The organism is Pseudomonas sp. NFPP12, from assembly GCF_900103205.1.
In the GTDB taxonomy this organism is placed as follows: Bacteria; Pseudomonadota; Gammaproteobacteria; order Pseudomonadales; family Pseudomonadaceae; genus Aquipseudomonas; species Aquipseudomonas protegens.
The window spans coordinates 1-56519 of the sequence record NZ_FMWW01000003.1 but is presented as its reverse complement, the minus strand read 5'-3'; the positions used below and the strand labels follow the sequence as shown (position 1 = coordinate 56519).

The window sequence follows — 56519 nt, the reverse complement described above, 5'->3', positions numbered from 1 at the left end:
TGCAGCCCAAGCTGTCCGCGGACAAGTACCGCTGGGTGCTGGAAGACGGTGCCGAGCTGGTGGCCAACCTGCGCCGCGAAGTGGACCCCAACGAGGTCTATCGTGATGCCAAGCTGGCCTGGAAACTCTCCCGTGCGCAGCTGGCCGTGCTGCGTGAGCTCTGTGCCTGGCGCGAGCGTGAAGCCCGTGCCCGGGACTTGCCGCGCAACCGCATCGTGCGTGAACACGCCCTCTGGCCCCTGGCCAAGACTCAGCCCGATACGCTGGCGGCGCTGGCCAAGATCGAAGACATGCACCCGCGCACTGTGCGTCAGGACGGCGAGTTTCTCCTCGATCTGATCAAGCGCACCGCAGCCCTTGGCCCGGACCAATGGCCACCGGCCGTACCCGAGCCGTTGCCGATCGAAGCCGCAGCCCTGCTCAAGCGCCTCAAGGCAGTGGGGCAGGCCGAGGCCGAGCGTCTGGGCATCGCGCCGGAAGTCATGCTGCGCAAGAAAACCCTGGAGAGCCTGCTCAAGAGCGGCTACCCCAACGGGCCTTACCAATTGCCTGATTCGCTGCGTGGCTGGCGCCGCGAATTGATGGGCCAGGCGCTGCTGGACAGCCTGGCTACCGCCGGAGAACAGCCTTGAAACGTATCTGCTCCATCTATAAAAGCCCGCGCAAGAACGAGATGTACCTCTACGTACTGAAAAGCGAGGCCCTGGAACGCGTGCCGGAAAACCTGCTGCTGGCTTTCGGCAAGCCGCAACATGCCTTCGATCTGGTGCTGAGCCCGGAGCGCAAGCTGTCCCGGGAGGACATCCACCAGGTGCTGGAAAACCTCGAGAAGCAGGGCTATCACTTGCAGATGCCGCCGGCGGAAGACGAGTACATCGAGCACCTGCCCGAAGAGTTGCTGCGCCGCAATGATCCGGTCTGACCTGTAGAGGCTCGGTCCCGAGCCTCTGTTCAATGCAACTGACTGACCTGGCCACCGCCTTGATCGATGGAGCAATACTCCGTCGGCGGCGGCCTGTACCGTTTTTTAAGGTTTGAACCATGCGCGTTCTGATTGCCGAACACGATCACGCTGTTTATGCCCGCCTGTTGCGTCAGGCGGCACCGGAGCTGGACGTACTGACCAGTGGCGACTCCGCCGAGCTGTCGCGCCTGGCGGCGGATTGCCCGGTATGGCTGGGCCAGCCAGACCTGCTGGCGACCCTGCTGCGTCAGGGTCATCAGCCCCAGTGGCTGCAATCCACCTGGGCCGGCATCACCCCGTTGCTGGCCGACGGCCTGCCCCGGCATTACCGCCTGACCCGGGCGGTAGGCATCTTTGGCCAGGTGATGGCCGAGTACGTGCTCACCTACATCCTTGGCCATGAGCGCGAAGTGCTGGCGCGGCTGGTCAGCCAAGTGGAGCGCAAGTGGGACAACCGCCTGGGCCAGAGCCTGGTGGGGCGCAAGGTGCTGATCGTCGGCACCGGCGACATCGGTCAGAGCGTGGCGCAATTTCTGTTGCCCTTTGGTGTGAAGCTGTACGGCATCGCCAGCCAGGCGCGGGAGCAGGCACCCTTTATCGAAGTGGCGGGCCTGGAAGACCTGGGCCGCTTGGTGGGGGAGGTGGATTATGTGGTCAATCTGCTGCCCAATACCCCGAGCACCCACGACCTGTATGACGCGGCGCTGTTCAAGCAATTCAAGTCCACGGGGCTGTTCATCAACGTGGGCCGGGGTGTTTCCGTGGTCGATGGGGATTTGGTGCAGGCCCTCAAGGATGGGCATCTGGCGGGGGCGGTGATCGATGTCTGTCGCCAGGAACCCTTGCCGCAACGGCACCCGTTCTGGACGGCCTGGGGCTTGCTGCTGACGGGGCACAGCTCGGCGCCGACCTCGCCGGAACTGATGGTGCAGTTGTTCGTCGACAACCTGCGGGCCTACGAGGCCAAGCAGGCCTTGCGCGGCGAAGTGGATTTCGCTCGCGGCTATTGAAACGGACCTGATCGTAGGAGCGAGCTTGCTCGCGAAAGCCGCGCTTGCCAGGCAAGCGCGGCGCCCTTCAGGGCTTCGCGAGCAAGCTCGCTCCTACAGAGGCGATCGCTGCTTTAGAGGCTGAAATCGCCTTCGGCCACGGTCTCGCTCAGTGGACGACGCGGGCTCGGCTCTTCCCGGGCCTGCAGGTAGTCGGCCAGGGTCGACTTGTCTCCCAGCTTGCCCACCGCTATCGCTGCGTGCAGTGCATAGCCTTCGGGAATTTTCAGCTCCTTGCGGGTCAGCTCCTGGTCGAAGCCGGCCATGCCGTGGGTGTGCCAGCCGCTGAGGCTGGCCTGCAGCGCCAGGTGGCCCCAGGCCGAGCCGGTGTCGAAGGTGTGCCACAGGGCCGGGGTCTCTTCCGTGGCGCCGGGGGCGGTGAAGGTGGTCTTGGAGATCACGATCACCAGGGCCGAGGCATGTTGCGCCCAGCCACGGTTGAACTCGTTGAGCAGGCCGAGGAAGCGCTCCCAGTTCGGCGTATCGCGCCGGGCATAGAGAAAGCGCCAGGGTTGCGAGTTGTAGGCCGAAGGGGCCCAGCGCGCGGCTTCGAAGAAGCTCAGCAGGGTTTCTTCAGGGATGTTTTCGCCGGTGAAGGCCCGTGGCGACCAGCGCTGGGTGAACTGCGGGTGGATGGCGTAATCGGCAACGCGAGTGTTGGCGCTCATGGAAAAACTCCTGGCAGCATGTGAGATGAGTGGAATAAACCGGCAAGCGCAGATGAGCTGAGCGAAGGGGTATTCCTGACCCCGTGCGGTTTGCCGGGTGCAACGCGGTCAAGCGTTAATGGCACACGGACGCGGGTCGGTCCGAGGGGCAAAGCTACTGTGCCCATGGCCCGCTGACAAGTCCTGGCCTACCGACAGTCGCCAGCGCTTGGCCCGCCGGTTCTTCGGCACTAGACTGGCGGCCTTTTCACCCTCGGATACTGATGCTTGAGCCATGGCCGCCAAAGTCGAACCTTTCTGGATACGCAAAACCCTCGAACAACTCGACCAGGACGAATGGGAGTCGTTGTGCGATGGCTGCGGTCTGTGCTGCCTGCAAAAGCTTGAAGACGAGGACGACAACAGCGTCTATTACACACGCATCGCCTGCAAGCTGTTGGACCTCAAGACCTGCCAGTGCAGCGATTACCCCAACCGCCGCGACTCGGTGCCCGACTGCATCCAGCTGACCCCGGGCAAGGCCGACGAATTCAAGTGGCTGCCCCCCACCTGCGGCTACCGCCTGGTGAGCGAGGGCAAGGACCTGCCCCTGTGGCACCACCTGGTGTGCGGCGACCGCGATGCGGTGCACCACGAACGTATTTCCCAGTCCGGCCGCATGCTCGCCGAAGGCAGCGTGGCGGAAGAGGATTGGGAGGATCATCTGATTTTCCGCGCAGGCTGAGGGTTCGCCGCGCCGGCTTCAAGGTTTCAACAGCAAGGAGAGGGTATGAGGGTGGGGGCGAAGCTGGCGCTGGCCGCTGCGATGCTGGCATTGAGCGCATCGGCGTTTGCGGCGAAGAAGGTCGATCTGGATTATCACGTGCGCTTCCTGCCCCAGAGCGATCAGGCCGAAGTGCGCCTGACCCTGGCCGACGGCGCGGCGCTGCGCAGCCTGGATTTCGATCTGGGCTCGACCGGCGACTACAGCGACTTCAAGGCCGACGGCCAATGGCAGGCCGCCCCCGCCGATGCTGGCGGTCAGCGTGGGGTCTGGCGCCCGGCCAGCGGCAAGGCCAGCCTGAGCTACCGGGTACGCCTGAACCACAGCATCAAGAAGGGCATCTATGACAGCCGCAGTACTGCCAACTGGGCCCTGCTGCGCGGCGAAACCCTGGTGCCGCCGGCGCACCTGGACCAGCAGGACGGCATCGAGCTGGTGGCGCGCCTGGATTTCGAACTGCCCGCCGGCTGGAAGAGCATCGAGACCGCCTGGCCGCGGATCGGCAAGCACCGTTTTCGCATCGACAACCCCTCGCGGCTGTTCGACCGTCCCGCCGGCTGGATGCTCGCCGGCACCCTGGGCAGCCGCCGCACGCGCCTGGGGGAAACCGACGTCAGCGTGGTCTCGCCACTGGGCCAGGGCATGCGGCGCATGGATGTGCTGACCCTGCTGACCTTTGTCTGGCCGCAGGTGCAGGCGGTGTTTCCCCGCCAGCCGAGCAAGCTGTTGATCGTCGGCGCGGCCGATCCGATGTGGCGCGGCAGCCTGGCCGGGCGCGATTCACTGTTCCTGCACAGCCGCCTGCCGCTGGTCAGCGAGAGCGGCGCCAGCCCCTTGCTGCGGGAGCTGGTGCAATCTCTGGCACGGATCAACGACAGCCAGCGCAGCGACTGGATCAGTGAAGGGCTGGCGCAGTACTACGCCATCGAGCTGCTGCGCCGTGCCGGTGGCATCAGCGATGAACGTTACCAGGTGCTGGAGAAGCGCCTGGCCCGGGACGGCCACAAGGTCACCAGCCTGCGCGGCGAACAGGTGGACAGCGCCACAGTGGCCAAGGCGGTGTTGCTATTGCAGGAGCTGGATCGAGAGATTCGCCTCAAGACCCGCAACAAGCGCTCCCTGGACGATGTCCTGCAAGCGGCGATGCGCCTGGAAAGCGTCAGCACCGCCGAATTCATCCAGCTCAGTGAAAGCGTGCTGGGCGAGTCCTCCAGGGTCCTCGACACCAGCCTGCTGCGCTGACCCGGCGCGGTTGGCCCCAGGCGTCCATGAGGACGCCCCGGCTTCAGGCCTTGGGCACCTTCACTTCATCATTGCTGGCGGCCTTGGCGTTGCGGCCGGCGGCTTCGGCATCGGCTTTCAGGTTGCGCAGCTCTTCTGCAGCGCGTTCGATCTTGTTGCGCACGTTGTTCATGTCCTGGCGGCTTTTCTCCAGCAGGCTTTTCGCCGAGCTGTGCCCGGTGATGCCCCGGGCCAGGGCCACGCCGCCGATGGCTACCTGGATCAGGCCGAATACGCCGCCACGGCGCAGGCCCTTGCCCATCATCACCACGCCGCCGGCCAGCGAGCCGATGCGCTCCCAGCCCTGGACATTCTGGGTGGGCTGGCTCTGGAACGGGGTCGATTCGATGGTTTGCAGCTGTTTGCGCTCGCTCATGATCTGTCTCCAAGGGCGGTAAGGGATACAAGGCTGACTGCACGAAGGCGTCACAGGTTCCCGGGCGATGACCGGCGTGTGCTCAGAACTTGGGACCGGAGCGGGTGTTGTTGCCCTTGGCCAGGCGATCGTAGAGCACCACGTTGACTGTCGCTGCCAGGTTCATGCAACCGGTGGTGGGGATGTAGACCACGTCCTCGCACCAGTCGCGGATCTCCTTGTCGAGGGAGCCGTCTTCCGGGCCGAAGATGTACAGGGCGCGATCCGGGTGGGTGTATTCGGGCAGTGGGCGGGCACCCTCGACCAGTTCCACGGCCACCGGTATGCAGCCCAGGGGGAGGATTTTCTTCAGGTCGTCGATGCCGATCAGCGGAATGTCCTGGTGGACCTTCTTGGTGTCGGTGACGAAGTCGCGGGCCCGCTCATAGCGCTTGCCGGTGTAGAACACCGAGGCGACGCCATAGCAGCCGGCGGCGCGCATCACCGAACCGACGTTCTCCGGTGACTTGGGGTTATACAAACCGATGCAGCTGTACCTTTTGTTTGCCACGAACAAAGCGCCTTGGGGGAAAAGAGCGCGATTATACGAGGATTGCCCACGGCTCGGTGGCTTGTTGTGGCGAGGGAGCTTGCTCCCGACGCCGGCCAATGCGGTGTAGCAGGCCGGCCGGGGGCACAGGGTTTACCGCTGCCTTGCCGCCGAACGGGAGCACGCTCGCTGGCCACAATATGCCCGGCGGCTGGTGCTTACTCCGGGTCTTTCTTCATCAACCCGGCCAGGGCGGCGAACGGGTTGTGGGTCGCCTTGGCGACTTTCGGGGTGCTCAGGGAGCCTTCGCCGAAGTACTGCTGGTCGGTGTAGCGCGAGTGCTCGTTGTCGTGGCAGTACAGGCACAAGAGTTCCCAGTTGGAACCGTCCTGGGGGTTGTTGTCGTGGTTGTGATCGCGGTGGTGCACAGTCAACTCGCTCAGGCGCTTGCCGGAGAACTCCCGGGCGCAGCGGCCGCAGACATGGGGGTACATTTTCAGTGCCTTGTCGCGGTAGCCCATTTCCCGGTCGCGCTGGGCGTCGGCAAGGATACGGTCCAGCTTGGCGGTGTTGGACGGGGGAGTGGACGAACTCATGGGTTCACCTTTGTAGAAGGACTAATGACGGTAATGGACAAAGTTTAGCTCAGGCCTTGAGCTTCTCGGCAATCCAGATGGTGTGCCGGGTGCCGCGATTGCCATGGGCGAAGACCTGTACTTCCTCGGCCTTGAAGCCGGCCTTGCGCAGGCGCTCGGAGAACTGCCGGTCGGCGCTGGCCGACCACACCGCAAGAATGCCCTTGGGCCGCAGGGCCCGGGCGCAGGCGGCCAGGCCGGCGCTGGAGTAGAGCCAGCTGTTGGCTTTCTGGGTCAGGCCTTCGGGGCCGTTGTCGACGTCGAGCATGATCGCGTCGAAGCCCTGGGGCTCGGCCTGCAGGACCTTGGCCACGTCTTCCAGGCGGATCACCGTGCGCGGGTCCAGCAGCGGCCGGCCGGACTTTTCGCCGAGCGGGCCACGGTTCCATTCCACCACCCCGGGCACCAGCTCGGCGACCACCACCTCGGCGCTCTTGCCCAGGTGCTTGAGAGCCGCGGCCAGGGTGAAGCCCATGCCCAGGCCGCCGATCAGCACCCGTGAGTTCGGGCGCCCGGCGACCTTGCTGCAAGGGATCTGCGCCAGGGCGTCCTCGGAACCGTGCATGCGTGTGTTCATCAACTGGCCGCCGTCGCCGCCCTGGATCTTGATGACGAAATCCTCACCGTATTCGAACAGGCACAAGGCACCGCCGTTTTCAGGAATCGCAGTAGTGTCCAGCAGTACGAAACGTTTCATGGAGATCTCATTGAGGAAGGCAAAACGCCCCGGTTGGGAGTAGCCTGACGCCAGACAATAGCAATGGAGCCATTGATGAAGCGCACTATTCTAACGGTGATTGCCCAAGCGGCGCTCGCCCTCACCGCTGCCCTGGCGCTTGGTGCCGGCCCGGCTTTGGCTGACGAGCCGCAAAGTACCCCGGTGGTGACCCCGGCGCCGACCCTCGGCACCCCGGGCACCGCGACCCCTACGCCTTATCCGCAAGTCACCCCGCCCAGCACGCCGAAAGCCGGCAGCAGTGGCAGCGCGCCTCTGCTGCCGCCGATCGACATGCCCAAGCCGCCCAAGGACCAGACCCTGCCAGGGCTGGAGCAGAACGACAGCAAACCCAAGGTTCAGGGTTGATGGATGTAGTGGGCGAGGGTACCCCGGGGCTCAGATCTGCTGCGCGAGCAACTGGCCGTCGGCCATGCGCAGCCGCTTGGACAGCGACACGGCCAGGGCGCGGATGATCTTGGCGGCGATCTTTGGCGCATCGTTGAGCATCTTCTCCAGGGAGTCCTTGCCCAGGTTGAGCAACTGGCAATGGCTGGCGGCCACGCAGGTAGCCGAACGTCGCTCGCCATCGAGCACCGCCATTTCGCCAAAGGCCCGGCCGCTGCGCAGGGTCGCGATGGTCAGGGGCTGGCCGTCGTGGTTGCGCTTTTGCACAGCTACCTGGCCGCTGTGGATGATGCACATGAAGCTGCCGGCATCGCCCTCATGAAAGATCGCTTCGCCCTCGGCGATGCTGCTGATGCTGAAGTAGCCGGCCGCAGCGTTGAAGTCGGCGGGCAACAACTGGTCGAACAGGCCGCAGTCCATCAGCCAGTCGCGGATCTCGTTGTTCAGTAAGGTGGGTTCGGACATGGGATCACGGTCTTTTTCTTGTGTCTGTTGCACGGGCGCGGGCCCGGTCCGGCGGTTGCCGGTGGCGTTCTGGGTTAAGACAGGAACGCCGCCGGGAGTTCCTCAGGCCAGGCCCAGAATGTTCAGGATAAAGGCGTATTCGAGGGCTACGTCACGTAATCCCTGGTAACGCCCGCTCATGCCGCCATGGCCGGCCCCCAGCTCGGTCTTGAGCAGCAGCGGGTTGTCGTCGGTCCTGGTGGCCCGCAACCTGGCCACCCATTTGGCCGCCTCCCAGTACTGCACGCGGCTGTCGTTGTAGCCGGCGATCACCAGGGTTGCCGGGTAGGCCTGGGCGCGCACGTTCTCGTAGGGCGCGTAGGCCTTGATCCGTGCGTAGACCTCGGGCTCCTCGGGGTTGCCCCATTCGTCGTATTCGGTGACGGTCAGTGGCAGCTCCGGGTCGAGCATGGTGTTGAGCACATCGACGAAGGGCACTTCGGCGATGGCGACCTTGAACAGCTCGGGGCGCTGGTTGAGTACCGCGCCGATCAGCAGGCCGCCGGCGCTGCCGCCACTGATGGCTAACTGCTGGGCGCTGGTCAGGCCCTGGGCGATCAAGTGTTCGGCGCAGGCGATGAAGTCGCTGAAGGTGTTCTGCTTGTGTTCCTGCTTGCCGGCGCGGTACCAGGCCTCACCCAACTCGCCGCCGCCGCGCACGTGGGCGATGGCAAAGGCCACGCCGCGATCGAGCAGGCTCAGGCGGGCGTGGGAGAACCAGGGATCCAGGCTTTCGCCGTAGGCACCGTAGCCGTAGAGGTACAGCGGCGTCGGCTGGCCCAGGCAGTCGCGCTTGACCACCAGGCTGATGGGCACTTGGGTGCCGTCGGCGGCGGTGGCCCAGAGGCGCTGGCTGACGTAGGCCTCGGGGTCGAACGGGCCCAGTACCGGGGTTTCCTTCAGCACCTGCTGCTGGCCGTCGGCCAGTTGCAGCTGGCGCACCTGGGCCGGGCGGTTCAGGGCCTCGTAGCGCAGGCGGATGCGCTCGCTGGAAAACTCCAGGCTGTTCTGCACGTGCAGGCTGTAGGCCGCATCCGGCAGTTGCACGCGGTACACCGGCAGGTCCCGGGGGTGCACTTCGATAATCGGCAGACCGCCTTCGCGCAGGCTCAGGGTCATGGCTGTGGCGTTGAGGGTCACGCCGTCGAGCATCACTTCGGGGTTGTGCGGCACCAGCAGTTGCCAGTCGTCCTGCTCGGGGATCGCGCCGTTGTCTTCTGCCTGGTAAAGGGCGAAGTTGATGCCGTCGCGGTTGCTGCGGATGAACCAGGTCCATTGGCCGTCCAGCAGGCCGTGGTCGACATCGTATTCATGGCCTTCGACCCGCGGCGCCAGGCAAGTGAACGGCAGCTGTGGCTGCGTGGCGTCCAGGGCCCAGGTCTCGCCGGTGGTCTTGCTGCCCAGGGACAGCAGCAGTTGGCGTTCGGAGCTGGAACGGTAGCAATGCAGGAAGAAGCGTCCGTCCGGCTCGTGGAACACTTCCTCGGCGGCGGTGCCATCCAGCCGGTAGCGCAACAGCTTGTGCGGGCGGTGGGTATCGTCCAGCTCGCCGAAGAACAGGGTCAGGCTGTCGTTGGCCCAGGTCATGCTGCCGTCGCAGTTGTCGAAGGACAGCTCGCTGACTTTGTCGCTGGCCAGTTCCTTGACGAACAGGGTGTAGATTTCCTCCCCAGTGGTATCGAGGCTGTAGGCCAGGCGCTGGTGGTCGGGGCTGATGCTGAAGGCCCCGAGGGAGAAGAAGCCGCCATTGGCCAGGGCGTTGGGGTCCAGCAGCAGTTGCTCGCGGCTTTCGTCCACCGTCAGGCTGTCGTCCGCCGGGCGCGGGCAGCGGTAGTGGCGGGCGTATTCGTCGCCGGCGGTGGTGCGGGTGTAGTACAGGTACGGGCCCCAGGGCGAGGGCAGGGACAGGTCGGTTTCGAGGATCCGCCCCTTGATCTCCTGGAACAGCGTTTCACGCAGGGGCCCCTGATGCGCCAACTGGGCGTCCAGGTAGCTGTTTTCAGCCTTCAGGTAATCGAGCACCGCGTCGGTGTCGCGTTCCTGCAGCCAGGCATACGGGTCAGCGCCTTCGGCCTTGTGGGCAATCGGGGCGCTGCTGTCGTTGGCGGTTAAGGGCATGGGTGGCTCTCGGGCGATGACAAATGAGGGCTGGGCAGACGGCGGTGCAGCCTGACACGGCAAAAGTCGTTATCATAAGCGCCTCTTTGCCTGCCTTGCCATGGACACCATGACCGAGAACGACTATCTGATCGCCTGGGGGCTCTATGCCTTCGCCGCCTTGGGCTGCCTGCTGGTGTGGATGCGCCTGACCCGCTGGATGTGGCGCTGGCTGCGCGAGCCGCTGCGAGTGCTGGTGGCGGTGCTGCTGTTCAGCCCGACCATCATCGACCCGGTCAAGGAAAAATTTGCCCCGGCCGTGGCCATCACCGCCCTGGATATAGCCTTCAAGGTCGGCAACAACGCCTGGCGTGCGGTATCCGACCTGTTCATGTACGGCATGATCGCCTTTGGCGTCTACCTGCTGTTCGTGCTGATCCGCTGGCCCATCGAGCGCGCGGCCAGGGAGCGCCGGGAACGCAACGAAGCGGCGAAAGCTGCCGCCAAGGCTGCCGAAGTGGAGGATGACCAGCCCTTCGGTGGCGCCGGCAATGACCGTTACGGCCGCCAGCCTGCAGCCGGCACCCCCCTGAATACGCGGGTCGAACCGCGTTTGTAACGCTGCCCCCGGCATTGAAGCGAGAGTCCGAGCATGTGTGAGTTGTTGGGCATGAGCGCCAATGTACCGACCGATATCGTCTTCAGCTTTACCGGGCTGATGCAGCGCGGCGGCCGCACCGGCCCCCATCGCGACGGCTGGGGCATCGCTTTCTATGAAGGCCGCGGCCTGCGCCTGTTCCAGGACCCGGCGGCCAGCAGCGAGTCGGAAGTGGCCAACCTGGTTCAGCGTTACCCGATCAAGAGCGAAGTGGTGATCGGCCATATCCGCCAGGCCAACGTCGGCAAGGTCTGCCTGGCCAATACTCATCCTTTTGTCCGCGAGCTGTGGGGCCGCAACTGGTGCTTTGCGCACAATGGCCAGTTGGCGGATTTCCAGCCCCAGGCCAGCTTCTACCGCCCGGTAGGCGATACCGACAGCGAAGCGGCTTTCTGTGACCTGCTGAACCGGGTGCGGGCCGCCTTTCCCGAGCCGGTGGAAATCGAGGAGCTGCTGCCGACCCTGATCCAGGCCTGCAGCGAATACCGCAGCAAGGGCGTGTTCAACGGCCTGCTCAGCGACGGTGACTGGCTGTTCTGCTATTGCTCGACCAAACTGGCGCAGATCACCCGGCGCGCCCCATTCGGCCCGGCGCGGCTGAAGGATGTGGATGTGATCGTCGACTTCCAGGCCGAAACCACGCCCAACGACGTGGTCACGGTGATCGCCACTGAACCCTTGACCGAAAACGAAACCTGGACCCGCTACCAGCCGGGCCAGTGGAGCCTGTGGCGGCGCGGTGAATGCGTCAGCCATGGCCAGACCGAATAAGGACATCCCTATGTTGCTCAGTTATCTGCGGCTGGTGCTGTTCGCCGCCGGCCTGTTGATCGGTGTGCAAGTGCCGGGTTTCATCAGTGATTACGCCAAGCGCGTCGAGGCGCATCTGATCGAGTCGCAGCACAGCCTGCAGGGCTTCCAGGGCACCGCGCAGCAATTCTTCAAGGGCGACATGAACGCCCTGGTGGCCCATTACCGGGCCAGCGACGATCCGGTGTTTCGCAGCGATGCCGAGAGCCTGAGCGGCTTGCTCAGCCGCCAGCTGGCCCTGGACAAGCAATACCAGGCGATGCAGGGGCCCTGGTACATCCGCCTGCTGCAAGTGGCCCTGGCCCCCGACCCGGAAATCCGCAAGGAAACCTGGGACGGCTACAGCTACCAGATCCTGCTGACCCCGGAAGCCATGATCTGGGGTATCAGTGGCGCCTTGCTGCTGTCCTTCGGCCTGGAATGCCTGTACCGGCTGATCGACTGGGTAGTGCTGGGCGGCAAGCGCCTGCGCCAGAGCCGCCCGATTGAAGAGCGCGACCTCAAAGGCCTCTGACCCCCTGTAGGAGCCGGCTTGCCGGCGCAGGGGGCCGCGTGGCTTGTGCCTGACTGAAGATCGCCTTCGCTGGCAAGCCAGCTCCTACGGGAGCCGTATCGATTTTGTTTTCTGTGTAGGAGCCGGCTTGCCGGCGAAAGCGGCGCGCCTGACACACCGCTGCGCGCGGTTCGCTGGCAAGCCAGCTCCTACGAGGGGGGCGATGGCGATGTTCACTGGGGTTCGCTGAGCACCAGGTAATCCGCGCCGACCTTCTGCCCATAGCGCTGCACCACGCGCTGGCACAGCTCGACTATGTCCTCCACCAATTCCACTCCCACCCGCCACGACACCACCACTTGCAGGTTCGGCGGGCGCTGTTCGATGGCCAGCAGGGTCAGTTCGCCCCGGGCCAGTTCCTCGCGCACCAGCACCGGCGGCAGGGCGCCGATGCCGAAGCCGTCCCGCAGCAGGCGGGTGATGGCCGACACCGAGTTGACGCAGTTGAGCCGCGGCGCCAGCACGCCGTTGGCCTGCATCAGGCTCAGCACCTGCTGGTGGGGCAGGGAGTTCTTCGAGTAGGTGACGATCCGTTCCCGGGCCAGCTCGGCGACGTTGGCGTAGTCGCGGTTGTAGATCGAGTTGCTGGCGGCGATCCAGCCCATGGGATAGCTGGCCAGTTCCAGGCTGCGGATGCTTTCCTGGCGCAGCAGGTCGGTTTGCAGCACCAGGTCCAGAAAGCCCTTTTGCAACTGTTCGCACAGGTTCAGCGACGTGTCGGCCACCAGCTCGATTTCCACCTGCGGGTAGTGGTCCATCATCTCTGCCACCAGGGGGCTGAGCCAGGTGTGGATCACCGTATCCATGACCCCGATGCGAACCCGCCCGACCTTGCTCGACGGCGCTTGGATGGACTGTTTCAGCACCTGCAGGGTGTCGAGCATCTGCTCGGCGTGCTCCAGCACCTTGACGCCTTCCGGGGTCAGGCTGACGCCCCGGGAGTCGCGCAGGAACAGCTTCACGCCCAGCTCGCCCTCCAGCACCGCGATGCGGCTGGAGATCGCCGCCTGGGTGGTAAAGAGTTTTTCCGCGGTGTGGCTGAAGCTCTTCAGCCGCGCGACCCAGACGAAGGTTTCGAGGAACTTGAGGTTCATGGGATCAACTTTTCTTATGCATAAGGGCAGTTTTTATTAGTTGGACGCAGTTGGCGCTCGAGCCGAAGAATGCGCCAACCCACGATATGCGTCGTCGGGGCCCAGAACAACACCAATAAATTACCCTGGAGATCGCCATGAGTGCGCCCGAAACACTGGCCGCCAAGGCCCCGCGCCGCGCCGGCCCGTTTGACTGGTACCGGGACATCAACCAGCAGGAGCGCCGGACATTCTGGAGCTGCAAGCTCGGTTATGGCCTGGATGGCATGGACACGCAGATGCTCAGTTTCGTGATCCCGACCCTGATCGCACTGTGGGGCATCACCTCCGCCGAAGCCGGGCTGATCCATACCAGTACCTTGCTGGCCTCCGCCCTGGGGGGCTGGATCGCCGGGATCCTCTCCGACCGCATTGGCCGGGTACGCACGTTGCAACTCACGGTCCTGTGGTTCGCATTCTTTACCTTTTTGTGTGGCCTGGCGCAGAACTACGAGCAGTTGCTGATCGCCCGGACCCTGATGGGCTTCGGCTTCGGTGGCGAGTGGACCGCCGGGGCGGTACTGATCGGCGAGGTGATCCGTGCCAAGAACCGTGGCAAGGCGGTGGGCATGGTGCAGTCCGGCTGGGCCCTGGGCTGGGGCATAACGGCGTTGCTATATGCGCTGCTGTTTTCCCTGCTGCCGCCGGAAGACGCCTGGCGCGGGCTGTTCCTGCTGGGCATCCTGCCGGCGATCTTCGTGATTTTCGTCCGCCGCCTGGTCAAGGATCCTGAGGTCTATCGCCAAACCCGGGCCCGGGAAGAGCCCAGCAACCCGGCCCGGTTCTACGAGATCTTCGCCCCGGGGATCCTCAGCACCACCCTGCGCGCATCGCTGTTGGCGGCGGGGGCCCAGGGCGGCTACTACGCCATCACTTTCTGGCTGCCGACCTTCCTCAAGACCGAGCGCGGCCTGAGCGTGCTGAGCACCGGCGGCTACCTGGCCATGGTGATCTTCGGCTCCTACATGGGCTATGTGATCAGCGCCTACCTGACCGATATTCTCGGGCGCAAGAAGAACTTCGTACTGTTCGCCGCCGGCTCTTTCACCATCGTCCTGCTCTATACGCAAATGCCGGTGAGCAACGCGGTGATGCTCTGGCTGGGCTTTCCCCTGGGCTTTTTCGCCTCGGGCATCTTCAGCGGCATGGGAGCGTTCCTCACCGAACTGTTCCCCACCCGCATCCGCGGTTCCGGCCAGGGTTTCTGCTACAACAGCGGCCGGGCGCTGGCGGCGCTGTTCCCCCTGCTGATCGGCCTGCTCAGCCAGCATGTGCCGCTGGGCGCGGCCATCGGCACCTTTGCCGCGGTGTCCTACGGCGTGGTGGTGCTGGCAGCCTTGAGCCTGCCGGAAACCCGCGGCAAGGAACTTGAGGCACGCTAACTGATAATCTGCGGGGCATTGCCAGCGCTGCCCCGCAGCGGACCCCTTATAAAAAACACAGGAACACTGACCATGAGCCGCCTGTTATTGAATTGCGACATCGGCGAAAGCTTTGGCAACTGGACCCTGGGCCTGGATGCCGAAGTCATGCCCTTTATCGACTGCGCCAACATCGCCTGCGGTTTCCACGCCGGCGACCCGGGCATCATGCGCAAGACCGTGGCCCTGGCCCTGGCCAATGGCGTGCGCATCGGTGCGCACCCGGCCTACCAGGACCTGGCCGGCTTCGGCCGCCGCTCCATGAGCTACTCGCCCGAGGAGATCCAGGACCTGCTGCACTACCAGGTCGGAGCACTGGACGGCATCTGCCGGGCCCAGGGTGGCCGGGTCGAGTACGTCAAACCCCATGGCGCGATGTACAACGACATGATGGCCAAGCCTGCGCAACTGCGGGCGGTGATCCAGGCCGTGGCAGCCTACGACCCGCAACTGCCGCTGATGCTCATGGCCACCCGCGACAACAGCGCGGCCCAGGCCCTGGGCGATGAGTACGGCGTGACCCTGTGGTTCGAAGCCTTTGCCGACCGCGCCTACGACAACGCCGGGCATCTGGTGTCGCGGCAGTTGCCGGGGGCGGTGCACCATGACGCGCAAACCATCCTCCAGCAGGCCCTGACCATCGCCCGCGGCGAGCCCCTGGCCGCCAGCGACGGCAGCGCCTTGCTGCTGCACGCCAACACACTGTGCGTGCATGGCGACAACGCCAGTTCGGTGGCGGCGGTGCAGCGCATTCGCGAGGCCCTGAACCAGCAGTCCGGCCTATGAAGCCACAGGTTGAAGTAGTCGCCATCGACTGCCTGATGGTGCGGCTGTTCGAGGTGATCGCCGAGGACAACATGCCCTGGATGCTGGCCGCCGCCGAAGGGCTGCGGCGGGCCTTCGGCGAGTCTCTGGTCGACCTGGTGCCGTCCTATACCACGCTGATGGTGCATTACGATTTGCTGGCCCTGAGCCCGTCCGAGGCCCGGCAGCGGATCGAGATCGCCTTGGCCGACCTGGCGCCCGGCACCACCCAGGCCGGGCGCGAGCACGTGCTGCCGGTGTGGTACGACCTCAGTGTCGGGCCGGAACTGGTGCTGTTGTCCCGGCGCAGCGGGCTGCCGGTGGCCGAGGTGATCGAGCGTCACAGCCAGCGTGAATATCAAGTGTTTGCCCTGGGCTTCGCTCCCGGGTTTGCCTTCATGGGGCTGGTGGAGGAGGCGCTCGCGGCGCCGCGGCTGAACACCCCGCGCAAGCGGGTGGCGGCGGGCAGTGTGGGGATCGCCGAACGGCAGACCGCGGCTTACCCGGTGGTATCGCCGGGGGGCTGGAACCTGATCGGCCGCACCCCGAGCCGGTTGTTCGACCGCGAGCGCGACGGCTACAGCCTGATGCAACCGGGGGATCGGGTGCGCTTTGCCCCAGTGGAGCGGGCCGAGTTCCTGCGCCTGGGGGGCGATGACACGCCACTGGAGGTGCCGGCATGAGCCGACTGACGATCGAGGCCAGCACCCCGCTGTGCCTGCTGCAGGATGCCGGGCGCTTTGGCGTGCGCCACCTGGGCGTGACCCAGGGCGGGGCGCTGGACTGGGTGTCGATGTCCTGGGCCAACTGGCTGCTGGGCAATGCCCTGGATGCGCCGGTGGTGGAAATCACCCTGGGCGGTTTCACCCTGCAGGCCGAGGACTATTGCCTGCTGGCTTTGGCCGGGGCTGATCTTGGGGCCTATGTGGATGAGCGGCCTTTGACCCCGGGGCGCAGTTTCATCCTGCAAAAGGGCCAGCGGCTGCGATTCACCCAGCCATTTTCTGGGGCCCGGGCCTATCTGGCCGCCCCTGGCGGTTTCGACGCGCCCAAGGTGTTGGGCAGTTGCGCCAGTGTGTTGCGTGAAGCCCTGGGTGGCCCCGATGGTTATGGCCGCGCCCTGAGCGAGGGTGGGGTGTTGAGTTATTCGGGAGCTGGCGGTGCGCTCAAGAGCCTGTCGGCGGAACAACTGCCGGATTGGCAATCCGCTGCACCGCTGGAGGTGATCCTGGGGGCGCAGATCGGCCAGTTCAGCGGTCTGAGCCTGTTCGATGCCTTCAATAGCAGTTGGAGCCTGGACAGCCGGGCCGACCGCATGGGCGCGCGCTTGCTCGGGCCGGTCTTGCAGTATCAGGGCCGGCCGATGATTTCCGAGGGCATTCCCCTGGGGGCGATTCAGGTGCCGCCGGACGGCCAGCCGATCGTCCTGCTCAATGACCGCCAGACCATTGGCGGCTATCCGCGATTGGGAGCGTTGACGCCGCTATCACTGGCGCGGTTGGCGCAGTGCCTGCCGGGCAGCGAGGTGCGCCTGGCGCCGGTGGTGCAGGAAACGGCGCATCGGCAGCAGGTGGCGTTCCTGCGCCGGTTCGGGTGAGGGGCTGAAAGCTTCGCCGGCAAGCCGGCTCCTACATCACCCTGTAGGAGCCGGCTTGCTGGCGAACGGGTTTATTTGGACAGGAAGCGCATGCCTTCTTCCAGGCCACGCAGGGTTAGCGGGTACATCTGGTCTTCGATCAACTCGCGAACGATATTGGTTGAAGCGGTGTAGCCCCAGGTGTCCTTGGGATAGGGGTTGATCCAGATGAGCTTCTTGTACTTCTCCATGAAGCGCTGCATCCACACGTAGCCGGCTTCTTCGTTCCAGTGCTCCACGCTGCCGCCGGCCTGGGTGATTTCATAGGGCGCCATGGCGGCATCCCCGACGAAGATCACTTTGTAGTCGGCGCCGTACTTGTGCAGCAGGTCCCGGGTCGAGGTGCGCTCGGAGCCGCGGCGCATGTTGTTCTTCCACACCGATTCATAGATGAAGTTGTGGAAGTAGTAGTACTCCAGGTGCTTGAACTCGGTCTTGCAGGCCGAGAACAGTTCCTCGCAGATCTTCACGTGGGCATCCATGGAACCGCCGATGTCGAACAGCAACAGCAACTTGATGCTGTTGCGCCGTTCCGGGCGCATCTGGATGTTCAGCAGCCCGGCATCCCGGGCGGTGTGGTCGATGGTGCCGTCGATGTCCAGCTCCTCCGCCGCACCCTGGCGCGCGAACTTGCGCAGCCGGCGCAGGGCCACCTTGATGTTGCGGGTGCCCAGTTCCACCGAGTCGTCGAGGTTCTTGTACTCGCGCTGGTCCCAGACTTTCACCGCCTTGCCCTGGCGCTTGCCGGCATCGCCGACGCGGATGCCTTCCGGGTTGAAGCCACCGGAGCCGAACGGGCTGGTGCCGCCGGTGCCGATCCACTTGTTGCCGCCGGCATGGCGTTCCTTCTGTTCTTCCAGGCGTTTCTTGAACTCTTCGATGAGTTTGTCCAGGCCGCCCAGGGACTGGATCTGCGCCCGCTCTTCATCCGTCAGCGAGCGCTCGAACTCCTTGCGCAGCCAATCCTCGGGGATCAGCGCCTGCAGGTGGTCGTCGAGTTTTTCCAGGCCGTTGAAGTAGGCGCCGAAGGCCCGGTCGAACTTGTCGAAATGCCGTTCGTCCTTCACCAGGATCGCCCGGGCGAGGTAGTAGAACTCGTCCATGTCGGCGAAGGTCACGCGCTGCTTGAGCGCGTTGATCAGGTCCAGCAGCTCGCGCACCGACACCGGCACCTTGGCCGCGCGCATTTCATTGAACAGGTTGAGCAGCATGGCATCAGCCTCTTAACGACTACCGCGACGGCTCATGAACGCCAGGCGTTCGAGCAATTGCACATCCTGCTCGTTCTTCACCAGGGCGCCGGCCAGGGGCGGGATGGCCTTGGTCGGATCGCGCTCGCGCAGCACCGCTTCGCCGATGTTGTCGGCCATCAGCAGCTTGAGCCAGTCCACCAGTTCCGAGGTCGAGGGCTTCTTCTTCAGGCCCGGCACTTTGCGCACATCGAAGAACACGTCCAGGGCTTCGCTGACCAGGTCCTTCTTGATGTCCGGGTAGTGCACATCGACGATCTTCTGCAGGGTGGTGCGGTCGGGGAAGGCGATGTAGTGGAAGAAGCAGCGACGCAGGAAGGCGTCCGGCAGCTCTTTCTCGTTGTTGGAGGTAATGATGATGATCGGCCGCTGCTTGGCCTTGATGGTCTCGTCGATCTCGTAGACGTAGAACTCCATCTTGTCCAGTTCCTGCAGCAGGTCGTTGGGGAACTCGATGTCGGCCTTGTCGATCTCGTCGATCAGCAGGATCACCCGCTCCTCGGATTCGAAGGCCTCCCACAGCTTGCCCTTCTTCAGGTAGTTGCGAATGTCGTGCACCTTGTCCACGCCCAGTTGCGAATCGCGCAGGCGGCTGACCGCGTCGTACTCGTACAGGCCCTGGTGGGCCTTGGTGGTGGACTTGATGTGCCAGGTGATCAGCTTGGCGCCGAAGGATTCGGCCAGTTGCTCGGCAAGCATGGTCTTGCCGGTGCCGGGTTCGCCCTTGACCAGCAGCGGACGCTCCAGGGTGATGGCGGCATTGACTGCCAGCTTCAGGTCATCGGTGGCGACATATGCGCTGGTGCCTTCGAACTTCATCTGCAATTCCTCGAACGGTGACGGCGAGCTGCCCGGGGCAGGTCGATTGAATGGGGAGTGATGGCGCGACTATAACGCGCTGCCCGGTCGACTGTGAACGTGGACGCCCCATTCAGTCTCTGAATGGAGCGTCACGGGGTGACTCAGTCAGGCGACGGCTTGGGCTGCTCGTAGCGGGCATTGAAGGCCTGGATGAAACCGTTGCGCAATATCTGCAAAAACGCCTGGAACGCGCTGATATCTTGCTGGTGCACGCTGCCACTGAGCTCGACCCGGGTGGCGAACTGGTTCTTGCGCTGGTTCTTCAGGAGGTTTTCCCCGGCGCCCACCAGGGCCTCCCACACCGAGCGGAAAATGCTCTTGTTGCGGTTCTCCACGTCCTGCTGCCAGTTGAAGACTTCCACGTCCCGCAACAGCGGCTTGATATAGCCGTGCAACTGGCCCTTCTCGGCCTGGGCTTCGATCACCACGTCACCGTGCCCGGCATTGAAGTCGAACTTGCCGTAGGCCGAGGCGAAGTCGTTGAAGCGCTTGAGCTCGATATCCCGGGCCCGCAGGCGGAACTCGAAGTTCTCGAAGTTGCTCAAGGGGTCGAAGGTGGCGGTGCTTTCCATGGGCGCCTGGCCCTGGAGCAGGGCCTTGCCGTCGAAGCGCGCATCGCGCTTGCCCTGGGTGTCCACCACGTTGGTCAGGTTGTAGAAGCTGGCGTTGACCTGGGTCGCGCCGATGTTCACCGGCGGCTTGGAGCTGAAGTTGCGGAAGTGGATCTTGCCGTCATCGATCCGCACTTCGTCGAGGGTGATGGGCAGCAGCTTGCCCAGTTGGGCTCGCCAGTCGGTGCCCTCACCGGTCTGCGATGCCTGCTTGTCGGCCCCGCCGTCGACGAAGTTCAGCTCCGGCTGGATGAACTGCACCTTGGCCACTACCGCGTGGTCGTACCACAGCGAATGCCAGCTCACCGAGAGGTCGATCAGCGGCGCCTTGACGAAGGGCACCGGCACCTTGCCGCTGACCTTGACGATCTCCAGCCCGTTGATGCGGTAGGCGCCGCGCCACAGGGCCAGGTCGATGTCGCTGATGCATCCGCGGTAGTCGCCCATGTCCGCCAGCTTGTCGTTCAAGTAGTCGCGCACCAGGTAGGGCAGGGCGATGTGCAGGGCCACCAGCAGCAGCACCAGGCTTGCCAGGACCCACAGGGGCCAACGGTAACGAGCTTTCATGATCAGCAGCCTCCAGCCGTATACAGGCATTGACTGCGTCCGTTGGCAGACGTTCGAGTCAATATTCCCGGGGTGGCCCGGGGCGCAGGTTCGGGGAACGCAGGAGCCGGGCCATGAACTCGGCGTCGCTGATGTGTCTCTTGCATAGGCACGACCGGCCCGGCTGGCCCGGGTGTTGCGCGACTGGACGCTCAAGGGCGCCAGGCATACCCTTGGGGACTTCTTCACTGCTGCATAAGGACCCAGCCATGAGCCGAATTTTTGCTGATAACGCCCATTCCATCGGCAATACGCCCTTGGTGCAGATCAACCGCATCGCCCCGCGCGGGGTGACCATCCTGGCCAAGATCGAAGGGCGCAACCCGGGCTATTCGGTGAAGTGCCGGATCGGCGCGAACATGATCTGGGACGCCGAAAGCAGCGGCAAGCTCAAGCCGGGCATGACCATCGTCGAGCCCACGTCGGGCAACACCGGGATCGGCCTGGCCTTCGTCGCCGCCGCCCGTGGCTACAAGCTGATGCTGACCATGCCGGCGTCCATGAGCATCGAGCGGCGCAAGGTGCTCAAGGCCCTGGGCGCCGAGCTGGTGCTCACCGAGCCGGCCAAGGGCATGAAGGGGGCGATCGAAAAGGCGGCGGAAATCGTTGCCAGCGACCCGGCCAGGTACTTCATGCCGCAGCAGTTCGATAACCCGGCCAACCCGGCGATCCACGAAAAGACCACCGGTCCGGAAATCTGGAACGATACCGACGGCGCGGTGGACGTGCTGGTGGCCGGGGTTGGCACAGGGGGCACCATCAGCGGTGTGTCGCGCTACATCAAGAAGACCCAGGGCAAGCCGATTCTCTCGGTGGCGGTGGAGCCGGCGACTTCTCCGGTGATCACCCAGAAACTCGCCGGTGAAGAGATCAAGCCCAGCCCCCACAAGATCCAGGGCATCGGCGCCGGTTTCGTGCCCAGGAACCTGGACCTGGCAATGGTCGACCGGGTGGAACTGGTGACCGATGAAGAGTCCAAGGCCATGGCCCTGCGGCTGATGCAGGAAGAGGGCATCCTCTGCGGCATCTCCTGCGGCGCGGCGATGGCGGTGGCGGTACGCCTGGCGGAAACCCCGGAAATGCAGGGCAAGACCATCGTGGTGATCCTGCCGGACTCCGGTGAGCGCTACCTGTCGAGCATGCTTTTCAGCGACCTGTTCACCGAGCAGGAAAACCAGCAGTAAGCACGGATCAGGCATTCGCCCGCAGGAGCCGGCTTGCCGGCGAATGCTGACCCATATCAGGCCAGGGCCTGGCTGCTTATGCTACTTAACGCCTTTGTTGCATAACCGTTAACGCTGAATGTTGGGTTGTGCGGGTTTTTCCAGGGCCCAGGAGTGTTTATCATTGCCGGCTGCCAGGTCGGGTGAACGCTCCCCCTACAGGTGCCTATTTCCAAGGAGTCGTTGCATGAGCTTTTCCTTTACCGCCAAGGTCGCGGTGTTGTCGCTGTTCGTCGGCAGCATTCTCTACGTGCACCTGCGCGGCAAGGCGCGTCTGCCGGTACTGCGCCAGTTCGTCAACCATTCGGCGCTGTTCGCCCCCTATAACGCCCTGATGTACCTGTTCTCCGGGGTGCCTTCCAAGCCGTACCTGGACCGCAGCAAGTTTCCCGAGCTGGACATCCTGCGGGACAACTGGGAAGTGATCCGCGAAGAGGCCATGCACCTGTTCGACGAGGGTTACATCCGCGCCGCCGAGAAGAACAACGATGCCGGTTTCGGTTCCTTCTTCAAGAAGGGTTGGAAGCGCTTCTACCTCAAGTGGTACGACAAGCCGCTGCCCTCGGCCGAGGCCCTGTGCCCGAAGACCGTCGAGCTGGTGAGCGCGATTCCCAACGTCAAGGGCGCGATGTTCGCGCTGTTGCCCGGCGGCAGCCACCTCAACCCGCACCGCGATCCCTTCGCCGGTTCCCTGCGTTATCACCTGGGCCTGTCGACCCCCAACTCCGACGCCTGCCGGATCTTCGTCGATGGCCAGGAGTACGCCTGGCGCGACGGTGAAGACGTGATGTTCGACGAGACCTACGTGCATTGGGTGAAGAATGAAACCGAGATCACCCGGGTGATCCTGTTCTGTGACATCGAGCGTCCGCTGAGCAGCCGCCTGATGACCCGCATCAACCGTTGGGTCAGCGCCCAATTGGGCCGCGCCACCGCGCCGCAGAACCTGGATGACGAGCGTGTCGGCGGGATCAACCAGGCCTACGCCTGGAGCAAGCGCTTCAGCGACAGCTTCAGTGGCGTGGTCAAGCAGTGGAAGCGCCGCCATCCCAAGCTGTACCGCATCCTGCGCCCGGTGCTGGCAGTGGTGGTGCTGGTAGTCCTGTGGAAGTGGCTGTTCGGATAAATCTTGCAATGAATATCGGGCGCTGGTTATATTCGGCGTCCGATGAGTCCAGCGACTCAGGTTTTTCCTCTCTCGAGAACCATCAGTACATGGCTTTTTCCCTTCTCAACGCGGTAGTGGTTTCAGCGGTCAACGCTGGCGTCGTGCCGTGCGGGAATCAGCAGCCTGTGCAGATCGGTCATTACCCCCCACCTGTCAGTAGCACGCCGGTGTACGCAGTCGTATCACCGCCGGGCGTTGGCTTCTCGGGCTGATCAGCAACCGCTGCTGTTCCCTGCGCCCGCCTGAAAAAACACTACTGAACTTCAGCCTCGGCTGAATTGGCTTCTTGCCTGATTACAGGTGGTTTTCATGTTGCTCATTTCAAAAAAGTCCGCGCTCGCGGCCGCTTCCACGAGCCTGTTCGTCCTGCTCTGGAGCAGTGGCGCCATCTTCTCCAAATGGGGCCTGGCCCACGCTTCACCCTTTGCCTTCCTGCTGCTGCGCTTCGTCATTGCGCTGATCGGCCTGATGCTGCTGGCGCCCCTGCTCAAGCTCAGGTTGCCCCGTGGGCGCCGGGCCATGGGCTTTGCCGTGGCCACCGGCCTGGTGCTGCTGGGGGCCTACCAGATCTTCTACATCCTGGCCCTGGACCTGAAGGTGACCCCCGGGGTCATGGCCACCATCATGGGGGTGCAGCCGATCCTCACGGTGGTGCTGGTGGAGCGCCAGCGCTCCTGGAGCCGGCTGTTTGGCCTGAGCCTGGGGCTTGCCGGGCTGGTGATGGTGGTCTACCAGAGCATCGGCCTGGCGGGGATGTCCATCACCGGCATGTTGTGCGGGCTGCTGGCCCTGGTCAGCATGACCGCCGGTTCGATCATGCAGAAACGCATCACCGACAATCCCCTGGGCACGCTGCCGGTGCAGTACTTGGCAGGGCTGCTGCTGTGCGCGCTGTTCGTGCCGTTCCAGCCGTTTCACTTCGAGCACAGTGCAGGTTTCGTGATTCCACTGCTGTGGATGGGGCTGGTGGTGTCGGTGCTGGCCACGCTGTTGCTGTATCGGCTGATTGCCCAGGGCAACCTGGTGAATGTCACCAGCCTGTTCTACCTGGTGCCCGCGGTGACCGCGCTGATGGACTACCTGTTCTTCGGCAACCGCCTGGGGCTGCTGAGCCTGGTGGGCATGGGCCTGATCATCGTCGGGCTGGTGTTCGTGTTCCGCAAGCAGCCTTGACCGCCCTGGGCGGCGTGAGCTCTGCGCGCCGTCGCTGACGACACCGGCCGGGCGCAATGCCCGGTCGGTTGTTTTCCCTATTTATGGAATGAAGGGTCGACTTTTATGTCGAATGGTGGCCATATGGCATCATTGTCGAAAAGGTACTCGCCAACTGCATTGGGACAGGGCTTCAGCGCCGCGCGGGGCAGCTCGAAGAGTCGCCTGAGCAACGCTTGCAGGTGGTTTTGATAACCAATTGATTGGACTTCTTTTCTAATGCTTCCAAACAGTCCATCAGACTTTTCTCAAAAGCTAAAGCTCGTACCTAGACTGACGATACAGTCCTTACACACAAGGAGAGTCAGGATGAACGTAGCGCTTGCTTCCACTGCTTTGAGTCTGTTCCTTGGGCTATCGGGCAGTTGCCTTGCCGCCACTCCCTCAGGGCAAGGCATCATCCGTTTTTACGGCAAGATCGTAGAGTCCAACTGCTCCTCCAATGCTGCCAGCGATGGGCTGAACTTGCGTCAGTGCCCTCAGGGCTCGCGTGGGGGATCCATTGACGTTCGGCGGGTCGGCCGGCTGGCCAGCGCCAGCGGCCCGGGAAACTCCGTAGTCAAGGTCAAGCTCCTGGCCGACAGCGGGCGCGAGGGGCGCTATTACGACCAGCACTATGCCTTTGTCGACCAGGCAGGCAAGGCCGTGACCTCGGGCGCCTACCTGATCACCCTGAGTGTTCCTTGAAGCCGCAACCGGCTGCAGCCTCTGGCCATAGCACGCCAAGCTGCGGGCCTGGCTGCCGCCCGATCAGCGATATGGCGCGGCGTAGCCGCCGCACCGTGGTCATGGCCGGGTCAGAACTGGTAGCTAGCGTTCAGGCGCAGGCCGTGCTCGCTGGACGCATCACCCAGTTGCGCGCTGTATGCGGCGCCCAGGCTCAACTCAGGGGTCAGCCGGGTTTCCACGCCCGCTTCGAGTACTGCACTGTTGCGTGAATAGGCCACGCCTTCGACACGGAATGCATCACTTGCGTCGAAACGATAGGTGTTGGCCGGTGTGACGCCGGCCAAGGCATGTTTCCAGCCGGCACTGGCAAATAGGCTGAGCGACTTGCCGCTGTCCAGTGGCTTGCTGGCACTGGCACGCAACCCCAGGGTGGCGAACGTTTGTTGGTCCGAGACCTGTTTGGCGCTCAGGGCCGCGAGGCCTCCATGTTCCTTGAAGCCATCGCTCTTGACCTGCACGTGGGTCAGGTTGGCAAAGGGTTCCAGCTGTACTGAAGGGCCGAAGTCCAGGCGCCGGCCCACTTCTCCGAACGCCTGCAGGGTGTCGGCTTGATGGGTGGACTGCAGATGGTCGCTGTAGCCGGCAAAGTTCACCGAACGCTTGGCATCGATCCGGCTCCAGGTGTAGGCCAGGCCGCCACGCAGGTCGAAGTTGCTGACCTGGGCCCCGCCATAGACCCCCAGGTGGATATTGTCGTTGTCGCTGGAAGCATCCCGTGACGAGCTTTTCAGTTCCGTTCGGCTGTAACCGGTTAACGCGCCGATATGACCGCTGTCACCGACCTGGGTGTCGACACCGGCGAGCACGCCCTGGGTGTCGCTGCGTAATCTGGCGACATTGCTGTCCCCCTTGATCTCCCCCCAGTTGCCCAGCGTGGTGATCCAGGGGGTCAGGCCTGAATCGCTGTCACGGCTGGCGCCACTGTCCTGGGTGGCGGTCACCGAACGTAGGCGACTGTTTGCCGCGTCACGGACCAGGCGGCTGTCCTGGATCAGCGCCGAACGGGTCGAACTGTGGAAATCCCCGGACAGTTGCTCGAAGGCCGCGCGGGCCTGGTGATCGTCGGGCAGGTAGGCGATGGCCTCGAATAGTTTGTTGTGCACCGGTGGCGTCAGAGCCGGTACGGCAGAACCCTTCAGGCTTTGCAGCGCAGTGGCCGTGGCGCGCTGGTTGCGCGAGAGGGCGGCGTCCTGGAACAGACGGGTCTGCTGTACATCCAGGTAGGCGTTGTGGCTGTCGTAGTTATCCACCAGATTGTAGAACGTCGAGACTCGGGTATCGCCGGTCAGGTTGTAGCGACCGCTCAGGCCCTGCTGGGTCGCGAGGATCAGGTAGCGCCTGTCCAGCTCATAGCGGGCGCTGTCGAGCTTGTCGGCGTTGACGATGCTGCCTGCGTCCAGCCGCGCTGCCCCGTTCACCTGCAGTCGGTCGTTGGCGCCAGTGCTCAGCAGTTCGGTGTAGAAGGTCGAGCCGCTGTGCTGGTCCAGGTTGCCAGACACGGTGAGGGTGCCGATGTCGTTACCCGGGGCCACTGTGGCACCGTCGTGCAGGGTGACATTGCCGACCTGGCCATTGCCGGCCAGGGTCGCGCCCGCATGCACGTCGGTGGAGCCACCGAGGGTGCCGTTGACTGCGAGGATACCGGCTTCGACCTGGCTCTGGCCGTGGAAGTTGGAGCTGTTGCCGCTCAGTTCGGTGCGGCCGGTACCGCGCTTGTTGAGCGTACCGCTACCCGCCATTGAGCCCCCGAAGCGGTAGCTGTCGGCGCGGTTCAACACCAGGCTGCCGGGCGCATCGATCTGCACGTCACCGAGAATCGAGCCGCTGCGGCCGCCGCTTGTGCCGGCACCCAGTTGCAGGGTGCCGTTGCTGATCAGCGTGCCGCCGCTGTAGGTGTTTTCTGCGGTGAGCACGGTGGTACCGGTACCACGTTGCTCGACTGAGCCGCTACCGGAAATCACCTGGTCGTACTGGTACGAGTTGTTGCGATCGAACACCACCTGGCCATCGTTGCCGATATCGCTCAGTACTGCGCCGGCACTGCCGTTGTGGGCGCCGATGTGCAGGCTGGCGTTGCGATCAACCTGCACCTGTCCGGCCATGGCGTTGTTCAGCAGCAGTTCGCCACCCTGGACATGCAGTTCGCCGCTGAAGGTGCTGGAGTCACCGTTGAACAGGGTCTGTCCGGCGATGTGGCTGATGCGTCCATGGCCTTCGAAGCCGGCGTCGAACGAGTGGTCGCTGTCGCTATGGTTGAACTGGACCAGCCCCTGGCCCAGGCCGAAGATCACCCGTGTTGCATCCAGTTGGCCCGCAGCCCGAGCGTCAGCGGCATTGGCGCTGGCCGCCCCCACATAGAGCGCAGCGCTGGCGCTGGCGTCCCGGGCAATCTGCAGGGCGCCGCTGCCGACCCTGGCCTGGCCTTGATCGGCCAGCGTCAGGGCCGCCTTGCCGCTCTGGCCCAGGGTCATGTTGCCGGAGACGTTCAATTGGCTGCCTGCGCCACTGATGTTGATAGCGCTGGTGGCGCCTGGGGCAGCCGCCACAATGCTGTCCCGAGCGTTGACCTGAGCGCCGTTGCCGACGGTCAGCGAACCGTTGCCGGCACCGCCGACAGTCAATGTCTTGTCGCTGGTCAGGGTTGCACCGCCATCGACGTTGAGCGCGCCAGATGCACCCTGCTCGGCGCTGATCAGAGCATTGCCCTGGGTGTGGGCTCGCGAGCCGCTGCCCAGGTTCAACTCGCCGGACCCGCTTTTGCCGACGATCAAGTCGCCGGCTGTGCCCAGTCTCGCGCCGTTGTTGAATGAGGCCTTGCCCACGGCGCCTTGTACGCTGCCCAGGGTAAGTGCGTCGGCGATTTCCAGCCAGCCGTTGCCGCCCACATTCAACTGGCCCAGGCCATTGCTGCTGGTGCCGACGTTGAGACTACCGATCATTTGTGCGCTATCCAGTTGCGCGACATCGTTGGTTCCCCTGCTGAGCGGCCTGTCAACGTTGACGACTTCATTGCTGGCGGGAGCGCCCTTGCTCCAGTTGCCATTTCTCTCCCAGGCGTTGTCTTCGTTGACCCGATAGGCGTTGCCGTTCGGGTCGACTGCCAGGTGGTAGGCATCCCCGGTCCAGGTCGTATCGGCAAGGACCGCGGGGGATAACGAACTCAGTGCTAGAGCGACAGCGGTCGTGGTACTGGCGTATTTGAAATGGTTCTTTTGCAACATTTTATTCTTCAAGGCGATGCCTGTTCAGTCGAGGGTTTGAAAACAACATTGAGCGTGTTGGCAAATAGCGTTGTGCAAGGGGGGAGTTACAGCGTTGGAGGGGCTAACTCTCGAGACGAAATAAGAACTATTGGGTTGTGAGTTGTCCTAGGCTCGTGCTGTAAAAAAAGTCCGACTCGAGTGTTGTATTCATGCAAGTTCTGGCGGTGTTGGAACGGTCCGGGAAGTTGCAGTGGGTTCGGTGGTTCAACGAGGATAGGGGCGTGCTACAGGCAGGGGCAGAGGGGGGATGGAGTATTTTGGGGGAGTAAGGAATGTCTGATTAAAGGCGCAGAATCGTCTTTGTTATTTGTAGGTTGTTTAAGTTGTTTTAGATTGGAAGTGTCTGATACTTGATTTCTGGATCAGTAGAATTTCATCTTTCCAGATTTTTTGCGGGGGAGTGTGGCGAGGATGGAAGTGTGTTTTAGATGAGACGGTGGGGGGGAGTGCTTGAAAGTTGTTTTTAACTTTCCTGGTTATTCCACCACCGCAGGTATCTGGGGGAGATCAGCGATCGGTCAGTTATTCGCTCGGGATGGCCCGGGGTCCCGGCCTGAGCACCAGCCACAGCGCGGCGGCAATCAGCGCGCCGCCATACAGGTGGGCCATGGACAGCGGCTCGTCCAGCAGCAAGGCGCCCCACAGTACGCCGAATGGCGGGATCATGAAGGTCACGGTCATCGAGCGCACCGGGCCGATGGCGCTGAGCAGGCGGAAATACAGCACGTAGGCAAACGCGGTGCAGCCCAGCCCCAGCCCCAAAAGCGATAGCCATACGCTCCAGCCACCCCAGCTGGGGGGCGGCTGGTTGATGGCGTTGTAGGCGAACAGCGGCAACAGCAGCAGGGTCGCTCCCAGCATGCTGCCCAGGGCCGACAGGCGGCTGTCCAGGCCGCCGGCCTGGTCCAGCCAGCGTCGGGCGAGGAACCCGGCGAAGCCGTAGCAGGTGGTGGCCATCAAGCAGGACAGGGCGCCCAGCAGCAGGTCTCGGTCGAAGGCCACGGGGCCGGCGCGGGTCAGGATGCCGACGCCGAGCAGGCCCAGGCAGACCCCGGCGAATTTGCTCGGGGTCAGGCGTTCATGGAAAAACAGGCCGCCGATCAACACCCCCATCAACGGCGTGGTGGCATTGAAGATCGCCGAGTAGCCGGCGGGCAGCACCTGGGCCGCCACCGAGTACATCGTCGCGGGTATCCCGGAGTTGATCACCCCGAGCAGCAGCACGGTCTTGAGCTTGCCGCGAAAGCTCCAGTCGACCCGCATCAACGCCAGCATCACCAGCAGCCCGAGCGCGGCGATGGACACCCGGAAGAAGGCCGTGGGCACGCTGCCCAGCACCGGGGCGATGATGCGCATGAACAAGAAGCTCGCGCCCCAGATGGCGGCCAGCGACAGCAGGCGCAGCAGATCGACAGGTTTCACAGGAGGTTCCTTGGGTTCGGGGCGAGGGATCTTGCCCAGCGTGGCCGGGCATGGCAAACCTTATTGGCGCACGGGGCGAAGAAAACCCGCACCCCGATTGTTGCGTTCAATCCTGCGTTGCAGAGGCCTGGAGACAGAGCGACCGCCGGGTCATTTTTCGGCGTACGTCCCATCACAAAAATACGCTTCTCTTCACCTCGTTTCACTGGCTAAGCTCTGGCATCGTAAATTCCCGCAGAGGTCTCTTTATGTCGCAGTCATGGCCCGCCGCCGATATCGCTCGAATGATCCTCGATGGCTTCGACGATTACCGCGAGCACTTTCGCCAGATCACCGACGGTGCCCGGCAACGCTTCGAGCAGGCGCAGTGGCAGCAAGCGCAAAAGGCCTCGGCAGCGCGGATCAACCTGTATGAAGAGAAGGTGGGCGAGACCGTGGCGCGCCTGCACCAGGCCTTCAGCACCGAGTCGCTGATGGATGTCAGCCAGTGGCCACTGGTGAAAAGCGCCTACATCAGCCTGATCGACCTGCGCTTTGACGATGAGCTGTCCGAGACCTGGTACAACTCGATCTTCTGCGGCCTGTTCAGCCACGACCTGATCAGCGATGGCTGCATGTTCATCCACACCACCCGGCCCAGCCTGCGCCGGGCCCGGGCCGCACAGACCCGCAGCTACAAGCCCCAGGGCGAACTGGCGACGATGCTCGAACAGGTGTTCGCCGACTACCGCTTCAGCGAGGACTACGCCGACCTGCCGGGGGACCTGCGGCGCCTGGAGGCGCAGTTGCGGGAGAACCTGCCGGACTGGGTGTGCAAGGACCCGGAACTGACCCTGGAACTGTTTTCCTCGGTGCTCTACCGCAACAAGGGTGCCTACCTGGTGGGGCGCATCTTCACCCATGAAGAACAGTGGCCGCTGGTGATCCCGCTGCTGCACCGCGAAGGTCGGGGGATCCAGATCGACGCGCTGATCACCGACGAGGCGGACGTCTCGATCATCTTTTCCTTCACCCGTTCCTACTTCATGGTGGACGTGCCGGTGCCGGCGGAATTCATCGGCTTCCTCAAGCGCATCCTGCCGGGCAAGCACATCGCCGAGCTGTACACCTCCATCGGTTTCTACAAGCACGGCAAGTCGGAGTTCTACCGTGCCCTGATCAACCACCTGGCCAGCACCGACGATCGCTTCATCATGGCCCCCGGGGTGCGCGGCATGGTCATGAGCGTGTTCACCCTGCCGGGCTTCAACACCGTGTTCAAGATCATCAAGGACCGCTTCTCGCCGTCGAAGAACGTCGACCGGGCCACGGTGATCGAGAAATACCGGCTGGTGAAAAGCGTGGATCGGGTGGGCCGCATGGCCGATACCCAGGAGTTCGCCGACTTCCGCTTCCCCCTGAGCAAGTTCGACCCGGCGTGCCTTGAGGAACTGCTGGAAGTGGCGCCCTCCACGGTGGCGGTGGAAGGCCAGACGGTACTGATCCGCCACTGCTGGACCGAGCGGCGCATGACCCCGCTCAACCTCTACCTGGAGCATGCCAACGAAGCCCAGGTGCGCGAGGCCCTGGAGGACTACGGCCTGGCGATCAAGCAGCTGGCGGCGGCCAACATCTTCCCCGGCGACATGCTGCTGAAGAACTTCGGCGTCACCCGCCATGGCCGGGTGGTGTTCTATGACTACGACGAAATCTGCTTCCTCACCGAAGCCAACTTCCGCCACATTCCGGCCCCCCGTACCCCGGAAGATGAAATGGCTTCCGAGCCCTGGTACTCCATCGGCCCCCACGACGTGTTCCCCGAGGAGTTCCCGCCGTTCCTGTTCGCCGATGCCGGCCAGCGCAAGCTGTTCGACCAGCTGCACGGCGAGCTGTACAACGCCGATTACTGGAAGGGCCTGCAGGAGGCCATCCGCGCCGGCAAGGTGATCGATGTCTTCCCTTACCGGCGCCAAGGCCTGGAAGACGAATAAGTAGACGTGCAGGAGCCGGCTTGCCGGCGAAGGCGCCCTCACTGGCCCCTTCGCCGACAAGCCGGCTCCTACGTATTGCATGGACTTTTCTGCGACAATCGCGCCCTGCCTAAATAGACGACCCTTGCGTACCTGATGACTGACGAATCGCCTGCAATCGACCAACTGCTGAAAAACCTCGATCAAGCCATGCTCGGCGACCGTCACCGGTTGCGCCGGCAGTTGCTCGAACTGCGCAAGAAGCCCGACGAGGCCAAGCTCGCCCAGTGGCTGGAGCGCATGCAGGCTTCCTGCAACCTGGTGACGGCGCGGCGCCAGAGCGTGCCGCAGATCCGCTATGACGACAGCCTGCCGATTGCCGCCAAGCGCGACGAGATCAAGGAGGCGCTGCTCAAGCATCAGGTGCTGATCATTGCCGGCGAGACCGGCTCGGGCAAGACCACCCAGTTGCCGAAGATCTGCCTGGAAATCGGTCGTGGCCAGCATGGCCTGATCGGCCATACCCAGCCCCGGCGGATTGCCGCCCGCAGCGTGGCCAGCCGGGTCGCCGAAGAGCTGGCCACGCCCCTGGGCTCGCTGGTGGGCTACCAGGTGCGCTTCGAGGACCAGAGCGATTCCAGCACCCTGATCAAGCTGATGACCGACGGCATCCTGCTGGCGGAAACCCAGAACGATCGCTACCTGGAACGCTACGACACGATCATCGTCGACGAGGCCCATGAGCGCAGCCTGAACATCGACTTCCTCCTCGGCTACCTCAAGACCCTGCTGCCGCGGCGCCCGGACCTGAAGGTCATCATCACCTCGGCGACCATCGACCTTGAGCGCTTCTCCAAGCACTTCGATAACGCGCCGATCGTCGAGGTCTCCGGCCGTACCTTCCCGGTGGAAACCTGGTATCGCCCGTTGACCCTGGAACAGGACGAGGAGGGCAACCGGGTCGAGGACGACCTCACGGTGGACCAGGCGATCCTCGCCACCCTGGATGAAATCGCCGCCCATGAACGCAGTGAAAGGCGCAGCCCCGGGGACGTGCTGGTGTTCCTGCCCGGCGAGCGGGAGATCCGCGACGCCGCGGAGATGCTGCGCAAGGCCCAGCTCAAGCACACCGAGATCCTGCCGCTGTACGCGCGCCTGTCGCCGGCGGAACAGCAGCGCATCTTCCAGTCCCACCCGGGCCGCCGCGTGGTGCTGGCCACCAACGTCGCCGAAACCTCGCTGACCGTGCCGGGCATCCGCTACGTGATCGACAGCGGCACTGCGCGCATCAGCCGCTACAGCTACCGGGCCAAGGTCCAGCGCCTGCCCATCGAGGCGATTTCCCAGGCCAGCGCCAACCAGCGCAAGGGCCGTTGCGGCCGGGTCGAACCGGGGATCTGCGTGCGCCTGTACAGCGAGGAAGATTTCCTCGGCCGGCCGGAATTCACCGACCCGGAGATCCTGCGTACCAACCTGGCGGCGGTGATCCTGCAGATGCTGCACCTGCGCCTGGGGGAAATCACCGCCTTCCCGTTTATCGAACCGCCGGATGGCAAGGCCATCAGCGACGGTTTCAACCTGCTGCAGGAACTCTCGGCAGTCGACCGCAACAGCCAGCTGACACCACTGGGCCGGCAACTGGCGCGCCTGCCGGTGGATCCGCGCATGGGCCGCATGCTGCTGGAAGCGGCCAAGCTCGGCAGCCTCCAGGAAGTGCTGATCGTCGCCAGCGCCATGTCGATCCAGGACCCCCGCGAGCGTCCGCCGGAGCGCCAGCAGGCCGCCGACCAGGCCCACGCCCAGTGGAAGGACGTGGATTCGGACTTCGCCGGGCTGGTCAACCTGTGGCGCGGCTTCGAAGAACAGCGCCAGGCCCTCACCGCCAGCCCGCTGCGCAACTGGTGCCGCAAGAATTTCCTGAACTACCTGCGCCTGCGCGAGTGGCGTGATTCGCACCGGCAATTGAGCCTGATCTGCCGCGACCTGCAACTGAGCCTGAACAAGGAGCCGGCGGACTACCCGAAACTGCACAAGGCGGTGCTGGTAGGCCTGCTCAGCCAGATCGGCCAGAAGACCGAAGACGGCGACTACCTGGGGGCCCGCCAGCGGCGCTTCTGGATCCACCCGTCCTCGGGCCTGGGCAAGAAGCGCCCGCAATGGCTGATGACCGCCGAGCTGGTGGAAACCACCAAGCTCTATGCGCGCATGGTGGCCAGGATCGAGCCGGACTGGATCGAGCCCCTGGCCGGCCATCTGGTGAAGAAGAACCACTTCGAGCCCCATTGGGAGAAGAAGCGCGGTCAGGTAGTGGCCTATGAGCAGATCACCCTGTTCGGCCTGATCGTGGTCGGCCGCCGGCCAGTGCATTACGGCCCGGTGGACCCGGTGGTGTCCCGCGAGCTGTTCATCCGCGAGGCCCTGGTGCGTGGCGAAATCCAGTCCAAGGCCAAGTGCCTGAGCGCCAACACCCAACTGCTGGAACAGCTCGATGCCCTGGAAGCCAAGGCCCGGCGCCGCGACATCCTGGCCGACGAGGAAACCCTGTTCGCCTTCTACGACGCGCGCCTGCCAGCGGAGATCCACCAGACCGCGACCTTCGACAGCTGGTACCGGGTGCACAGCCAGAAGAACCCGCAGTTGTTGATCATGCGCGAGGAAGACGTGCTGGCCCGCGAGGCCAGCGAGGTCACCGCCAAGCAGTACCCGGACACCCTGCATATCGGTGACCTGGAACTGGCCCTGAGTTACCACTTCGAACCCAACCATCCCCGGGACGGCGTGACCCTGCGGGTGCCGGCGCCGCTGCTGCCGGCACTGCCCGCCGAACGCCTGGAATGGCTGGTGCCGGGGCTGATCGAGGCCAAGTGCATCGCCCTGGTGCGCAACCTGCCCAAGGCCCTGCGCAAGAACTTCGTGCCGGTGCCGGACTTCGTCAAGGCCGCCCTGCAGCGCATGGTCTTCGCCGAGGGCTCCTTGCCCCAGGCCCTGGGCCGCGAGCTGCTGCGCATGACCGGCGCGCGGGTCAGCGACGAGGCCTGGAGCGAAGCCGAACAACAGGTGGAAAGCCACCTGCGGATGAACCTGGAAATCGTCGACGCCCAGGGCAAGTTCCTCGGCGAAGGCCGCGACCTGGCCGAACTGACCGCGCGTTTCGCCGAAGCCAGCCAGGCTGCCCTGGCGGTGCCGCAGACTGCCAAGAGCCAGCAACCGGTGCAAGCCAAGGTATTTGCCGCGGTGGCGGAAAAGACCCAGCAGAAGATCGCCGGGCTGTCGATGACGGTGTACCCGGCCCTGGTGGAGGAGGCGGGTACGGTCAAGGAAGGGCGCTTCTCCACCGCTGCCGAAGCCGAGTTCCAGCATCGCCGGGCCTTGCAGCGCCTGCTGTTGCAGCAACTGGCCGAGCCGGCCAAGTTCCTGCGGGGCAAGTTGCCGGGCCTTACCGAGCTGGGCCTGCTGTACCGCGAACTGGGCCGGGTCGATGCGCTGGTGGAGGACATTCTCCTGGCCAGCCTCGACAGTTGCATTCTTGAAGGCGAGGCCGTGCTGCCTCGGGATGGCGCGGGCCTGGCCTCCCTGGCCGAGCGCAAGCGTGGTGCCTGGACCGAGCACGCCGAGCGCCTGGCACGCCTGACCCTGGAGATCCTCAAGCTCTGGCACGGCCTGCAAAAGCGCTTCAAGGGCAAGATCGACCTGGCCCAGGCCGTGGCCCTCAACGACATCAAGGCCCAGCTGGCGAACCTGGTGTACCCGGGCTTTGTCCGGGAAACCCCGGCCCTGTGGCTCAAGGAACTGCCGCGTTACCTCAAGGCCGTGGAACTGCGCTTCGAGAAACTCGGCAGCCAGGTGCAGAAGGACCGGGTCTGGAGCAGCGAGCTCACGGGCCTGTGGAGCCAGTACCAGACCCGGGCCCAGAAGCATGCCCAGGAAGGCAAGCGCGACCCGCAGCTGGAGCTGTACCGCTGGTGGCTGGAGGAGTACCGGGTGTCCCTGTTCGCCCAGCAGTTGGGGACCAAGGTGCCGATTTCCGACAAGCGCCTGAGCAAGCAGTGGAGCCTGGTCGACGCCTGATCTAAAGCCCTTCGTAGGCGCTGGCGTGCCAGCGAAAGCGCCGCCAGGGGCGGTACAGGGTTGACTCCGTCGATCTTGCAGTTGCGGCGAAATGGCGGAGGTTATGGCAAACTCCGCCGTCATAAATGCCGGCCCCGGCTTTCTGCATCGCAGGCAGCCTGGGCGGATCGGAATAAAGCGATGCCAGAAACGGCTCCCTTGGCGGGAGTCGTCCCTTTACGGTTTGGCACGTGAGTGCCAATACCTTCTGCCTCAACACATTAGAGGAACGACCGTGCACAACGTCGTCATCAGCGGCACCGGCCTGTTTACCCCGGCCAACAGCATCTCCAACGAAGAGCTGGTGGAATCGTTCAATACCTACGTCCACCAGTTCAACAGCGACAACGCTGCCGCCATCGAGCGCGGCGAAGTGCAGGCCCTGACCGAATCCAACGCTGCCTTCATCGAAAAGGCCTCGGGCATCAAGAGCCGCTTCGTCATGGACAAGGACGGCATCCTCGACCCGCAGCGCATGGCTCCACGCCTGCCGGAACGCTCCAACGACGAATGGTCGGTACTCTGCCAGATGGCCGTGGCCGCCGCCGAGCAAGCCCTGCAGCGGGCCGGCAAGACTGCCGCCGACATCGACGGGGTGATCGTCGCCTGCTCCAACCTGCAGCGCGCCTACCCGGCCATCGCCATCGAAGTCCAGGCCGCACTGGGGATCCAGGGTTTTGGCTTCGACATGAACGTGGCCTGCTCCTCGGCGACCTTCGGCATCCAGGCGGCCTGCAACAGCGTGCAACTGGGCCAGGCCCGGGCGATCCTGATGGTCAACCCGGAAGTCTGCACCGGGCACCTGAACTTCCGTGACCGCGACAGCCACTTCATCTTCGGCGACGCCGCCACCGCGGTGGTCATCGAGCGAGCCGACCTGGCCACCTCCGAGCACCAGTTCGACATCGTCAGCACCAAGCTGCTGACCCAGTTCTCCAACAACATCCGCAACAACTTCGGCTTCCTCAACCGCGCCGCGGAAGAGGGTATCGGCGCCCGCGACAAGCTGTTCGTCCAGGAAGGCCGCAAGGTATTTCGCGATGTATGCCCGATGGTGGCCGAGCTGATCGCTGCGCACCTGGAAGAAAACCAGCTCAACGTCAGCGACGTGAAGCGCTTCTGGCTGCACCAGGCCAACCTCAGCATGAACCACCTGATCGTCAAGAAACTCCTGGGCCGCGAAGCCTCGGTGGAAGAAGCGCCGGTGATTCTCGACACCTACGCCAACACCAGTTCGGCGGGTTCGGTGATTGCCTTCCACAAGTACCAGGACGACCTGGCCAGCGGTTCCCTGGCCGTGCTCAGCTCCTTTGGCGCCGGTTATTCGATCGGTAGCGTGTTGCTGCGCAAGCGTTGATCCAGGGTTGGGGTGTGGCGTCGGGCGTGATTGGCGCGTCACACCCCCTCAAACCTGCATGATTGAACGAGGCACGAATGGCCGCTGCTGATGACACGCAACTGCTAGAGCGCCTGTTGGCGGGCGAACAAAAGGCTTACAAGGAACTGGTCGGCACCTACCAGAGCGCCATGCGCGCCGTGGCCTACGCCATTGTCGGCAACCGCCACGCCGACGAAGTGGTACAGGACGCCTGGCTGTCGGTGGTGCGCAACCTGGCGGGTTTCCAGGGGCGTTCCAGCCTCAAGACCTGGCTGCTGACCATCACCGCCAACGCGGCCAAGGGCCGCTACAAGCAGAACCGCCGGGAAGTGTTGCTCGATGATCTGCCGGCGCCCCATGGCACCGTGGGTGATGAGCGTTTCTCCTCCAGCGATGGTCACTGGCTGGTGGCGCCTTTCGCCTGGCACGAAGACACCCCGGAAGCCCTGCTGACCGAGTCCGAACTGCGTGACTGCCTGGAGCACACCTTGCTCAGCCTGTCGGAGTTGCAGAGCAGTGTCCTGCTGTTGCGCGAACGCCAGGGCCTGGAGCTGGAAGAGATCTGTAACCTTTTGGGGCTCACGCTCTCCAATGTCCGGGTACTGCTGCACCGGGCGCGTCTGAAGGTCTTCGCCACCGTGGAGCATTTTGAGGAAACCGGCCAATGCTGACCTGCAAGGAACAAGTGGCACGATCCAGCGATTATCTCGATGGCCAGTTGAGCTTTCGCGAGCGCTTGATGGTGCGCCATCATCTGTTGTTCTGCCCCAATTGCCGGCGTTTCATTCGCCAGATGCGCCTGCTCCAGGCCACCTTGCGGGTGCTTCCGGAGCCGCCCCTGGAAGGTCTCGACGAACTGGCCGAGCGTCTGGCCGCCGAGCGCCAGAACCACCGCTGATCCTGCCTCCCCCATGGCTCGGTAGCCGCTGTCGAGCCACGGCGAGGCTGCGAAAAGGCCCGCAGGGCCTTGCTTGACGGTCTCCTATCGAACCTCCAGCGCCCTCAGGATCGCGGCGTCTCCTACAGAGCCGTTCGCCGCCTCGCCGGGGCTCGACGGCTACAGACACCACATGAAACTGTCATCCGATCAAAGGTGACAGTGTTCTTGTGTCCCCCTATTCCCCCGCAAAACCCAGGGCAAAGGCTCTAGTACGGGCTTTTTGCCTTATTTCATTTCGAAGTAAAAAAGTTCCCCTGTAATCAAATCTTTATCTATCAGCAACCCGGCTGAAATAACCCCTCGCCAAGATTCCCACCCAACACCAGCGGGCCAACCCCGCGTGTTTTCCAACGCTACAGACCACCAATTAGGGGAACTCTTCGATGATCCGTAAGCACTTCGCCGGTTTTGCCGCCAGCGCCCTGGCCCTGGCAGTAACCGCCCAGGCTTTCGCTGGCACCGTCACCACCGACGGCGCCGATATCGTAGTCAAAACCAAGGGCGGCCTTGAGGTTGCTACCACCGACTCCGCGTTCAGCTTCAAGCTGGGCGGTCGTCTGCAAGCCGACTATGGCCGTTTCGACGGGTTCTACACCAAGAATGGTGACAGCGGCGACGGCGCGTACTTCCGCCGCGCCTATCTGGAATTGGGCGGTACCGCCTACAAGGATTGGAAATACCAGATCAACTACGACTTCTCCCACAACTCGGGCACCGCCGATGACGGTTACTTCGACGAGGCGTCCATCTCCTACGTCGGCTTCAAGCCGGTGACCCTGCGCGCCGGCCGCTTCGACGAAGACTTCGGCCTGGAGAAGGCCACCAGTTCCAAGTGGGTCACTGCCATGGAGCGTAACGCCGCCTACGAGCTGGCCGACTGGGTCAACTCCCACGAGAACGGCATGGGCCTGCAGGCCAGCTCGGTGGTCGCCGACATGGCCTACCTGTCCGGCAGCGTGGCGGCCAAGGACATCAACGACAAGGACGGCGACAGCGTCAAGCAGTTCAACGCCCGTGCCGTGTTCGCCCCGATGCACGAGACCGGCAACGTCCTGCACTTCGGTCTGGACTTTGCCAGCCGTGATGTGAGCGACACTGCTTTCGACTCGCGGATCCGCCCACGCCTGGGCGTGCGTGGTATCGCCACCAACGGCGGCAACGATGCCGGCACCAACGGCAACCGTGCCACCTTCGGCGGCGGCGCCGGCCTCAACGCGTCGAGCCAGACGGCCGTTGGCGCCTATGACAATGACCGGGTGTTCGGCGGTGAATTCGCCTTCGCCACCGGCCCGTTCTCGGCCCAGGCGGAATACCTGACCCGCAAGCTGCAGGCCGACAGCAACGCCTACAAGGACGTCAAGGCCACCGGTTTCTACGGCCAACTGGCCTATACCCTGACCGGCGAGGCCCGGGTGTACAAACTCGACGGCGCCAAGTTCGACACCATCAAGCCCGAGAACAAGCAGTACGGTGCCTGGGAAGTGTTCTACCGCTACGACAACATCAAGGTCGATGACAAGAACGTCGTAGCCGCCACCGCCACCCGTGACGTCGGCGATGCCAAGGCCACCATGAACACCATCGGGGTCAACTGGTACGCCAACGAGGCGATCAAGATTTCCGCCAACTACATCAAGGTCAACACCGACAAGATCACCAACAACGTTGGCGATGACAGCGGCGATGCCCTCGTAGCCCGTGTGCAGTACGTGTTCTAAGGCTGTTGCAACACCCAGGTAGAGCTCTTTCTCATCCGTTATAGCTCCTCTCGTTTTTAACCCCGCCCCGGCGGGGTTTTTTTTGCCCGCTGCACGGGCGCCTCTCAAGGGCAGGCGGTTTCGTGCAGGTACAGCCACTGCGCCGCATCGCCCTGCACGCGAATGATCGCCAGGGACAGGCGCGCGCTTTCGACCTGGCCCAGGCGGTGGGTTTCCTTGTAGTGGATCGCCGCGCTCTGGCCTTCCTGCCACACACAGCGCACCTGGCTGATGCTGATTTCCAGACCGGGGCGTTGGCCCAGGCCTTCGCGAAACAGCTGTTCCACCTGCTCGCGGCCGACCATGGCGCCGCCGGTGGTGACCATCTGGAAGTCTTCGGCGAACAGCCCCAGCAAGGGATCGATGCAGGCCTCGGCATCCCCGCGCTGGTTGGTGAAGACGCTGTGAATCAGTTGGTGAATCCAGTGCACGCTGTATTGCGCCTGTCTAGCGATCGAGTTGGGCATGGGAGGCCTCGGGTGGTGGGAGTCGGTTCAGGGTCAACAGGGGTAGCAGGCCGGCTGCGGCGGCCAGCAAAAGGCTCAGGTGGTAGGCGCCGGTGACGCCCCGATAACCCAGCAGCAGGTTGTAGAGCATCAACAGCAAGGCCGCGCCGAGGCTGAAGGCCATCTGCCGGTTGATGTTCCAGATCACGCTGGCCTTGTGCGTATCGGCGCCGTCGAAGTCCAGCAGGGCGGTGGTCTGCGCGGTATTGGCACCGGCGCCGCCGCCCAGGCCCATCAGCAGGTAGGCCAGGCTGATCAGGGGCAGATCGGTCAGCGAATCGACCCCGTACAGGCTGGCGATGCCGGCGCTGTGCAGCACCAGGGCGATGGCGAACAGCCGTGCGGCGCCCAGGCGATTGTACAAACGTCCGCAGGCGAGCATCGCCAGCAGTGCGCCGGCGGCATACAGCAGCATGAACATGCCGCTGTGCTGTGCGCTCAGGTGCAAGCTCTCCTGAAGGAAGAACAGGCTCAGCAGATTGACCCCGGTGAAGAGCCCGGGGATCGCGTGATAGATAGCCACCGACAGGCCCAGGCGCGGATTTTTCAGCAGCCGCAGTTCGACGATGGGCCGGGCGCAGGCCCGACAGTGACGCCGGTAGCACTCGGCCAATAGCAGGCCGGCAACCAGGCCCGGTGCGGCCTGATGGGCCGGGTAGCCGCTGCCGTACAGCGACATGCCGAACAACAGGCAGCCCAGGCTCGCAGTCACCAGCAGCAGGCCGCGCAGGTCCGGGCGCGGCGGTGGCGCCGAGCGCTCGGCGTTGATCCAGCACCAGGACAGCAACGCCGCCAGCAGCGACAGCGGCAGGCTGGCGAAGAACACCCAGCGCCAGGAACTGTGGTCGACAATGGCCCCACCCACCGTGGGCGACAGCGCTGGCGCCAGTAGCGCCACGGCCATCACCAGGGTGGAGATCCGCGCCCGTTGCGTGCCCTGGAACAGGTTGAAGGTCAGTGCCTGCCCCAGGGGAATCAGCAGGCCGCCGGCCATGCCCTGGACCAGCCGCCAGAACACCAGTGGCATGAAGCTGTCGGCCAGCCCGCACATCAGCCCGGCAACGCTGAACAGCAGCATCGAGGCGCAGAGCACCTGGCGGTTGCCGAAACGCGCCGCGAGCCAGGTGCTGATGGCGATCACCAGGGTCAGGCCGAGGATGTAGGCATTGGCGACCCAGGCCACGGCGGCGCTGGACACTTGCAGTTGGGCGGCGATAGTGGGCAGGGCCACCGCCGACATGAAAATGTTGACGCAGTCGATGAAGAATCCGAGAAGGAATACCACCGCCACTTTGTATCTGTAAGTCATGCCGTCTCCCTTTTGGCGCGCAGCTTAGGGAGCTTGGGGGCAGGGTGTCGAGGTGCCTATACTTGACGCATTGTTTAATGGAGCTTGACAGTGAGCGAAAATTTTCACGGCCAGCTGCACCGGGTACAGACCTTTCTTGCGGTGGTGGACTTCGGCTCATACACCCGCGCCGCGCAGTACCTGGGCATCAGCAAGGCCATGGCCAGCCTGCACATAAAGGCCCTGGAGCAAGCGCTGGCGAGCACCTTGCTGATCCGCACCACGCGGCAGGTGACGCTGACCGAGACCGGCCAGGCCCTCTACGACGAGTTCAAGGGGATTGTCGCCAATATCGACACCGCCTTCGACAATGTGCTGCACGGGCGCGACCGGGTCAGTGGCAAGTTGCGCATCAGCTCCACGGCGGAGTATGCCGAGACGTTCGTGTTGCCGATCCTGCCGTTGTTCACCGCGCGTTATCCCGAGGTGCGCCTGAGTTATCACTTCAACTCGTCGTTGAATGATCTGGTGGCGGAAAAGCTCGACCTGGTGATCCGCCTCGGGCACCTGGCGGACTCGGGGTTCAAGGGGCGCCAGCTGGCGGACTACGCCATTGCCCTGGTGGCCAGCCCGGCGCTGCTCAAGGACCGGCAGGTGACGCAGCCTGAAGAGCTCGATGCCTGGCCCTGGATTGGCAACAGTAACCTGGGCGGGCCGCCGGGCTGGACCTTCAGCCATCTGCGCCGTGGCGAGGTGGAGGTCAAGGTCAGCCCCGGGCACGAGTCCAACTCGGCGACGGCGATTCGCGCCATGGCCCTGGCCGGCCTGGGGCTGGCGGTGCTGCCGGAGTGGATGGTCCTCGATGACCTGGGCAACGGGCGGCTGGTGCGGGTATTGCCCGAGTACCGCCTGGCCACGCAGCCGGTGCATGTGCTGTTTCCCAACAGTGCGCACCTGCCGCGCAAGTCCCGGGTGTTCATCGACTTTCTGGCGGAGCACCTGGGGCGCTAGCGCTGCGGCGGTTTCGGTGAACCCGGGGATGGAGGATACTCCCCGGGTTGTTCGATCTGAATTCCGGGGACCCCGATGCCGCTGCAATCCTTGAACAGCCTGTCCGCCGTCGATCCTGCGCAATGGGATGGCCTGCTCAAGGACGGGCAGCCCTTTGTGCGCCACGCCTTTCTCAGTGCCCTGGAAGACAGCGGCAGCCTTGGCCCGCGCTCTGGCTGGCAGGCCGAGCACCTGCTGCATGTCGAAGACGGTCGGCTGCTGGCGGCGCTGCCCAGCTATCGCAAATGGCATTCCTACGGCGAATACGTGTTCGATCATGGCTGGGCGGATGCCTGCGACCGGGCCGGAATCGACTACTACCCCAAGCTGCTGACGGCGGTGCCGTTCAGCCCGGTGAGCGGCGCCCGGGTGCTGGCAGCGACCCAGGCAGATGCGCTCGAACTGCTGAAAAGCCTGCCCGGCTACCTGGAGATCGAAGGGCTTTCCAGTGCCCATATCAACTTCACCGACGATTTCAGCGACGCGGCCCTGGAGCAGCAACCGGGCTGGCTGCAGCGCCTGGGCTGCCAGTTTCACTGGCAGAACCGTGGCTACCGGGACTTTCAGGATTTCCTCGATGCCCTGAGCTCGCGCAAGCGCAAGCAGATGCGCAAGGAGCGCGAGCAGGTGGCGGGGCAGGGCATTGATTTCCAGTGGCTCGAAGGCCATGAACTGGACCAGGCGCAGTGGGATTTCGTCTATGCCTGCTACGCCAACACCTACGCGGTGCGGCGCCAGTCACCCTACCTGACCCGAGCATTTTTCAGCCTGCTGGCCGAGCGCATGCCCGAAGCGATCCGCGTGGTCCTGGCCAAGCAGGGCGGGCGCCCGGTGGCCATGGCCTTCAGCCTGGTGGGCGGCGACAGTTTCTATGGGCGCTACTGGGGTTGCCTGGCGGAGTTCGACCGCCTGCATTTCGAGACCTGTTTCTACCAGGGCATGGAGTACGCCATCGCCCAGGGGCTGCAGCGCTTCGACGCCGGCGCCCAGGGCGAGCACAAGCTGATTCGCGGCTTCGAACCGGTGCTCACCCGCTCCTGGCACTACCTACGCCATCCCGGGCTGAAGGCTGCGGTGAAGGATTTCCTGCAACAGGAACAGGCCGGAATCCGCGCCTATGCGCAAGAGGCGAGGGGCGCCTTGCCCTATCGGCAGGCGTGACCCTCGCCGGCGTTGCTCAGCCGTCTTCCTTGCCCAGCCAGCGATAGACCACACCGCCGATCACTGCGCCCAGGATCGGCGCCAGCCAGAACATCCACAGCTGCTGCAACGCCCAGCCGCCGACGATCAGCGCCGGTCCGGTGCTACGGGCCGGGTTGACCGAGGTGTTGGTGACCGGGATCGAGATCAGGTGGATCAGGGTCAGGGCCAGGCCGATGGCGATGGGTGCCAGCCCCGCCGGGGCGCGTTTGTCGGTGGCACCGAGGATGATCACCACGAACATCAAGGTCATCACCAGCTCACAGACAAAACCCGCGGCCATGGAATAGCCGCCGGGGGAGTGTGCGCCATAGCCGTTGGACGCCAGCCCCGAGGCCAGTTCGAACCCCGGCTTGCCGCTGGCGATGAAGTACAGCAGCGCCGCGGCGATCACCCCGCCGATCACCTGCGCGACGATATAGGCCGGCAGTTCCCTGGCCGGAAAGCGTCCACCCACCACCAGCCCCACGGACACCGCGGGGTTCAAGTGGCAACCGGAGATATGGCCGATGGCGAAGGCCATGGTCAGCACCGTCAGGCCGAAGGCCAGGGCGACCCCGAGCAGGCCGATACCGACGTTGGGAAAGGCCGCCGCCAGCACGGCGCTGCCGCAACCGCCCAGGACCAGCCAGAACGTACCGAGCAATTCGGTGACAGAACGTTTGAACAAAGACATGAGAGAGTCCTTGATAGGTCAACCTATCAACGCGATACAACTGTTATGCATCCCGCAGGTTAACTACAGGTTCCGCTCCGGAACCTAGGCTGAGTACAGCAGGCTTTCGGCGCAATTCCACTCGCCCATGAAAAACGCCAGGGCCCCCTGAAACCGGGGGCTCTGGCGCATTGTGCGGTAACTTTCTGTAGCGGCTACAGAGGCTCAGTCGATGCCGACGAAGCCTCCGGTCTGGTGCTGCCACAGGCGCGCATACAGGCCGCCGTGGGCCAGCAGTTCGGCGTGGGTACCGGTCTCGGCGATGCGCCCCTGTTCCAGGACCACCAGGCGGTCCATGCGGGCGATGGTCGAGAGGCGGTGGGCGATGGCGATCACGGTCTTGCCTTGCATCAGGGTCTCCAGGCTTTCCTGGATCGCCGCTTCCACTTCCGAGTCCAGGGCCGAGGTGGCTTCGTCCATGATCAGGATCGGCGCATCCTTGAGCAGCACCCGGGCAATGGCGATGCGCTGGCGCTGGCCGCCGGACAACTTGACCCCGCGCTCGCCGACATGGGCGTCGAAGCCGGTGCGGCCCTGGGCGTCGGACAACAACGGGATGAACTCGTCGGCACGAGCCTTGCGCACTGCTTCCCAGAGTTCCTCGTCGGTGGCGTCGGGGCGGCCGTAGAGCAGGTTGTCGCGGATCGAGCGGTGCAGCAGCGAGGTGTCCTGGGTGATCATGCCGATGCGTTCGCGCAGGCTTTCCTGGGTTACCCCGACGATGTCCTGGCCGTCGATGAGGATCTTGCCGCCCTGCAGGTCGTAGAGGCGCAGCAGCAGGTTGACCAGGGTTGACTTGCCGGCCCCGGACGGGCCGATCAGGCCGATCTTCTCCCCCGGGCGGATCTCCAGGTTGAGGTCGCTGATGACCCGGTTGGCCTTGCCGTAGTGGAACTCCACATGTTCGAAACGCACGCCGCCCTGGGCCACCGCCAGCTTCGGTGCCTGCTCGCGGTCGGTGAGTTGCAGGGGCTGGGCGATGGTCTTCAGGCCGTCCTCGACCATGCCGATGTTTTCGAAGATGCCGTTGATCACCCACATGATCCAGCCGGACATGTTGACGATGCGGATCACCAGCCCGGTGGCCAGGGCAATGGCCCCGGCGCTGATCAGCGACTGGCTCCACAACCACAGGGCCAGGCCGGTGGTGCCGGCGATCAGCAGGCCGTTGAGGCTGGTGATGGTCACGTCCATGGCGGTGACCACGCGCCCGGCCAACTGGCTCTTTTCGGTCTGCTCGGCGATCGCCTCGCGGGCGTAGCTCTGCTCGAAGTGGGTGTGGGCGAAGAGCTTGAGGGTGGTGATGTTGGTGTAGCCGTCGACGATTCGCCCCATCAGCTTGGAGCGGGCGTCGGAGGCGTCCACCGAGCGCTTCTGGATGCGTGGCACGAAGTAGCGCATGGCACCGATGAAGCCGGCGATCCACAGCAGCAGCGGGATCATCAGGCGCCAGTCGGCGTCGGCGAACAGCACCAGGGAACCGATGGCGTAGATGGTCACGTGCCACAGGGCATCGATCACCTGCACCGAGGAGTCCTGCAGCGAATAGCCGGTCTGCATGATGCGCTGGGCGATGCGCCCGGCGAAGTCGTTCTGGAAGAAGTTCAGGCTCTGGCGCAGCACGTAGCTGTGGTTCTGCCAGCGGATCAGGCTGGTCATGCCAGGGTTGATGGTCTGGTGCATCAGGAGGTCGTGCAGGCCCACCATCAGGGGCCGGAACAGCAGCGCCACCACCGCCATCCAGGCCAGTTCCAGGCCGTGGTCGGTGAACACCTGGACGCTGGGGGTGCCCTGGGCCAGGTCGATGATGGTGCTCAGGTAGCTGAACAGCGACACCTCGATCAGGGCCACGAACAGGCCCACCACCAGCAGGGCGACGAAGCTCGGCCAGACTTGCTTGATGTAGTGGAAGTAGAAGGGCAGGACCCGGTTGGGCGGGGTGGCGCTGGGAGCGTCGCGGAAGATGTCGATCAGTTGTTCAAAACGACGAAAGAGCATGGGGTCTGAAGCCCGGGGTACGGGCTCTCCTGTGCAGAAAACGGACGGGGCGCCGGATAGGGCGCCGCCGTCGGGACAGGCTGCGAAGTATCAGTCGATACGCTTGGCCGACTTGATCAGTACCGGGTCGATCGGCACGTTCTGCATGCCCTGCTTGGTGGTGGTCTGGGAGTTGACGATCTGGTCCACCACGTCCATGCCGCTCACCACCTTGGCGAATACGGCGTAGCCGGCATCGCGGCCCGGGTCGAGGAAGGCGTTGTCGGCGACGTTGATGAAGAACTGGCTGGTGGCCGAGTTGGGGTTGGAGGTGCGGGCCATGGACAGGGTGCCACGCACGTTATGCAGGCCGTTGGAGGCTTCGTTCTTGATCGGGTCGCGGGTGTCTTTCTGCACCATCTGCGCGGTGAAGCCACCGCCCTGGACCATGAACCCCGGGATCACCCGGTGGAAGATGGTGTTGGTGTAGAAGCCGCTGTCGACGTAGTCGAGGAAGTTCTTGCTGGAGATCGGTGCCTTGACCGGGTCCAGTTCCACTTCGATCTTGCCGAAGCTGGTGTCCAGCAGGACGTGGGGCGCCTTGGCCGGTTGCGCGGCCATCAGGTTGGCCGCGAAGAGTACGGAGCCGGCGACGAGGGCGATTTTTTTCAGCATGGGTCAGTGATCCTGGGTGGTGGTGTCGACTGTGGTCATGAAGTCCAGCAGGGTTTGGTTGAAGCGCTGCGGCTGGTCCAGCGGCGTGGCGTGTCGGGAGTCCTCGATCACCACCAGCCGCGCGTCCGGCAGCAGTTTGACATAAGCCTCCTTGAGCGCCACCGGGGTGTAGTCGCGGTCGGCGCTGACGACCAGGGTTGGACAGGTGATTCGCGACAGACGTTCCTGAACCCCCCAACCGACGATGGCGTCGAAGCTGGCGAGATAAGCACGTTTGTCGTTTTTTGCCCAGCGCTCGGCCATCTTCTGCCGCAGCTCGCCCTGCTCCGGCTTGGGAAACAGCCGCGGGCCCAGGGCCTTGCCGATGGCGCTCGGGCTCAGCACCCGGGCCAGGCTCCAGCGCTTGAACCACTGCCAGTAGTCGTTGGCGCTGCGCAGCTTGACCTCGGGGCCGCTGTTGACGATGCACAGGCTCTTGAGCAACTGCGGCTGGTCCACCCCCAGCTGGAAGCCGATCATGCCGCCCATGGACAGCCCGACGTAGTGGGCCGGGCCCAGGTTCAGGTGCTCGATCAGCGCCACGATGTCGGCGGTGAAGCCTTTGATGCTGTAGCGCTCCCGGGGCTTGTCGGAGCGCCCGTGGCCGCGGATGTCCGGGACGATCAGCCGATAGCGGGCCGAGAGCGCGGGGATCTGTTTTTCCCAGTCCAGGGCGCTGGAGCCCAGGCCATGGACCAGCAGCAGGGGTTCGCCCCGGCCGTATTCCTCGTAGTGCAGGGTGCAACCTTCATGCTCGAAATAGGCCATGGCAGAACTCCTGTTCTGGTGGGTGGGGCGTCAGGCTTGCTCGGGGGCGGCAAAGGGCGCATCCAGGGGCGCGGTGTCGAAGGTGCGCAGCAGCTCCACGAGGATCTGCGTCGCCGGGCCCAGGGGTTTGTCCTTGTTGGAGTAAAGGTAGAAGGTCGGGTGGCGGCTGCCGCCCTGGTCCAGGGGCAGGACCTTGAGCAGGCCTTCGCGCAGCTCGCGCTCGATCAGGTGCCGGGGCAGCCAGGCAAAGCCCAGGCCGCTGCCGACGAAGGTCGCGGCGGTGGCCAGGCTGCCCACGGTCCAGCGCTGTTCGGCGCCGAGCCAGCCGACATCGCGCGGTTGCTGGCGGCCGGAGTCGCGGATCACCACTTGCAGCTGGCTTTCCAGGTCCTGGAAGTGCAGTTCCCGCTGCAGGCGGTGCAGGGCGTGTTCCGGGTGGGCCACGGCGACGAACTCCACCGAGCTCATCTCGGTACCCAGGTAGCCGGGAATGTTGAAGCCGCTGATGGCCAGGTCGGCCACCCCTTCGAGTAGCACTTCCTCGACCCCGGACAGCACTTCCTCGCGCAGGCGCACGCGGCAGCCACGGCTTTGCGGCATGAAGGCGGTCAGGGCGCGTACCAGGCGCGCGTTGGGGTAGGCAGCGTCCACCACCAGCCGCACTTCGGCTTCCCAGCCCTGTTCCATATGGTGGGCCAGGTCTTCCAGCTGGCTGGCCTGCTTGACCAGTTGCCGGGAGCGGCGCAGCAACACGCCGCCGGCTTCGGTGAGCACTGCCTTGCGGCCGTCGATGCGCAGCAGCGGCACGCCGAGCTGGTCCTGCATGCGGGCCACGGTGTAGCTGACCGAGGACTGGGACCGGTGCAGCGCTTCGGCGGCCTGGGCGAAACCGCCGTGGTCGACCACCGCCTGCAGGGTGCGCCATTGATCCAGGGTCACGCGGGGCGCTTTCATGAGGGGCTCCTCTTGTCCTAAGCTGGCGCTCCTTACTGGAGACTGCCGAATGAGAAAATTCTGTTGTGTGTTGCTGGCTCTGTTGCCCTTGAGCGCCTGGGCCTATCCCATCGAAGTCGAGAAGCAGCTCAACGGCCAGAGCATCGATTACACGGCCTATGACACCGATGAAGACATCGGCTCCATCCAGTTGAACAACTACGGCAAGAGCGATGCGCTGTGCTCGGTGGTGTTTCGCAATGGCCCCGAAGCGCCGCGCACCCGCAAGGTGGAAGTCGCCGCAGGGCAGAGCAAGAACGTTACCGCCAAGTTCAATCGCAAGATCATCAAGCTGCGCCTGGACCTGACCTGCCAGGCCAAATGATCGAAGTGGGCCCGGCCCGGCCGGTTGCTGCAGGGCTGGCTCCGCTTATAAACGAATTTGTTGATTGGTTATAGCAGTTATTTGCGCTTTTTCATCGATATCACTCTGTTTAATCTGCGCTCCATCGACTTACGCATACCCCGATGGAGATTTGTGCCATGTCCCGCGTCCTGATCATTGAAAGCAGTGCCCGCCAGCAGGATTCCGTATCCCGCCAGTTGACCCAGACCTTTATCCAGCAATGGCAAGCCGCCCACCCGGGTGATTCGATCACGGTACGCGACCTGGCCCGCAACCCGGTGCCGCACCTGGATGCCAACCTGCTGGGGGGCTGGATGAAACCCGCCGAGCAGCGCAGCGCCGCCGAGCAGGACTCCCTGCAACGCTCCAATGAATTGACCGAGGAATTGCTGGCCGCCGACGTCCTGGTCATGGCCGCGCCGATGTACAACTTCGCCATTCCCAGCACCCTCAAGGCCTGGCTCGACCACGTACTGCGCGCCGGGGTGACCTTCAAGTACACCGACACCGGGCCCCAGGGCCTGCTCACCGGCAAGCGTGCCTACGTGCTTACTGCCCGCGGCGGTATCTACGCCGGCAGCACCGCGGACCACCAGGAACCCTACCTGCGCCAGGTGATGGGCTTTATCGGCATCCACGATGTGGAGTTCATCCACGCCGAAGGCCTGAACCTGGGGGGCGATTTCCACGAGAAGGGCCTGAACCAGGCCAATGCCAAGCTGGCCCAGGTGGCCTGAGCCGCGACTCTTGAGCCCAGGCGCCGCTCAGCGAAGGGCAGGGCGGCGCCGTTAATCCGCAGATAATCCACCGGTGTTCAAGTAGCGCCTGCGCATCCCCCTTCAAGCCGGTTCGCGCATCGAACCTCCCTTTGTACTGGTTGCTCCTTCAGTACCGACGCCCGATTGCACGCCTAGCGAGATCGGGCTTTTTTTTGTCCGGGATTTCATCTGAGGGGGCAAAACCGCTATCGTCGCCGCCATTCAAGACGAGGCGAACATGGGCTATCTACTTTTTGTCACGCTGATCCAGGCGTTTTCCTTCAGCCTGATCGGCGAATACCTGGCCGGGCATGTCGACAGTTACTTCGCGGTGCTGGTGCGGGTGCTGCTGGCGGGGCTGGTGTTCATTCCACTGACCCGCTGGCGCCGGGTGGCCCCGGCCTTCATGCGCGGCATGCTGCTGATCGGTGCGCTGCAGTTCGGCATCACCTACGTGTGCCTGTACCTGAGCTTTCGCGTGCTGACGGTGCCGGAAGTACTGCTGTTCACCATCCTCACGCCGTTGCATGTGACCCTGATCGAAGACGCCCTGAACCGGCGCTTCAACCCCTGGGGCCTGCTGGCGGCGCTGGTGGCGGTGGCAGGCGCGGTGGTGATCCGCTACGACAGCGTCAACCCGGACTTCTTCATGGGCTTCTTGCTGCTGCAACTGGCCAACTTCACCTATGCCGCCGGGCAAGTGCTGTACAAGCATCTGGTGGCGCGCTACCCCAGCGACGAGCCGCACTACCGGCGCTTCGGCTACTTCTACCTGGGGGCGCTGCTGGTGGTGTTGCCGGCGTTCCTGCTGTTCGGCAAGGCCCACTACCTGCCCGACGCGCCGTTGCAGTGGGCGGTGCTGCTGTTCCTCGGCCTGGTGTCCACGGCCCTGGGCATGTACTGGTGGAACAAGGGCGCGTGCCTGGTGACCGGCGCCACCCTGGCGGTGATGAACAACCTGCATGTGCCGGTGGGGCTGTTGATCAACCTGCTGATCTGGAACCAGCACGAAGACCTGGGACGGCTGTTGCTGGGCGGGTTGGTGATTCTGGGGGCGGTGTGGATCAGCCGCCGCGGCGCGGCACCGCGCCTGAGGCCCTAACCTGTAGGAGCCGGCTTGCCGGCGAAAGGGCCCGCAAGCGTTGCGTCTGGCCGGCCAACGCCTTCGCTGGCAAGCCAGCTCCTACCGGGTTACAGAGCCTGCTTCTCTACCGTCGGCACATGGCTGGCACCCAGCACCGCGGGCAGCAGGCCGGCCCGCAGGTCGGTGCCGCTGGGCTGCTGGTACAGGTTCAGGCCGAATTCCGGCATCACCGCCAGCAGGTAATCGAAGATATCCCCCTGGATGCGCTCGTAATCCACCCACGCGGTGGTGCGGGTGAAGCAGTAGATCTCCAGGGGAATGCCCTGGGCCGTGGTCTGCATCTGGCGCACCATGCAGGTCATGTTCGGCTGGATTTCCGGGTGGCTCTTCAGGTACGCCAGGGCATAGGCGCGAAAGGTGCCGATATTGGTCATGCGCCGGCGGTTGGCCGACAGCGCGGCGACGTTGCCCTGGGCTTCGTTCCAGCTTTTGAGCTCGGACTGCTTGCGCCCGATGTAGTCGGTGAGCAGGCGCACCTTGCTCAGGCGCACTTCTTCATCGTCATGCAGGAAGCGCACGCCGCTGGCGTCGATGTACAGGCTGCGCTTGATCCGCCGGCCGCCGGACTGCTGCATGCCGCGCCAGTTCTTGAACGATTCGCTCATCAACCGCCAGGTGGGGATGGAGACAATGGTCTTGTCGAAGTTCTGCACCTTGACCGTGTGCAGGGTGATGTCCACCACGTCGCCGTCAGCGCCGACCTGGGGCATTTCGATCCAGTCGCCGACCCGCAGCATGTCGTTGCTGGTCAACTGTACGCTGGCCACGAAGGACAGCAGGGTGTCCTTGTAGACCAACAGGATCACCGCCGACATGGCGCCCAGGCCCGACAGCAGCAACAGCGGCGAGCGGTCGATCAGGGTGGCGACGATGATGATCGCGCCAAACACGTACAACACCATTTTCGCCAACTGCACATAGCCCTTGATCGAGCGGGTGCGGGCGTGTTCGGTGCGCGCGTAGATGTCCAGCAGGGCATTGAGCAGGGCGCTCAGGGCCAGGAGCTGGAACAGGATGGTGAAGGCCATGGCCAGGTTGCCGAGGAACAGCAGGCTGGTCTTGCTCAGTTCCGGTACCAGGTGCAGGCCGAACTGGATCACCAGGGAGGGAGTCATCTGTGCCAGGCGGTGGAACACCTTGTTGTGGCGCAGGTCGTTGAGCCAGTGCAGGGCCGGCTGGCGGCCCAGCAGCTTGACCGCGTGCAGCACCAGGTAGCGTGCCACTCGTCCGACCAGCAGGGCGACCACCAGTAACAGGGCCAGGCCGATGCCGGCGTGCAGGAGAGGGTGTTGGTCGAGTGCTCCCCAGAGATCCTGGGTATTGAGCCAGAGCTGTTTGAAATCCATGGGCTAAAACGATTCTTCTATAAGGCACAGGAGGGGGATTAGAGCATTTAACCCTGGGAAAGTTACGGTTAAGGACAAATCGGTTAACAAAAAACCAACTCTTTGCCACCGTTTGCACAAAGAAACTCGGCCTTCGCGCTCGAAACCGGTACCCTATGCAGCTGTTTTTTTGCATATCTTCGAGGTAGCACCCGTGTTTTCCCAATTCGCCCTGCACGAACGCCTGCTCAAAGCCGTGGCCGAGCTTAAATTTGTCGAGCCGACGCCGGTGCAAGCAGCGGCTATTCCGCTCGCGCTGCAAGGGCGTGACCTGCGGGTGACGGCACAGACCGGTAGCGGCAAGACCGCGGCTTTTGTCCTGCCGATCCTCAATCGCCTGATCGGCCCGGCGAAGATCCGCGTCAGCATCAAGACCCTGATCCTGCTGCCGACTCGGGAACTGGCCCAGCAGACCCTCAAGGAAGTCGAGCGTTTCTCCCAGTTCACCTTCATCAAGTCGGGCCTGATCACCGGTGGTGAAGACTTCAAGGTCCAGGCTGCCATGCTGCGCAAGGTGCCGGACATCCTCATCGGCACTCCGGGGCGCATGCTGGAGCAACTCAACGCCGGCAACCTGGACTTGAAGGAAGTCGAAGTACTGGTGCTCGACGAAGCCGACCGCATGCTCGACATGGGCTTTGCCGAAGACGTACAGCGCCTGGTGGACGAGTGCCCGAACCGCCAGCAGACCATGCTGTTCTCCGCCACCACTGGCGGCTCCGGCCTGCGGGAAATGGTCGCCAAGGTCCTCAACAACCCTGAGCACCTGCAACTCAACAGCGTCAGCCAGCTGAACGAAACCACCCGTCAGCAGATCATCACTGCCGACCACAACCAGCACAAAGAGCAGATCGTCAACTGGCTGCTGGCCAACGAGACCTACCAGAAGGCCATCGTCTTCACCAACACCCGGGCCATGGCCGACCGCATCTACGGCCGCCTGGTGGCCCAGGACTACAAGGCTTTCGTCCTGCACGGTGAAAAGGACCAGAAGGACCGCAAGCTGGCCATCGACCGCCTGAAGCAAGGCGGGGTGAAGATCCTCGTGGCCACTGACGTCGCTGCCCGCGGCCTGGACGTTGACGGCCTGGACCTGGTGATCAACTTCGACATGCCGCGCAGCGGCGACGAATACGTGCACCGCATCGGCCGCACTGGCCGTGCCGGCAACGATGGCCTGGCCATCTCGCTGATCTGCCACGGCGACTGGAACCTGATGTCGAGCATCGAGCGCTACCTCAAGCAGAGCTTCGAGCGCCGCACCATCAAGGAAGTCAAAGGCACCTACAGCGGGCCGAAGAAGGTCAAGGCCTCCGGCAAGGCGGTGGGCGTGAAGAAGAAAAAGACCGACGCCAAGGGCGACAAGAAAAAGGCCGTGGCCAAGGCCCCGACCAAGCGCAAGACCGCCAACCGGCCGAAGAGCGACAGCCTGGTCAGCCAGGATGGCCTGGCGCCGCTCAAGCGCCGCAAGCCACAGGCCCCCGCCGCTGAATAAGCCTGGCGCCTGATGCAGATGAAAAGCCCGGACCTGGTCCGGGCTTTTTGCTTTGCGGGTGTCAGCTCTCGGCCTTTTTCTCGGCAGTGGCCAGTTCCTTGAGCCGCTGGTCGATCAACTGGCAATTGTCCGGCAGGTCCTTGCTGGAGGTGCTCAGGTCCATCTTCTGCAGTTCGGCGTTGATCTCCTTGGCCTTGGCCGGGTTCTGCTCGGTGATCTTGCTGACTTCCTGGGCCAGCTGTTCGCGCTTGGCGGTGGCTTCGTCCGGGGTGCAGGCCCAGGTGGGCAGAGCGAACAGCAGGCTGCTGGCGAGGGTAAGAATGCTCAGGTTCTTCATGGCGTAGGCCTCGTGATTCGGAACGGGCAGTCATCCGGTTGAGGCAGCGGAGGCAGGGAAAGTTCAGTTGGATTGAGCCGGTGGCCGCGGCTTTGATTGCCGTGCCTGATCAGGAATTCTTACTCGGCAATTCAGATGGATCTGATTTGCCGGCGTCGCCGATAGCTCTAGCATCCGGCCTTGTAGCAGGGCGCATGCCCCGCAAAACCAGCCATCCATCGACGATGCTCGCGCTTAATTGACGTCAGAATGGTGGCACATTAACATCGCGCGCCCTTTCTCTACCCTTGCTGCCGTTTCGAAGGACCGAATATGTCTCTCTCCACCCTCGGGATGAGGTTGTGCTGTGCCTTGTCCTGCTTGCTGCTGGTCACTGCGCTGCCCAGCGCCACTGCCGCGCCGTTGCCGGGCCCGGCTTTCAACCCCGGCGACCAGGACCTGATCCGCGACCGCCAGAACCGCCTGCTGGAAGAACAGCAGCGGCGCCTCGAAGAACTCAAGGACCTGCCCGGCAAGAGCGCCGCGCCTGTAGCGCCCACGGCGCCGGCCGACAGCCGCTGCTTCCCGATCAAGGACATCCAGCTCAAGGGCGCCGACTCGCTGTCGGCTGCCGAGCGCGAGCGCCTGCTCCAGCCCTACATCGGCCAGTGCCTGGGGGTAGCGCAGCTCAATGAACTGCTCAAGGTCATCACCGACCGCTATATCGAAAAAGGCCTGGTCACCAGCCGTGCCTACCTGCCGCAGCAAGACCTCTCCAGCGGCCACCTGCAAGTGCTGGTGGTGGAAGGCAAGCTCGAAGGGCTCAAGGCCGCCGAAGGCAGCAAGCTCAGTGCCCGTGAGCTGAACATGGCCTTCCCCGGCAGTAGCGGTGAGCTGCTCAACCTGCGGCAGATCGAACAGATGGTGGACCAGCTCAACCGCCTGCCGTCGAACCAGGCGCAGATGGAACTGGCCCCGGGCCAGGCCGTGGGCGGCAGCGAGGTCTTGGTCAAGAACAACGCGCAAAAGCCCTGGCGCGTTGGCCTATCACGCAGCAACGAGGGCCAGAAGAGCACCGGCGAGCAGCAGTGGGGAAGCTCCTTCGAATGGGACAGCCCCCTGGGGCTGGCCGACCAACTGGTGCTGCGCGGCGGCCACGACGCCATCAGCGACCACCAGAAAACCTCGCGCAACGCCATGCTCTATTACAACCTGCCGTTTGGCTGGTGGAACCTCAGCTACAGCTACAGCCAGAGCGAATACCGTTCCCTGGCCCAGGCCGTGGGCTTCAACTTCAAGCAGACCGGCGACAGCCAGAACCACCAGTTGCGCCTGGAGCGGGTGATCCATCGCGACGCCCTGAGCAAGACCTCGCTGAACAGCGGCCTGAGCTACCTGCGCACCAACAACTACATCGAAGACAGCAAGCTGAGCAACAGCAGCAACCGCCTCAGCGAGGCGCAATTCGGCATCAACCATGGCCGGCGTATCGGCAGCGGCTTTCTCAACCTCGACCTGGGGCTGCAGGACGGCATCGGCGCCTTCGATGCCCAGCGTGAAAACCAGCGCGACCGTTTCGGCAACCGCCAGGCCAACGCCCGTTATCGCAAGTACAGCGCCACCGCCAGCTACCTGCAGCCGTTCAAGCTGGGGGAAGAATCCCTGGTGTTCAGCAGCCTGGTCACCGGCCAGCGCAGCGAGGACGTGCTGTTCAGTTCGCAACGCATGAGCCTGGGCAGCCAGTCCTCGATCCGCGGCTACAAGGACCAGAGCCTCAATGGCGACAGCGGCTACTACTGGCGCAACGACCTGCGCTGGACTCGTCCGGTGGGCTGGGACTGGCTGCGCCCGGTGTTCGCCGAATACGGCGCGGGGCTGGGCTATGACTTCGGCGCGATCCGCAACGACCGCTACAACGCCGAGCAGCATGGCCGGGTCTCCAGCGACTCCATCGAATTCTTCGCCCGGGGCAAGCACCTTGCCGCCAGCGTGACCTTTGCCCATTCCCTCGAACGGCCCGAAGCCCTGAGTGAACGGGAAGCCCCGATCTATTTCCGCCTGGACCTGTTCCTTTAACTCCGCTCTTTGCCCGAGATATACGACATGGACGCTCGTCAGTTCGCCTTTCTGGCCCGCCAGCCTTGCGCCACCTTGCAAGCGCGGGATTCGTTCTGGGGGCTGTCCAAACGCGGTCTGGCGTTCATCCTGGCTAACGTGATGTTCTGGCAGCCCGTGGTGGCGATAGCCGACGGCATCGTGGTCAACGGCAGCGGTACAACACTGGGACAGGCCGGCAATGGCGTGCCCATCGTCAACATTGCCACGCCCAATGGCGGCGGGCTGTCGCACAACAAGTTCAGCGACTACAACGTCGGCCAGCAGGG

53 protein-coding genes (1 of these 53 running past the window's edge) are annotated in these 56519 nt (G+C 64.0%); 31 read left to right on the top strand and 22 right to left on the bottom strand.

Annotated features, from left to right (window positions below):
* From rnd to BLS75_RS13040, 3 genes are all read left to right on the top strand, one after another.
* Positions 1-632 carry the 3' portion of a ribonuclease D gene (gene rnd / locus BLS75_RS13050; protein WP_072451014.1) on the top strand. Its footprint begins 502 nt before the window's first position, so 632 of the gene's 1134 nt are visible here — the last part of the coding sequence; its start codon lies beyond the left edge, outside the window; the stop codon is at positions 630-632.
* On the top strand, positions 629-922 hold the full coding sequence (locus BLS75_RS13045; protein WP_072451013.1) for a YcgL domain-containing protein: 294 nt from the start codon (positions 629-631) through the stop codon (positions 920-922). Before rnd ends, BLS75_RS13045 begins: the two co-directional genes overlap by 4 nt.
* A 119-nt stretch (positions 923-1041) precedes the next feature.
* A complete protein-coding gene (locus BLS75_RS13040) occupies positions 1042-1974 on the top strand; it encodes a D-2-hydroxyacid dehydrogenase (protein ID WP_072451012.1) in 933 nt (310 codons plus the stop codon).
* 113 nt (positions 1975-2087) lie between these two features.
* Here the strand turns inward: BLS75_RS13040 and BLS75_RS13035 are convergent, their stop codons facing one another.
* A complete protein-coding gene (locus tag BLS75_RS13035; protein WP_072451011.1) occupies positions 2088-2681 on the bottom strand; it encodes a nitroreductase family protein in 594 nt (197 codons plus the stop codon).
* 274 nt (positions 2682-2955) lie between these two features.
* Between BLS75_RS13035 and BLS75_RS13030 the strand changes: the two genes are divergently transcribed.
* Positions 2956-3405, top strand: a complete 450-nt coding sequence (locus BLS75_RS13030; RefSeq protein ID WP_015634549.1) for a YcgN family cysteine cluster protein — start codon at positions 2956-2958, stop codon at positions 3403-3405.
* Positions 3406-3450: 45 nt separating this feature from the next.
* Positions 3451-4686 (top strand): hypothetical protein, encoded by a 1236-nt coding sequence (locus tag BLS75_RS13025; RefSeq protein ID WP_072451010.1) that lies wholly within the window; start codon positions 3451-3453, stop codon positions 4684-4686.
* 43 nt (positions 4687-4729) lie between these two features.
* Here BLS75_RS13025 and BLS75_RS13020 read toward each other — a convergent pair whose 3' ends face one another.
* The 4 genes from BLS75_RS13020 to BLS75_RS13005 form a co-directional block, all read right to left on the bottom strand.
* Positions 4730-5101, bottom strand: a complete 372-nt coding sequence (locus BLS75_RS13020) for a YgaP family membrane protein (protein WP_011059839.1) — start codon at positions 5099-5101, stop codon at positions 4730-4732.
* 82 nt (positions 5102-5183) lie between these two features.
* Positions 5184-5651: an RNA methyltransferase gene (locus tag BLS75_RS13015; RefSeq protein ID WP_011059840.1), complete on the bottom strand. Its 468-nt coding sequence runs from the start codon at positions 5649-5651 to the stop codon at positions 5184-5186.
* 197 nt (positions 5652-5848) lie between these two features.
* Positions 5849-6226, bottom strand: a complete 378-nt coding sequence (locus tag BLS75_RS13010) for a YajD family HNH nuclease (protein WP_011059841.1) — start codon at positions 6224-6226, stop codon at positions 5849-5851.
* A gap of 49 nt (positions 6227-6275) precedes the next feature.
* Entirely contained in the window at positions 6276-6962 is a 687-nt protein-coding gene (locus BLS75_RS13005; protein ID WP_015634551.1) for a spermidine synthase, read from the bottom strand.
* Positions 6963-7037: 75 nt separating this feature from the next.
* Between BLS75_RS13005 and BLS75_RS13000 the strand changes: the two genes are divergently transcribed.
* Positions 7038-7349: a hypothetical protein gene (locus tag BLS75_RS13000; RefSeq protein WP_072451009.1), complete on the top strand. Its 312-nt coding sequence runs from the start codon at positions 7038-7040 to the stop codon at positions 7347-7349.
* Between the two features lie 30 nt (positions 7350-7379).
* On the opposite strand, the gene BLS75_RS12995 is transcribed toward BLS75_RS13000, so the two are convergent.
* Together BLS75_RS12995 and BLS75_RS12990 are read right to left on the bottom strand one after the other, a co-directional pair.
* Positions 7380-7853: a cyclic nucleotide-binding domain-containing protein gene (locus BLS75_RS12995; RefSeq protein ID WP_011059844.1), complete on the bottom strand. Its 474-nt coding sequence runs from the start codon at positions 7851-7853 to the stop codon at positions 7380-7382.
* 102 nt (positions 7854-7955) lie between these two features.
* Entirely contained in the window at positions 7956-10010 is a 2055-nt protein-coding gene (locus BLS75_RS12990; protein WP_072451008.1) for a S9 family peptidase, read from the bottom strand.
* Positions 10011-10110: 100 nt separating this feature from the next.
* Here BLS75_RS12990 and BLS75_RS12985 point away from each other — a divergent pair, with 100 nt between their 5' ends.
* The 3 genes from BLS75_RS12985 to BLS75_RS12975 are packed head-to-tail and all read left to right on the top strand — an operon-like array spanning position 10111 to position 11971.
* Positions 10111-10608 carry a hypothetical protein gene (locus BLS75_RS12985; protein ID WP_011059846.1) on the top strand — a complete coding sequence of 166 codons (498 nt, stop codon included), beginning with the start codon at positions 10111-10113 and terminating at the stop codon, positions 10606-10608.
* A gap of 33 nt (positions 10609-10641) precedes the next feature.
* A complete protein-coding gene (locus BLS75_RS12980; protein ID WP_011059847.1) occupies positions 10642-11418 on the top strand; it encodes a class II glutamine amidotransferase in 777 nt (258 codons plus the stop codon).
* 10 nt (positions 11419-11428) lie between these two features.
* Positions 11429-11971 (top strand): DUF2937 family protein, encoded by a 543-nt coding sequence (locus BLS75_RS12975; RefSeq protein ID WP_011059848.1) that lies wholly within the window; start codon positions 11429-11431, stop codon positions 11969-11971.
* Positions 11972-12183: 212 nt separating this feature from the next.
* On the opposite strand, the gene BLS75_RS12970 is transcribed toward BLS75_RS12975, so the two are convergent.
* Positions 12184-13104, bottom strand: a complete 921-nt coding sequence (locus BLS75_RS12970) for a LysR family transcriptional regulator (protein ID WP_053156822.1) — start codon at positions 13102-13104, stop codon at positions 12184-12186.
* Between the two features lie 137 nt (positions 13105-13241).
* Between BLS75_RS12970 and BLS75_RS12965 the strand changes: the two genes are divergently transcribed.
* The 4 genes from BLS75_RS12965 to BLS75_RS12950 all read left to right on the top strand — a co-directional run bounded on the left by BLS75_RS12965 (position 13242) and on the right by BLS75_RS12950 (position 16965).
* The gene (locus tag BLS75_RS12965; RefSeq protein WP_011059850.1) at positions 13242-14525 is read left to right on the top strand and encodes an MFS transporter; all 1284 of its coding nucleotides are present in this window, start codon (positions 13242-13244) and stop codon (positions 14523-14525) included.
* A 72-nt stretch (positions 14526-14597) separates the two neighbouring features.
* Positions 14598-15350 (top strand): 5-oxoprolinase subunit PxpA, encoded by a 753-nt coding sequence (locus BLS75_RS12960; RefSeq protein ID WP_011059851.1) that lies wholly within the window; start codon positions 14598-14600, stop codon positions 15348-15350.
* Positions 15347-16051, top strand: a complete 705-nt coding sequence (locus BLS75_RS12955; protein WP_072451007.1) for a 5-oxoprolinase subunit B family protein — start codon at positions 15347-15349, stop codon at positions 16049-16051. The genes BLS75_RS12960 and BLS75_RS12955 overlap by 4 nt, the downstream gene beginning before the upstream one ends.
* Positions 16048-16965, top strand: coding sequence for a 5-oxoprolinase subunit C family protein (locus BLS75_RS12950; RefSeq protein WP_072451006.1), 918 nt, complete (start codon positions 16048-16050; stop codon positions 16963-16965). The genes BLS75_RS12955 and BLS75_RS12950 overlap by 4 nt, the downstream gene beginning before the upstream one ends.
* Positions 16966-17036: 71 nt before the next feature.
* Here the strand turns inward: BLS75_RS12950 and BLS75_RS12945 are convergent, their stop codons facing one another.
* From BLS75_RS12945 to BLS75_RS12935, 3 genes are all read right to left on the bottom strand, one after another.
* On the bottom strand, positions 17037-18215 hold the full coding sequence (locus BLS75_RS12945) for a vWA domain-containing protein (RefSeq protein ID WP_072451005.1): 1179 nt from the start codon (positions 18213-18215) through the stop codon (positions 17037-17039).
* A gap of 12 nt (positions 18216-18227) precedes the next feature.
* Positions 18228-19073, bottom strand: coding sequence for an AAA family ATPase (locus BLS75_RS12940; RefSeq protein WP_011059855.1), 846 nt, complete (start codon positions 19071-19073; stop codon positions 18228-18230).
* 143 nt (positions 19074-19216) lie between these two features.
* The gene (locus BLS75_RS12935) at positions 19217-20293 is read right to left on the bottom strand and encodes a DUF748 domain-containing protein (protein WP_072451004.1); all 1077 of its coding nucleotides are present in this window, start codon (positions 20291-20293) and stop codon (positions 19217-19219) included.
* A gap of 248 nt (positions 20294-20541) precedes the next feature.
* Between BLS75_RS12935 and cysK the strand changes: the two genes are divergently transcribed.
* From cysK to BLS75_RS12915, 4 genes are all read left to right on the top strand, one after another.
* On the top strand, positions 20542-21516 hold the full coding sequence (cysK, locus tag BLS75_RS12930) for a cysteine synthase A (RefSeq protein ID WP_011059857.1): 975 nt from the start codon (positions 20542-20544) through the stop codon (positions 21514-21516).
* Between the two features lie 226 nt (positions 21517-21742).
* The gene (locus tag BLS75_RS12925) at positions 21743-22681 is read left to right on the top strand and encodes an aspartyl/asparaginyl beta-hydroxylase domain-containing protein (RefSeq protein ID WP_011059858.1); all 939 of its coding nucleotides are present in this window, start codon (positions 21743-21745) and stop codon (positions 22679-22681) included.
* 351 nt (positions 22682-23032) lie between these two features.
* On the top strand, positions 23033-23896 hold the full coding sequence (locus tag BLS75_RS12920; RefSeq protein ID WP_072451003.1) for a DMT family transporter: 864 nt from the start codon (positions 23033-23035) through the stop codon (positions 23894-23896).
* Between the two features lie 348 nt (positions 23897-24244).
* The gene (locus tag BLS75_RS12915; protein ID WP_072451002.1) at positions 24245-24622 is read left to right on the top strand and encodes a hypothetical protein; all 378 of its coding nucleotides are present in this window, start codon (positions 24245-24247) and stop codon (positions 24620-24622) included.
* Positions 24623-24732: 110 nt separating this feature from the next.
* Here BLS75_RS12915 and BLS75_RS12910 read toward each other — a convergent pair whose 3' ends face one another.
* Together BLS75_RS12910 and BLS75_RS12905 are read right to left on the bottom strand one after the other, a co-directional pair.
* Entirely contained in the window at positions 24733-27885 is a 3153-nt protein-coding gene (locus BLS75_RS12910; protein WP_072451001.1) for an autotransporter outer membrane beta-barrel domain-containing protein, read from the bottom strand.
* 564 nt (positions 27886-28449) lie between these two features.
* Positions 28450-29349 (bottom strand): DMT family transporter, encoded by a 900-nt coding sequence (locus BLS75_RS12905; protein ID WP_072451000.1) that lies wholly within the window; start codon positions 29347-29349, stop codon positions 28450-28452.
* Between the two features lie 248 nt (positions 29350-29597).
* Between BLS75_RS12905 and aceK the strand changes: the two genes are divergently transcribed.
* From aceK to BLS75_RS12875, 6 genes are all read left to right on the top strand, one after another.
* Complete coding sequence (gene aceK / locus BLS75_RS12900; protein WP_011059868.1) at positions 29598-31319, top strand: bifunctional isocitrate dehydrogenase kinase/phosphatase; 1722 nt, start codon at positions 29598-29600, stop codon at positions 31317-31319.
* A 135-nt stretch (positions 31320-31454) separates the two neighbouring features.
* Positions 31455-35366 carry an ATP-dependent RNA helicase HrpA gene (gene hrpA, locus BLS75_RS12895; protein ID WP_019093328.1) on the top strand — a complete coding sequence of 1304 codons (3912 nt, stop codon included), beginning with the start codon at positions 31455-31457 and terminating at the stop codon, positions 35364-35366.
* A gap of 274 nt (positions 35367-35640) precedes the next feature.
* A complete protein-coding gene (locus BLS75_RS12890) occupies positions 35641-36762 on the top strand; it encodes a beta-ketoacyl-ACP synthase III (RefSeq protein WP_019093329.1) in 1122 nt (373 codons plus the stop codon).
* Between the two features lie 77 nt (positions 36763-36839).
* On the top strand, positions 36840-37454 hold the full coding sequence (locus tag BLS75_RS12885) for an RNA polymerase sigma factor (protein ID WP_041116570.1): 615 nt from the start codon (positions 36840-36842) through the stop codon (positions 37452-37454).
* Entirely contained in the window at positions 37448-37681 is a 234-nt protein-coding gene (locus BLS75_RS12880; protein WP_011059872.1) for an anti-sigma factor family protein, read from the top strand. The genes BLS75_RS12885 and BLS75_RS12880 overlap by 7 nt, the downstream gene beginning before the upstream one ends.
* A gap of 425 nt (positions 37682-38106) precedes the next feature.
* Positions 38107-39441: an OprO/OprP family phosphate-selective porin gene (locus BLS75_RS12875; protein ID WP_011059873.1), complete on the top strand. Its 1335-nt coding sequence runs from the start codon at positions 38107-38109 to the stop codon at positions 39439-39441.
* A 104-nt stretch (positions 39442-39545) separates the two neighbouring features.
* Here the strand turns inward: BLS75_RS12875 and BLS75_RS12870 are convergent, their stop codons facing one another.
* Positions 39546-39947: a nuclear transport factor 2 family protein gene (locus BLS75_RS12870; RefSeq protein WP_026019998.1), complete on the bottom strand. Its 402-nt coding sequence runs from the start codon at positions 39945-39947 to the stop codon at positions 39546-39548.
* On the bottom strand, positions 39928-41295 hold the full coding sequence (locus tag BLS75_RS12865; protein ID WP_072450999.1) for an MFS transporter: 1368 nt from the start codon (positions 41293-41295) through the stop codon (positions 39928-39930). Before BLS75_RS12865 ends, BLS75_RS12870 begins: the two co-directional genes overlap by 20 nt.
* An 84-nt stretch (positions 41296-41379) precedes the next feature.
* Here BLS75_RS12865 and BLS75_RS12860 point away from each other — a divergent pair, with 84 nt between their 5' ends.
* Positions 41380-42285 carry a LysR family transcriptional regulator gene (locus BLS75_RS12860; protein WP_072450998.1) on the top strand — a complete coding sequence of 302 codons (906 nt, stop codon included), beginning with the start codon at positions 41380-41382 and terminating at the stop codon, positions 42283-42285.
* 75 nt (positions 42286-42360) lie between these two features.
* Entirely contained in the window at positions 42361-43485 is a 1125-nt protein-coding gene (locus BLS75_RS12855; RefSeq protein WP_072450997.1) for a GNAT family N-acetyltransferase, read from the top strand.
* A gap of 16 nt (positions 43486-43501) precedes the next feature.
* On the opposite strand, the gene aqpZ is transcribed toward BLS75_RS12855, so the two are convergent.
* From aqpZ to BLS75_RS12830, 5 genes are all read right to left on the bottom strand, one after another.
* Complete coding sequence (aqpZ, locus tag BLS75_RS12850) at positions 43502-44200, bottom strand: aquaporin Z (protein WP_011059878.1); 699 nt, start codon at positions 44198-44200, stop codon at positions 43502-43504.
* Between the two features lie 204 nt (positions 44201-44404).
* Entirely contained in the window at positions 44405-46237 is a 1833-nt protein-coding gene (locus tag BLS75_RS12845; RefSeq protein ID WP_072450996.1) for an ABC transporter ATP-binding protein, read from the bottom strand.
* Between the two features lie 90 nt (positions 46238-46327).
* The gene (locus BLS75_RS12840; RefSeq protein ID WP_011059880.1) at positions 46328-46891 is read right to left on the bottom strand and encodes a peptidylprolyl isomerase A; all 564 of its coding nucleotides are present in this window, start codon (positions 46889-46891) and stop codon (positions 46328-46330) included.
* Between the two features lie 3 nt (positions 46892-46894).
* Positions 46895-47698 (bottom strand): alpha/beta fold hydrolase, encoded by an 804-nt coding sequence (locus tag BLS75_RS12835; RefSeq protein ID WP_011059881.1) that lies wholly within the window; start codon positions 47696-47698, stop codon positions 46895-46897.
* 30 nt (positions 47699-47728) lie between these two features.
* The gene (locus BLS75_RS12830) at positions 47729-48652 is read right to left on the bottom strand and encodes a PA3225 family LysR-type transcriptional regulator (protein WP_011059882.1); all 924 of its coding nucleotides are present in this window, start codon (positions 48650-48652) and stop codon (positions 47729-47731) included.
* A gap of 49 nt (positions 48653-48701) precedes the next feature.
* Here BLS75_RS12830 and BLS75_RS12825 point away from each other — a divergent pair, with 49 nt between their 5' ends.
* From BLS75_RS12825 to BLS75_RS12815, 3 genes are all read left to right on the top strand, one after another.
* Positions 48702-49016, top strand: a complete 315-nt coding sequence (locus BLS75_RS12825; protein ID WP_011059883.1) for a hypothetical protein — start codon at positions 48702-48704, stop codon at positions 49014-49016.
* 158 nt (positions 49017-49174) lie between these two features.
* Positions 49175-49774: an FMN-dependent NADH-azoreductase gene (locus tag BLS75_RS12820; RefSeq protein ID WP_011059884.1), complete on the top strand. Its 600-nt coding sequence runs from the start codon at positions 49175-49177 to the stop codon at positions 49772-49774.
* Positions 49775-50033: 259 nt separating this feature from the next.
* Positions 50034-50897 (top strand): carboxylate/amino acid/amine transporter, encoded by an 864-nt coding sequence (locus BLS75_RS12815; RefSeq protein WP_041116582.1) that lies wholly within the window; start codon positions 50034-50036, stop codon positions 50895-50897.
* Positions 50898-50986: 89 nt separating this feature from the next.
* Here BLS75_RS12815 and BLS75_RS12810 read toward each other — a convergent pair whose 3' ends face one another.
* Positions 50987-52285, bottom strand: coding sequence for a mechanosensitive ion channel family protein (locus BLS75_RS12810; protein ID WP_011059886.1), 1299 nt, complete (start codon positions 52283-52285; stop codon positions 50987-50989).
* Between the two features lie 193 nt (positions 52286-52478).
* Here BLS75_RS12810 and BLS75_RS12805 point away from each other — a divergent pair, with 193 nt between their 5' ends.
* A complete protein-coding gene (locus BLS75_RS12805; RefSeq protein ID WP_011059887.1) occupies positions 52479-53819 on the top strand; it encodes a DEAD/DEAH box helicase in 1341 nt (446 codons plus the stop codon).
* Positions 53820-53880: 61 nt separating this feature from the next.
* Here the strand turns inward: BLS75_RS12805 and BLS75_RS12800 are convergent, their stop codons facing one another.
* Positions 53881-54156, bottom strand: coding sequence for a hypothetical protein (locus BLS75_RS12800; RefSeq protein ID WP_011059888.1), 276 nt, complete (start codon positions 54154-54156; stop codon positions 53881-53883).
* Between the two features lie 312 nt (positions 54157-54468).
* Here BLS75_RS12800 and BLS75_RS12795 point away from each other — a divergent pair, with 312 nt between their 5' ends.
* Positions 54469-56211: a ShlB/FhaC/HecB family hemolysin secretion/activation protein gene (locus BLS75_RS12795; RefSeq protein ID WP_072450995.1), complete on the top strand. Its 1743-nt coding sequence runs from the start codon at positions 54469-54471 to the stop codon at positions 56209-56211.
* 27 nt (positions 56212-56238) lie between these two features.
* A partial coding sequence (locus BLS75_RS12790) for a filamentous hemagglutinin N-terminal domain-containing protein (protein ID WP_143031426.1) occupies positions 56239-56519 on the top strand: 281 nt, incomplete at its 3' end.

Bases quoted from the DNA above. Each gene is read 5' to 3' on its own strand.
- BLS75_RS13040 (WP_072451012.1), top strand. From the start codon at position 1,042: ATGCGCGTTCTGATTGCCGAACACGATCACGCTGTTTATGCCCGCCTG.
- BLS75_RS13035 (WP_072451011.1), bottom strand. From the start codon at position 2,681: ATGAGCGCCAACACTCGCGTTGCCGATTACGCCATCCACCCGCAGTTC.
- BLS75_RS13030 (WP_015634549.1), top strand. From the start codon at position 2,956: ATGGCCGCCAAAGTCGAACCTTTCTGGATACGCAAAACCCTCGAACAA.
- BLS75_RS13025 (WP_072451010.1), top strand. From the start codon at position 3,451: ATGAGGGTGGGGGCGAAGCTGGCGCTGGCCGCTGCGATGCTGGCATTG.
- BLS75_RS13020 (WP_011059839.1), bottom strand. From the start codon at position 5,101: ATGAGCGAGCGCAAACAGCTGCAAACCATCGAATCGACCCCGTTCCAG.
- BLS75_RS13010 (WP_011059841.1), bottom strand. From the start codon at position 6,226: ATGAGTTCGTCCACTCCCCCGTCCAACACCGCCAAGCTGGACCGTATC.
- BLS75_RS13005 (WP_015634551.1), bottom strand. From the start codon at position 6,962: ATGAAACGTTTCGTACTGCTGGACACTACTGCGATTCCTGAAAACGGC.
- BLS75_RS13000 (WP_072451009.1), top strand. From the start codon at position 7,038: ATGAAGCGCACTATTCTAACGGTGATTGCCCAAGCGGCGCTCGCCCTC.
- BLS75_RS12995 (WP_011059844.1), bottom strand. From the start codon at position 7,853: ATGTCCGAACCCACCTTACTGAACAACGAGATCCGCGACTGGCTGATG.
- BLS75_RS12990 (WP_072451008.1), bottom strand. From the start codon at position 10,010: ATGCCCTTAACCGCCAACGACAGCAGCGCCCCGATTGCCCACAAGGCC.
- BLS75_RS12985 (WP_011059846.1), top strand. From the start codon at position 10,111: ATGGACACCATGACCGAGAACGACTATCTGATCGCCTGGGGGCTCTAT.
- BLS75_RS12980 (WP_011059847.1), top strand. From the start codon at position 10,642: ATGTGTGAGTTGTTGGGCATGAGCGCCAATGTACCGACCGATATCGTC.
- BLS75_RS12975 (WP_011059848.1), top strand. From the start codon at position 11,429: ATGTTGCTCAGTTATCTGCGGCTGGTGCTGTTCGCCGCCGGCCTGTTG.
- BLS75_RS12970 (WP_053156822.1), bottom strand. From the start codon at position 13,104: ATGAACCTCAAGTTCCTCGAAACCTTCGTCTGGGTCGCGCGGCTGAAG.
- BLS75_RS12965 (WP_011059850.1), top strand. From the start codon at position 13,242: ATGAGTGCGCCCGAAACACTGGCCGCCAAGGCCCCGCGCCGCGCCGGC.
- BLS75_RS12960 (WP_011059851.1), top strand. From the start codon at position 14,598: ATGAGCCGCCTGTTATTGAATTGCGACATCGGCGAAAGCTTTGGCAAC.
- BLS75_RS12955 (WP_072451007.1), top strand. From the start codon at position 15,347: ATGAAGCCACAGGTTGAAGTAGTCGCCATCGACTGCCTGATGGTGCGG.
- BLS75_RS12950 (WP_072451006.1), top strand. From the start codon at position 16,048: ATGAGCCGACTGACGATCGAGGCCAGCACCCCGCTGTGCCTGCTGCAG.
- BLS75_RS12945 (WP_072451005.1), bottom strand. From the start codon at position 18,215: ATGCTGCTCAACCTGTTCAATGAAATGCGCGCGGCCAAGGTGCCGGTG.
- BLS75_RS12940 (WP_011059855.1), bottom strand. From the start codon at position 19,073: ATGAAGTTCGAAGGCACCAGCGCATATGTCGCCACCGATGACCTGAAG.
- BLS75_RS12935 (WP_072451004.1), bottom strand. From the start codon at position 20,293: ATGAAAGCTCGTTACCGTTGGCCCCTGTGGGTCCTGGCAAGCCTGGTG.
- cysK (WP_011059857.1), top strand. From the start codon at position 20,542: ATGAGCCGAATTTTTGCTGATAACGCCCATTCCATCGGCAATACGCCC.
- BLS75_RS12925 (WP_011059858.1), top strand. From the start codon at position 21,743: ATGAGCTTTTCCTTTACCGCCAAGGTCGCGGTGTTGTCGCTGTTCGTC.
- BLS75_RS12920 (WP_072451003.1), top strand. From the start codon at position 23,033: ATGTTGCTCATTTCAAAAAAGTCCGCGCTCGCGGCCGCTTCCACGAGC.
- BLS75_RS12915 (WP_072451002.1), top strand. From the start codon at position 24,245: ATGAACGTAGCGCTTGCTTCCACTGCTTTGAGTCTGTTCCTTGGGCTA.
- BLS75_RS12910 (WP_072451001.1), bottom strand. From the start codon at position 27,885: ATGTTGCAAAAGAACCATTTCAAATACGCCAGTACCACGACCGCTGTC.
- aceK (WP_011059868.1), top strand. From the start codon at position 29,598: ATGTCGCAGTCATGGCCCGCCGCCGATATCGCTCGAATGATCCTCGAT.
- hrpA (WP_019093328.1), top strand. From the start codon at position 31,455: ATGACTGACGAATCGCCTGCAATCGACCAACTGCTGAAAAACCTCGAT.
- BLS75_RS12885 (WP_041116570.1), top strand. From the start codon at position 36,840: ATGGCCGCTGCTGATGACACGCAACTGCTAGAGCGCCTGTTGGCGGGC.
- BLS75_RS12880 (WP_011059872.1), top strand. From the start codon at position 37,448: ATGCTGACCTGCAAGGAACAAGTGGCACGATCCAGCGATTATCTCGAT.
- BLS75_RS12875 (WP_011059873.1), top strand. From the start codon at position 38,107: ATGATCCGTAAGCACTTCGCCGGTTTTGCCGCCAGCGCCCTGGCCCTG.
- BLS75_RS12870 (WP_026019998.1), bottom strand. From the start codon at position 39,947: ATGCCCAACTCGATCGCTAGACAGGCGCAATACAGCGTGCACTGGATT.
- BLS75_RS12865 (WP_072450999.1), bottom strand. From the start codon at position 41,295: ATGACTTACAGATACAAAGTGGCGGTGGTATTCCTTCTCGGATTCTTC.
- BLS75_RS12855 (WP_072450997.1), top strand. From the start codon at position 42,361: ATGCCGCTGCAATCCTTGAACAGCCTGTCCGCCGTCGATCCTGCGCAA.
- aqpZ (WP_011059878.1), bottom strand. From the start codon at position 44,200: ATGTCTTTGTTCAAACGTTCTGTCACCGAATTGCTCGGTACGTTCTGG.
- BLS75_RS12845 (WP_072450996.1), bottom strand. From the start codon at position 46,237: ATGCTCTTTCGTCGTTTTGAACAACTGATCGACATCTTCCGCGACGCT.
- BLS75_RS12840 (WP_011059880.1), bottom strand. From the start codon at position 46,891: ATGCTGAAAAAAATCGCCCTCGTCGCCGGCTCCGTACTCTTCGCGGCC.
- BLS75_RS12835 (WP_011059881.1), bottom strand. From the start codon at position 47,698: ATGGCCTATTTCGAGCATGAAGGTTGCACCCTGCACTACGAGGAATAC.
- BLS75_RS12830 (WP_011059882.1), bottom strand. From the start codon at position 48,652: ATGAAAGCGCCCCGCGTGACCCTGGATCAATGGCGCACCCTGCAGGCG.
- BLS75_RS12825 (WP_011059883.1), top strand. From the start codon at position 48,702: ATGAGAAAATTCTGTTGTGTGTTGCTGGCTCTGTTGCCCTTGAGCGCC.
- BLS75_RS12820 (WP_011059884.1), top strand. From the start codon at position 49,175: ATGTCCCGCGTCCTGATCATTGAAAGCAGTGCCCGCCAGCAGGATTCC.
- BLS75_RS12815 (WP_041116582.1), top strand. From the start codon at position 50,034: ATGGGCTATCTACTTTTTGTCACGCTGATCCAGGCGTTTTCCTTCAGC.
- BLS75_RS12810 (WP_011059886.1), bottom strand. From the start codon at position 52,285: ATGGATTTCAAACAGCTCTGGCTCAATACCCAGGATCTCTGGGGAGCA.
- BLS75_RS12800 (WP_011059888.1), bottom strand. From the start codon at position 54,156: ATGAAGAACCTGAGCATTCTTACCCTCGCCAGCAGCCTGCTGTTCGCT.
- BLS75_RS12795 (WP_072450995.1), top strand. From the start codon at position 54,469: ATGTCTCTCTCCACCCTCGGGATGAGGTTGTGCTGTGCCTTGTCCTGC.